We start from the raw sequence: 55,758 nt of genomic DNA on the forward strand, positions 1-55,758 counted from the left end.
CCTCCGGGCGGGCCGCCGCGACCACCGCGAGCGCCAGGTGGTACGGCACGGACGCCACGAGCAGGCCGAGCGCCAGCATCACGAGGACGACGGCGGCCGGGCCGGAGCGCCCGACGAGGAACACGACGTCGACCACCAGCAGCGCGAGCGCCGCCGTCGACGCCACCGCGTGCCCGAGCAGCGGCCGCCAGTAGACGCCGAACGCCCGGAAGACGCCCGTGAACGACCGGCCGTCGCCCTCGGTGCGCCAGGCGCGGAGGGTGTGTCCGACGGCGGCGAGCGCCGGGAGCCACGTGACGACCCCGAGGCAGAGGATCGCGAACGCCGCGCCTGCCGCCACCGGGTGCGCCAGCCACTCCAGCCAGCCCAGGAACGTCTGCGACCACCGACGCGAGCGGTCCTGCCGCGCGGGCGCCGGAGCGGCCGTCACCGCTGCCCCGCGAGCGGGAGGACGGCGGTGACCTCGGCGTCGCCGTCGAGCCCGGTGCGGTCGAGGAGCACCCGGCCGTCGAGCTCGACGCGCCGTGCCCCGACCACGGCGACCCGGTCGCCCGCGACCAGCACCGCGCGCGCCAGCGCCGACACGCCGTCGGCCTCGATCGCGCCGTCCGGCCCGGCGAGGTGCACCCGCTCGCCCCCGCCCAGCTCCACCCCGACCTCCGCGGCGAGCGGGGGGAGGAGGCGGGCGGTGGACGGCGTCGGGCGGAAGGCGTCGAACGGCTCGATCGTCGTGACGGCGAGCAGGTCGCGCGACGCGGGCGGCGTGACGCGCAGCGTGTGCAGCCGCCGCGTCACGACCAGCGACGGCGTGCTCGACGTCGGGTTGGCCGCCACGTCGGTGACGACCTGCTCGGCGTGCGCGCCGCCCGCGGCGTGGGTGGTGAGCCACGCGCCGGCGCGGCCGTTCCGCAGCACCCGCCGCACGGCCCCCTCACGAGCGAGGCCGCCGTCCTTCCCGTCGCCGATGCCGTCGTGCGGCACGCCGAGGTCGACGGGCTCGCTCGGGTGGTCGGCGTGCAGCAGCACGGTCCACTCGCGCGGCTCGGCGGCCCGCCCGCGGTCGACGACAACGGTGCGGCCGGACGGCATGACGACGAGCGTGCGCTCCAGCGACTCGACGCCCAGCTCGGCCGGGTACATCCGCCCGGTGCGGGCGCGGCCGTGCAGGAACCCGCCCTCGGCGAGCACGTCCACCATGTCGGCGGTGCGGTCCGGCGGGGCGTCGGCGTAGACGTGGTACCGCCCCTCGCCCGCGAAGCCGTGCCCGTCGACGAGCACGAGGTTGTGGTGCCCGGCGCGCTTCTGGTTGGAGTAGCCCTCGTCGACCAGCAGCCACGCGCCGCGCGACGCGAGCACGAACGACCCGGCGTCGGGGTGGTGGTGGCCGGCGCTGAGGGTGTCCCAGCCGCGCTCGGCGTCGATCCGGCGCGACGTGTCCCAGGCGGTGTGCCCGCCGCCGGGCGACGACTTGAACGACACGAGCGTGGCGTCGTCGTCCCACGACGTGCGGTGCACCAGCAGCCCGAGGTCCTCGAACGCCGCCTGCGCGGGGACGGACGTGGCCGGGTCGACCGGCGCCACGGAGGCGTCGTACCAGAGCAGCTCGGCCCAGGCCTCGGGCAGCACGCCGGGCCTCACGCCGCTCTCGTACGCCTCGCGCCAGAAGAACCGGTCCGCCACCGTGTCGGCCAGCCACTGCGCCTCGCCGATCCCGTACCGCGCGGCCAGGATCCGGTACAGGGCCACGCTGTGCCCGCTGCGCCGGTCGTGGCAGTCGCCGTGGTCGACGATCTCCTCGTAGCCGGGCGCGGCCTGGTGCAGCCGGTAGAAGATGGTGCGCGCCAGGAACCGGCACCGGTCCCACCAGTCCACGCCCTCGGCGTCCTGGAGCAGGTCGAGGTAGGTCGCGAGCCACGGCACGCCGTAGCGCCAGTAGACGACGCCCTCCATGTCGGAGCCGTCCGCCGGCAGCACGTCGACGACGGTCGACATCGCCGCCTTGGCGCGCTCCGTCCAGGCCCGGACGCCGAGCGCGTAGCCGACGGTCGCGAGCCCGGTGTGGCAGATCCAGTGGTGGTTCTGCCAGAACGAGCTGGACCACCAGCCGCCCTCGCTCGCGACGGCGAAGTCGAACAGCCGCTGCCCCTGGAGCTCGAGCTTGGCGCGCAGCGCCTCGCGCCGCAGCGGCTCGAGGTCGTCACCCAGCCAGGAGTAGGCCAGCGACAGCCCGTGCAGGATCCACCCCGCGTCGAGGTCGTGGTCGGGCAGGTGCGCGCGGCCCCAGTGGTCGAAGGACACGGCCGCCGAGATCCAGCGCCACGCCTCCTCGAGGTAGTGGCGCTGGCCCGTGAGCCGGTACGCGAGCGCGAGGTTCGCGGCCGCCGGCCCCAGGTACGTGATGCTCGCCAGCGGGTGCTCCGTCGGGGGCGCCGTGCGGCGGTACAGGTCGCACTGCTCCGCCAGCCGGCGCCACTGCGGCGCGAGGTCGCCGTCCAGCCGGGACCGCAGGTCGGCCAGCCGGGCCTCGTCGAGCAGCAGCATCCGGGCGGGGGCGATCGTCTCAGTCATCCGTCGTCTCCGTCGGCAGCGGGTGGACGTCGACGGCGCCGTCGGCGCGGTGCACGCGCACCTCGGTCGCGTCGAGCTCGACGCCCGTCACCTCGGCGCCCCGAGCGTCGTCCTCCGCCTGGTACACCGAGACCCACGTCGCCGACGTCGCGGCCTCGGCGGCCCAGTCGACGTGCGACCGCTCGCGCTGCGGGTCGTCCGCCGGGCCGGGTCCGGGGGCGACGACGGCGCGCACGGGCACCGTCCCGCCCGGTCCGCCCGCGCGGGCGACGTGCACGCCGTCGAGCGCCTCGGCGCCGCGCCAGGCGGTGCGCACCACGTCGCCGTCGACGCGCACCCCGAGCGGCACGTCCGGCCGCAGCCCGAGCGTGAGCCGCCGGGGGCGGTCGGCGCGGGCGTGCGCGACGTCGAGCAGGTAGCCGTCGCCGAGGACGACGTGCCGCACGGCGCGGGCGCCGTCGTACCAGGCCGTGGCGTCGCCGCGGACCTCCACGGTCAGCGACCGCTCGGTGCGGGCCAGCAGGCGGCCGGTCGCCTCCGCGGGGTCGGCGTCGTCGACCCGGACCACCGGGTGCGCGGCCGCCGACGCGTAGTGCGCCCGCCAGGCCGGGTGCCCGTACGGCACCTGGCCCGGGTCGGGCTGCCACGGCGCGGTGCGCCCGAACAGGGCGAGCGCGAGCTTGTCGTGGTGGCCGTGCCCCGCGCCGTGCGGGCCGTGGTCGAGCACGGCGTGGATCCCCGCCCCGCGCAGGACGGCGATCCCCACCTCCTCGTCCACGGTCACGGCCGGGCGCGGCGCGCGCGCCACGGCCAGCGGCGGCCCGGCGAACCACGTCGTCCGGCGCAGCTCGTCCTCGAGGCCGTCCGTGGGCTCGTCGTCGCCGTCCCCCTCCGCGGCCTCCGTGCGGGCGTGCGCGGCGACGGCGGCCAGCCCGGCGTCGGCGACGAAGCCGTCCGCCAGCGCGGCCAGCTCCGTCCACTCCAGCGCGAGGGCGGGTCGGGAGTACGGGCCGTCGTGCACGGACGGCAGCACGCCGCCGTCGGTCGCGAGGCCGGCGAGCACGTCGACCATCGCGACCAGCCGGTCGCGGGCCTCGGCGGGCAGCGCCGCCGGGTCGGTGCCGCGCAGGGACAGCAGGTAGGCCCGCACCACGAAGCCGTGGTAATACGTGCTGGCCTCCCACTCCCAGCCGCCGCGGGTGCTGGCCGCGAGCGCGTGGGCGAGCTGCCCGTGCTCCCCGGCGAGCCACTCGTCGTCGGCGACGGCGGGCGCCTCCCGGTCCCCGCGCACCAGCGCGGCGGCCCGGCTGCACACCCGGCCGGCGGCGTTGAGCCAGGCCGTGTAGTTGGAGGTGAACCTCCCGTCGGCCACCAGGCGGCCGCGGGCGGCGCGGGCCGCCTCGGCCGTCGCGTCGAGCATCCCCAGCACGGGGGCCAGGTCGCCCGCCCGGTCCGGGTCCGCCTCCGCGAGCGACCACACCGCGTGCCCGACCGACACGGCCCAGATGGCGTCGGTGAGCGCCTGGTGGAACAGCCGCCCCCGCAGCATCCAGTCCTGCGCGCGCTCGTGCTCGCCCCCGCCCGCCACCTCGGCGTAGACGTCGGCGTAGGCCACGAGCAGCGCCACCGCCTGCGCCCGCGTCCCCTCGTCCCCCGTGCGGGCCGCCCGGTGCGCGAGCACCCGGGCCCGCCGTGCCCACGCCTGGTGGCTGAGCACCAGCCAGGCGCCGCGCACCGGCTCCGTGTCGACGACGCAGCCGTGCGGGCAGCGCACGCCGCCCGCGGGCGGCACCGGCCCGGGGATCCCCGCGTGGGAGAGCTCCGTGCCGTGCGCCGGGCAGACGAGGTCGTGCCACCAGCCGCCGCGCTCGCGCGGGAGGCCGGCCGCGACGTCGACGTCGTCCGAGGCGGGGTCCGAGGTGACGGGGGCGAGGGAGGTCATCGCGGCCAGGTCCCCCCGTCGATGTCGAGGGTGGTGCCGGTGATGTACGACGCCTCGCGCGAGGCCAGGTACTGCACCGCCGCCGCGACGTCCTCCACGGTGCCGGCGCGCCCGACCGGCGTGCCCGCGACCATCTTCTGCTGCGCCTCGTCGGTGCTGAACGTGCCGTGGAACGCCGTGTCGGCGATGTACCCCGGGGCCACGGCGTTGACGGTGACGCCCTGCGGCCCGAGCTCCTTGGCGAGGCCCTTGACGAAGCCGCGCACGGCCGCCTTCGCCGCCGCGTAGACGACCGACCCCGGCCCGCCGCCGTTGTGCGCGGCGAGCGACGACATCGCCACGATGCGCGGACGGTCCGACTCCAGCAGGTGCGGGATCGCGGCCCGCGTCGTGCGGAAGGTCGCGCCGAGGTTGACGTCGACCACGGACTCGTAGTGGTCGTCGCTCATCTCGGCCACGGGCACGCGGCCCACGAGGTGCCCAGCGTTGCAGACCACGACGTCGAGCCCGCCGAGGAAGGCGACGGCGTCGGCGACGAGCCGGTCCACGTCCTGCGTCGAGGTGACGTCGGCCTGCAGGGCGACCGCCTTGCGTCCCAGCGCCTCGATGTCCGCCACGGTCCGCGCGGCCGCGTCGGCCGAGCTGCCGTAGTGCACCACGACGTCCGCCCCCGCGGCGGCCAGCCCGAGCGCGACCCCGCGCCCGATCCCGTGCCCCGCGCCCGTGACGAGCACCTTCGCGTCCGTCATGTCCATCGCCATTCGCTTGCCTCTCTGTCCCACGGGCGACCGCTCGTCGCCCGTCACTTGATGCCCGCGTTCGCGAAGCCGCGGACGAAGTACTTCTGCCCCAGCAGGAAGAGCGCCACCATCGGCAGCGTGGCCAGCGTGGTGCCGGCCATGAGGAACGCCCACTGGGTGTCGTTCTCGGTGCGGAACACCGACAGGCCCACCTGGATCACGCGCATCGAGTCGGTGCGCGTCACGAGCAGCGGCCACAGGAAGTTGTTCCAGGAGCTCTCGAACGTCAGCAGCGCCACGGTGATGAACGCCGGCTTGACCAGCGGCGTCATGATCCGCGCCCAGATGCCGAGCTCGCTCACGCCGTCGAGCCGGGCGGCCTCCTCCAGCTCCACCGGCAGGTCCAGGTAGAACTGCCGGAACAGGAAGACGGCGAACGGCGTCACGGCGCCCGGGACGATGAGCGCCCACCAGGTGTCGAGCCAGCCGGTGCCGCCCTGCCCGAGGATGTCGTTGCCCCCGAACAGCGGCATGAACCGCACGATGAGGAACTCGGGGATGATCTTCGTGTAGGTGGGGATCATCAGCGCCGCGACGAACCCGAGGAACACCAGCTCCGAGCCGCGGAAGCGCAGCCGGGCCAGCGCGTAGCCCGCCATCGACGCGACCAGCAGGTTGATGGTCGTGTGGCTCACGGCGATGATCAGGCTGTTGCGCGCGTAGGTGAGGAACGGTGCCGCGGCCAGCGCGTCCGCGTAGTTGCCCCACGCCCACTCGGTGGGCAGGAACGTGGGCGGGCTCGCCGCGATGTCCGCCGGCGTCTTGAGGGACGTCAGCACCATCCACACGAACGGCACCACCATGACGACGGCGATGACGCCCAGCGCCACGTAGAGGGCGGCCCGCGAGAGCCGGCGGCGCGACGCCGGGGAGCGCCCGACGACGTCGAGCGTCGTGCGCGGCGAGGTCGCCGCGAGATCAATGCCGGCCACTGTCGCCTCCGTTGAGCCGTCGGTTCGCGAGGGTCAGGAGCAGCAGGAAGACGAACAGGATGATCGACTGGGCGCACGCGTAGCCGACGCGGAACTCCCGGAACGCCGACTTGTAGATCTCGTACGTCATCATCGTGGTCGTGTTCGCCGGCCCGCCGTCCGTGAGGATGTAGATGAGGTCGAACGCCTGGAAGGCGGAGATGACCGAGGTGACGAAGACGAAGAACGTGGCAGGCTTGAGCAGCGGCAGCGTGATGCTGAAGAACTGCCGGGTCTTCGACGCCCCGTCCACCGACGCCGCCTCGTAGACGTCCTTCGGCAGGGACTGCAGCGCCGCCAGGTAGATGAGCATCTTCAGGCCGATGCCCTGCCAGATGCCGACGACGATCACCGACGGCATCGCCCACGTGGTCGACGACAGCCAGTTCTGCGCCGGGATCCCGAAGAAGCCGAGCACGGCGTTGAGCAGCCCGTTGCGCGGGTCGTAGATCCACAGCCACACCAGCGCGACGGCGATGGTCGCCGTCACCTGCGGGATGAACACCGCGGTGCGGAACAGCGCCCGGGCGCGCAGCTGCGTGTCGAGCATCAGCGCGATGAGCAGCGCGATACCCATCGCCACCGGGACGGTGAAGAACGCGTAGACCAGCGTGTTGACCATGCCCCGGCGGAACACCGGGTCGGTCAGCGCGTCCACGTAGTTCTGGATCCCGTTGAAGCGCGGCTGCGTGAGCACGTCGTAGTTGGTGAACGACAGCACGAACGCCGCGATCACCGGGATGCCGATCCAGACCAGCGCGTGCAGGAACGCCGGCGCGACCATGAGCATGCCGGCGCGGCGGCGGGCCGCCCCCGCCCGCCGGCGCCGGGGCGCGGGCGAGCGGGGCGGGACGACGGGTGGTGCGCTCACGTCGCGCGGCGCGGAGACGACGGCCACGACGACCCCCTCTTCATCGATCGGTGTGTCGGGTCATGCCAGGTCATGGGACGGACCGGGTCACAGCCGGGCGATCGCGTCGTTCGCGATGCCGGTGAGCTGGTCGATGGCCGCCTGGGCGGACTGCTGCCCGACGATCGCCGTCTCGAGGGTGGGCTTGATCTTCTCCCGGATCTCCATCCAGGCCGGGGTGCCGCCCTCGGACCGCGCCTTGTCGAGGTTGTTGATGGCGAACTCGACCATCGGGTTGCCCTTGACGTAGTCGCTGTCCTTGAGGTCCGAGATCGCGGGGACCGAGCCGCGCTGCTCGCTCGCGACCAGGACGGCGTCGGGCGAGCCCATGTACTCGACGAAGGCGCGTGCGGCAGCGGGGTACTTCGAGGTGGCCGACTGCGACACCATCGTGCCGCCCTGCAGCATCGCGGGGTTCGTGTTGCCCAGCACGAACGTGCCGATCTTGTCGACCAGCTCGGGCGACTGCTGCTGGAGCTGCACGTACAGCGAGTTGTTCGTCATCATGATCGCCGAGGTGCCCTGCTGGAGGGTGGTCGGCTGGCCCGCCTCGGTGGTGAGGGCGAAGTCGGCCGAGCCGTCCGCCATCATGTCGAGGAAGAGCTGCAGCGACGCGACGCCCTCGGGGCTGTCGAAGAGCACCTCGCGGCCGTCCGGGGAGAAGAGCTCGCCCGAGTTGCCGAACAGGAACGTCTCCCAGCACTGGCGTAGGTCGATGGAGAACGGGTCGAAGCCGACGCGCGTGACCTTGTTGCCGTCCTTGACGGTGAGCTGCTTCGCGTAGTCGCGCAGCTCGTCCCAGTTCTTCGGGGTGCCCGTGAGGCCGGCCTCCTCGAAGAAGTCCTTGCGGTACGCCACGATGCGCGTGTCGAGCACCATCGGGAGGGCGTAGAGCTTGCCGTCGAACCGCGACGGCTCCAGCACCCGCTCCTCGTACGTGTAGCGCGTGGCGAGCGACTCGGGCAGCGGCGCGATCGCGTTCTTGAAGGCGAACGGCGGGATCCAGCCGACGCCGAGCGTGACGACGTCGGGCATCAGGCCGCTCGCCAGGCCCGTGGTGATCTTCTCGTTCAGCGAGCCGTAGTCGGTGTAGTCGACGGTGACGTTGACGTCCGGGTACTTCTCGTTGAACTGCTTGATCAGCTTGCCCTCGAGCGTCTCCTTGCCCGTGGCGCCCTCGAAGAGCGCGCACAGGAAGGTGATGTCGCCCTCCACCGGGCCGGTGGGGTCGGCGGCGGACGAGCCGCTGGGGCTCGTCGTGGCGCAGCCCGCCACGGCGGCCGCGGTCCCGAGGCCCATGGCCGTGAGGAAGCTGCGACGGCTGAATTCCATGACAAGCCCTTTCGATCGGCGTTGATCTCACGAAGGCGAGGGGGAGCCGACGGCGGCTCCCGGTGTAACGATGCACTGACCATAGAGTGGGACTTCACCTCCGTCAAGCGGTCCTTTGATGCCCTATGATCGGCGCCAGACAGTCCATCGATGCACTGGCGAGGTGGGCAGAGCCCGGAACCGAGGAGGCCGCACGAGCACATGGCTGGCATCACGATCCTGGACGTCGCGCGTGCGGCAGGCGTGTCCACGAGCACCGTCTCGAACCTGCTCAACGGGCGCACCGGCCGCATGCTGCCCGAGACCCGCGAGCGCGTGGAGAGCACCATCAAGGAGCTCGGCTACCGCCCCAACCGCGCCGCGCGCCAGCTGCGCACGGGCAAGCCGCAGGTGATCGGCCTCGTCGTGCCGTCCGTGGGCAACCCGTACTGGGGCGCGCTCGCCCGGTACCTCGAGGCCGCCGCCCTCACCGAGGGCTACCACGTGCTGCTGTGCAACTCCGAGCGCGACCCCGCCCGCGAGCGCCAGTACGTCGACGAGCTGGTCTCCGACGGCATCCGCGGCATCGTGCTCTGCTCCTCGCTCCCCTCGCTGGAGCACGTCTCGAGCCTGCTCGACGACGGCCTGCGGCTCGTCGCGTTCGACCGCACCGCGCAGGCCGACGACCCGGTCGGCCTCGTGAACGTCAGCGTCGACAACACCATCGGCGCGGAGCTGATGGGCGAGCACCTGGTGTCCCTCGGCCACCGGCGGATCGCGTTCGTCTCCGGCGCGATCCGTTCCGTCAACCGCACCGAGCGGTTCGAGGGCTTCCTGCGCGCGCTCGAGCGGGCCGGCATCGCGCGGCCCGACGTCGTCACCTGGCCGGGCAGCATCGCCGCCGACGGCACGTTCGGCGACGTCGAGGCCGCCGAGCTCGGCCGCGTCGCCGCCACCGAGCTGCTCGCCGGGCCGAACCCGCCCACCGCGATCTTCGCCGTCAACGACATGACCGCCATCGGCGTCTGCCGGGCCGTGCGCGACGCCGGCATGGAGGTGGGGCGGGAGGTGTCCGTGGCCGGGTTCGACGACATCGTGCTCGCGGAGCTCTACTCCCCGCGCCTCACCACCGTGCGCCAGCCGATGAAGGAGATGGCGGCCGCCGCGTTCCGGGCCCTGCACGGCTCCGACGAGGGGGCGGCGTCGCAGGGCTCCTCGCTGCTGTTCCGGCCGGAGCTCGTGGTGCGCGACTCGACGGCCGCGCCCGTCGCCTGACGCCGGCGCCCGTCAGAGCACGGCGGCGGCCAGCGTCTCGCCGCCCGCGTGCGCGATCTCGACGCGGGCGATGCGGTCCAGCGGCACGGACGACGCCGCGCCGAGGCCGGCGGAGGACGTCCCCGACCCGGTCCAGGTCGCGGCGACGGTGCGGCCGCCGTCGTCGTCCACGAGGACGAGCTCGTAGGTCGGCGCGCCCGCCGGGTCGTAGCCGCCCGAGCTCGGCGGGTAGGTGCAGCTCCACTCCAGGCTCGTGCCCCACGGCCGGGCCGTCGCGCTGAGCGACGCCCGCACGTCGACCGCACCGACCGGCTCGAGCTCCACCGCCGTGGACTGCGCGACCGGCGACGACGGGGCCGGGCCGGGGCCGGGGGCCTCCCCCGGGCCGCCGAGGGCCAGCCCCGCGCCGACCCCGCCCACCAGCAGCGCCGACGCGGCGACCGCGACCAGCGACCGCCGGCGCCGACGCGAGCGCCGGGCCGCGTCGGCCAGGGCCGCGAGGGGCACGACGTCCGCCCGGTCGCCGTGGCTCCCGCCCGCGTCCGCGCCCACGTCCCCACCCGCGACCGTGTCCCGCGGGTCCGTCGCGAGCGCGTGCTCCGCGGGCACGGACGCGAGCAGCCCGGGCACGCCGGCCAGCTCCGCGACCGCCGCCCGGCACGCGTCGCAGCCGGCCAGGTGCTCCTCGTAGGCGCGCCGGTCGGCCGGGCTCAGCGAGCCCAGCACGTACGCGGCGTCCCACTCGCGGTACGGGTCGGTCGGCGCGGTCATGGCGTCACTCCCTTCTCCTGCAGGGCGAGCCGCAGGGCGCGCAGGGCGTAGTGCATGCGGGACTTCACGGTCCCGGGCGGGACGTCGAGCTCGTCGGCCAGCTCGGCGACCGACCGCCCGCGGTAGTAGGCGCCCACGACGACGGCGCGGTGCTCGGCCGACAGGTCCGCGAGCGCGTCCGCGACGAGCCAGGCGTCCAGGACGGCCTGCGTGCGGTCGGGCTCGGGCTGCTCGGGCAGGTGCCCGGTGGCGCGCTCGCGGGCGTGCCGCGCGCTGCGGAGCTGGTCGACCACGAGGTGGCGCGCCACGGTGAACAGCCAGGCGCGCACGGACTCCTCCGGCCGTTCCAGCACCTCCGGGTGCCGCCACAGGCGCAGCAGCGACTCCTGCACCACGTCCTGCGCGTCGGCGCCGTCGGGCACCAGCCGCGCGACGAAGCGCTGCAGGTCCGGGGCGTGCGCGGCGTGGATGGCCTCGAGGAGCTCCTCCTCGGCGCGGGAGCGCGGCCTCACGACCGCTCCAGCACCAGCGAGATCTCGACGGCGCCCTCGTGGTCCACGCGGACGAAGCCGAGGGACGGCGCCGCGACGTCGAAGTCGGCGAACGTCACCGGCACGCTGGCTGCGACCTGCACGCCGTCGCCGACGGCCGCGACCTGGGCCGTGGCCACGACGTCGCGCGTCACCCCGTGCACCGTCAGCTCGCCCGGCAGCTCCACCTCGGTGGCGCCGGCGGCCAGCGGCACCGGCTCGGTGACCGTGAAGCCCGCGGTCGGGAACGTCCCCACCTCCATCACGCTGCCACGGAAGTACGCGTCCCGCGGCGGCTCGTCGGTGTGGATGCTCGCGACGTCGACCGTCACGTCGCCCGACGTCAGCTCCCCGCCCTCCACCGTCACGCTGCCGCTCACCTGGTCCGTCCGTCCGGTGACGGTCACGTCCTCGCCCCGCAGCACCTCGTGCACCCGGTAGCCGGCCTCCGAGCCGGACGCCACGACCCAGGTGCCGTCGAGGCCGGCCGGGTCGGCGAGCGGAGCCCCCGACGTGGAGAGCGTCGGGGGCTCCGCCGCGGCGCGGTTGGCGTGGTCGGCGTACAGACCGGGCCCGACGAGCACGGCGGCGCCGCCGAGCAGGACCAGCCCGGCCCCCGCCCCCATCAGCACCTTCGTCCGTCGGCGCACGACCGCTCCCTCCGCCCCGGGCCGCGCCCGCCCGCGCGGCTCCACCCCGCACGACGAGGCAGGCCCCCGCGAGGTTCACGTCCCGTGCCGCCCCGATGAACCCGCGGCGCCGCGATCTCGTCGTCCCTCACAGCAGCACCAGAGCGGAGCGTCCGAGCCGAAGGAGTCATCATGCGCACCACGAGGTCACGACTGGCCGCCCTCGCCGCGGCGGCGGCGCTCGCCACCACCCTGGCCGCGTGCGGCGGCGGCGGGGGCGGCAGCTACGGCGGCGGGGCGAGCACCCCCACCGACACCTCGACGGGCGGCACGGCGGGCAGCTCGCCGAGCTCGTCGTCCGACGGCGGGTCGGCGGGCACCGCCGCGCTGAGCACGGCCGAGACCAGCCTGGGCACGGTCGTCGTCGACGGCCAGGGCATGACCGTCTACTACTACACCCCGGACAAGGCCGGCTCGGGCGAGAGCGCGTGCACGGGCGAGTGCCTGGCCGCGTGGCCGCCGGTGCACGCCGGCAAGGGCACCCCGCAGGTGCAGGGCGTGACGGCCGAGGTCGGCACGATCCCCGGCAACGACGGCGAGCCCCAGGTGACCCTCGACGGCCGCCCCGTCTACCTCTACGCGGGAGACGCGGCGCCGGGCGACGTCGACGGCCAGGGCCTGCAGGACATCTGGTGGGTGGTGGCGCCGGACGGCTCCGAGATCACCACGATGGCCGGCTCGGACGGCGGGGGCTACTGACCCGCCGCCGCGACGCGCGTCACGGGGCGGCGTGCCGCCGGAGGATCGCGGCGGCGTCGGTGCCGCGCGGCAGGACGCCGTACCCGTGGCCGCGGCCGTCGCCGAGCCGGGCCGCGACGAACGCGTCGGCCGCCGTGCTCGGCGCGTACCGCACCATGAGCGACGCCTGCAGCCCGACGGCGAGGGCCTCGACGACGCGGCGCGCGGAGGCCTGCTGCTCGGCGGGGTCCGCGCCGGCGAGCCGGGCGAGCAGGTCGCGGGTCGCGGTGAGGTGGGCGTCGAGGTCCCGGTGGGCGCCGGCCGCGAGCGCGAGCTCGGCGTCGACGGCGGCCAGCGACCCGGGCTCGCGGGTCATGGCGCGCAGCACGTCGAGCGCGACGACGTTGCCCGAGCCCTCCCAGATCGCCATGACCGGCTGCTCGCGATAGCGCCGGGCCAGCGGGAACGCCTCGGTGTAGCCGTTGCCGCCGAGGCACTCCATCGCCTCGTAGGCGTGCTGCGGGCCGCGCTTGCACACCCAGTACTTCGCGACGGCGGTGGCCAGGCGACGGAACGCACGCTCGCCGTCATCGACCTCGTCCCCCGCCCCGGCGTCGTACGCGGCCGCGAGCCGCATCGAGGTGAGCGTCGCGGCCTCGGACTCGAGCGCGAGGTCGGCCAGTACCGCCGTCATCGCCGGCTGGTCGACGAGGCGAGCGCCGAACGCCGTCCGGTGCCGCGCGTGCCACAGCGCCTCCGCGACGCCCTGGCGCATCCCGGCCGCGCTGCCGTGCACGCAGTCGAGGCGGGTGCGCTGCACCATCTCGATGATGGTGCGCACGCCGCGGCCGGGCTCCCCCCACCAGGTGGCCGACGGTGCCGTCCAGCTCGATCTCGGCCGACGCGTTGGACCGGTTGCCGAGCTTGTCCTTGAGCCGCTGGAGGCGGAGCACGTTGCGGGTGCCGTCCTCGAGGACGCGCGGCACGAGGAAGCAGGACTGGCCGTCCGGCGCCTGCGCGAGCACGAGGAACGCGTCCGACATCGGCGCCGAGCAGAACCACTTGTGACCGGTGAGCACGTGCGTGCCGTCACCGGCCGGCGTCGCGCGGGTCGTGTTCGCCCGCACGTCGCTGCCGCCCTGCTTCTCCGTCATCGCCATGCCCACGAGCGCGCCGGGCTTGGTGCCGGGCGCGGCGAGCGCGCCGTCGTACCCGGTGGCGAGCAGCCGCGGCTCCCACAGGGCCGCCAGGTCGGGGGCGTGCCGCAGGCTGGCCACGGCCGCGTGCGTCATCGACACCGGGCACGCGTGCCCGGGCTCCACCTGCCCGAACAGGGAGAACAGGGCGCCGCGGACGACGTTCGCCCCCGGCCGGGGGTCGGCCCACGCGCTCGTGTGGGCTCCGCGCGCCACGGCCGCGGCGATCACCTCGTGGTACGCGGGGTGGTACTCGACCTCGTCGATCCGGCGCCCGCGGCGGTCGTGGGTGCGCAGCGCCGGCTCGTGGGTGTTCGCGAGCTCCGCGGACCGCTGGAAGGTCGCGCTCCCGACGTGCGCGCCCGCCTCGACGAGCCGCTCCTCGCCCCAGCCGCCGCCGAAGGCGTGCACGGCGTCGCGCAGCACCGGGAAGTCGAGGTACTCGTTGACGTCCGCCCGTTCCGGCGGCTGGTTCGTGACCTCGTGCGTGCGGTGCCCGCCCGCGTGCACGTCCTCGTCGACGGTCACGGCGGCTCCTTCCTCAGGCCCTCAGGAGGCGTAAGCGCCCTGCCACACGGTGTCGAACGGCGTGCGGGCCTCGACCCGCGCCTCGATGCCCTGCGTCACCATGTCCTTCGCGACGCGGACCGCCTCGGGCACGTCGGCGCCCTTGGCCAGCTCCGCGGTGATGGCGGCGGCGAACGTGCAGCCGGCGCCGGAGACGCGCTCCTCGCCCACCTTGGGGGTGGCGAAGACGGTGACCTCGTCGCCGTCGAACAGGACGTCGACGGCGTCCGGGCCGGCCAGCTCGACGCCGCCCTTCGCGACCACGTACCGGCGGCCGTGGCCGTCGCCCAGGCGGGCGTGGATGCGGCGCGCGGCCTCCGTCAGCTCCTCGACGGACGTGATGTCGTCCATGCCGGCGAGCGTCTTGGCCTCGAACAGGTTGGGCGTCACGACCGTGGCCAGCGGCAGCACGCGCTCGCGCAGCGCCGTGTCGGTGTCGAGCGCGGCGCCGGGCTCCTGCCCCTTGCAGATCAGCACCGGGTCGAGGACGACGTGCCGCCATGGCTGCGTCTCCAGCGAGCGGGCCACGACGTCGATGGTCGCGGGCGTGCCGAGCATCCCGATCTTCACGACGTCCAGCGCGTGGGTGGACGTCGCGGCCTCGAACTGGTCCGCGATGACCTGCGGCTCCACGGGCACGAACCGGTGGCCCCAGTCGTGCTTCGGGTCGAACGAGACGATGCAGGTCAGCGTGCCCACCCCGTAGGTGCCGAGCTGCTGGAAGGTCTTGAGGTCGGCCTGGATCCCGGCCCCTCCCGTGGCCTCGGACCCGGCGATGACGTACGCGAGCGGCGGCGTGGTGCTCATGGTGGGCCAGCCTACGACGGCGGCGGACGGGCGTTGTCGAGCGGGCGTTGTCGGGCGCGATCCGTAGGGTGGGCGCATGAGCGTGAAGATCGGGGCCCACGTCGACCTGTCCGACGCCGTCGCGCAGGCGAAGGAGATCGGGGCCGAGGTGGCGCAGGTGTTCCTCTCCGACCCGCAGGCGTGGAAGGTGCCGCCGCTCGACCATCCCGGCGGCGCCGAGGCCTTCCGCGAGGAGACGGCGGCCGCGGGGATCGACGTCTTCGTGCACGCGCCCTACGTGATCAACGTGGCGTCCACCAACAACCGCATCCGCATCCCCAGCCGCAAGCTGCTCCAGCAGATCATGACCGGTGCCGGCGAGATCGGGGCGAAGGGCGTCGTCGTGCACGGCGGGCACGTCACCGCGAAGGACGACCCGGACGTCGGCTTCGACAACTGGCGCAAGGCGATCGACGCGCTCGAGACCGACGTGCCCGTGCTCATCGAGAACACCGCCGGCGGCGACTTCTCCATGGCCCGCCGCCTCGACCGGCTGGAGATGCTCTGGGCCGCGGTGATGCGGGCGAACGGCGCCGAGAACGTCGGCTTCACCCTCGACACCTGCCACGCGTGGGCGGGCGGCATCGACCTCGCCACGGCGGTCGACGACATCCGCGCGATCACCGGCCGCATCGACCTGGTGCACGCCAACGACTCCCGCGACACGGCGGGCTCCGGCGCCGACCGCCACGCGCACTTCGGTGACGGGAACATCCCGCCCGAGCTGCTCGTCGGCGTGGTCGCCGCGGCCGGCGCGCCCGTCGTGTGCGAGACGCACGGCGACATGGGCCCCGACATCGCGTGGCTGCGGGAGCGCCTGGCCGCCTGAGGCCTGTGGACGACGGGCGATCACGGACGCCGGGGTCCGCCAGCATCGGTGACGTGAGCACCTACGGGAGCCCGCCCACGGCCCCGGACGTCGACCCCGACATCGCCGCCGTCGCGGCCGGGGCGGTCCGGTACGAGACCGCGCGGCGAGGGATGCTGCAGCAGGATCTCGCGATGGCGCTCGGGCGCTCACGCTCGGCGATCTCCGCCCGGTACACGGGTCAGGTGCCGTGGTCGCTCGACGAGATCGGGCGGATCGCCGTCCTCTACGGGTGCCGGGTCTCCGACCTGCTCACGGAGGCTCCTCTGTCCCGCTCGCCCTGGTGACAGCACCACCACGCCTCCTCCCACCTCACCCGGGCCTCGACCTCGACCTCGACCTCGCCAGGGTCACGACGTGACGACGCGCCGACGTGCGACACGCTGACGCAGGTCGGGCGGGAGCCGCTCAGCCGGCGGCGAGCCCGGCGTCGTGCACGACGATCGCGGCCTGCACGCGGTTGGCGGCGTCCAGCTTGGTGAGGATGCGCGACACGTGCGTCTTCACCGTCGGGACGCTCATGTAGAGCTCGGCGGCGACCTCGGCGTTGGACAGCCCGCGCGCGACGGCGAGGGCGACGTCGCGCTCGCGGCCGGTCAGCGTCTCCAGCCGCGCGGCGGCGGCCCGGCGGCCGTCGGGGGCGGAGCGGTCGGTGATCTGGGCGATGAGCTGCTCCGCGACGCGCGGCGAGAGCGTCGGTTCCCCCGCCGCGGCCGCCCGGACGGCGGCGACCAGGCGATCGGGAGGGGTGTCCTTGAGCAGGAACCCTGCCGCGCCCGCGCGCAGGGCCTCGACGATCATGTCGTCCGCGTCGAACGTGGTGAGCACGATGACCCGGGCGTCGGGGACCGACCGGAGCCGGCGCGTCGCCTCGATGCCGTCCAGGCGCGGCATGCGGATGTCCATGAGGACGACGTCGGGCCGCTCGCGCGCCACGACGTCCAGCGCCTCGAGCCCGTCCGACGCCGTCGCGACGACCTCCAGGTCCGCGTCGCCGCCCAGGATGAGCGTGAGCCCGGAGCGCACCAGCGCGTCGTCGTCGACCAGCACCACGCGCGTCTTCTCGCTCATGCCGTCCACCTCATGCCGTCCACCTCATGCCGCCCACGGTAGCCAGGCCTCCAGCACGAACGCCGCGGCGCGCCCGTCGCGCGACGCCGGGTCCGCCGTCGTGCCGTACGTCAGGCGACCGCCGACGAGCTCCACCCGTTCCGTGAGCCCCACCAGGCCGAGGCCCGACGGCGGCGGCGCGGGCGCCTCGGGCATCGGCCCGACGCTGCGCACCGGGTTGCGCACGACGATCGCCAGCCCCTCGCCCGGCGCGCCCGCCACCGACACGGACACCGGCGCCCAGGGGGCGTGCTTGCGCGCGTTCGTCAGCCCCTCCTGCACGATCCGGTACGCGTGCCGGCTGACCGCCTCCCCGAGCCCGCCCGTGCGCTCCGCCAGGTCGTCGACCGGCCCGTCGACCCGGACGTCGGCCCCGTTCGCGCGGGCCTCGGCGAAGAGGTCGGCGAGGTCGGCCAGCGACGGCTGCGGCGGCTCCGGCGGCGCGTCCCCGGCGAGCGGGTCGCGCAGCACGCCCAGCACCTCCCGCAGCTCGGCCAGGGCGGCGTGCGCGTTGTCCCGGACCACGCCCGCGGTCTCCGCGACCTTCTCCGGCGGCAGGTCGGTGCGGTAGGCCAGGGCGCCCGCGTGCATCGCGACGAGCGAGATGCGGTGGGCCAGCACGTCGTGCATCTCCCGCGCGATGCGGGTCCGCTCCGCCGTCCTCGCCTGCGCCACCCGGCTCACCTGCTCCCGCTCGGCCGTCTCGGCCCGCTCCTGCAACGACGCGAGGTGCTCCCGGCGCAGGCCGATGTACGCGCCGATCCAGACGAACAGGGCGTACATGACCGCGCCGCCGACGATCTCGATCCACCGGTCGTACGACTCCGGCGTGACGTAGGGGTGCAGCGAGCTGTGCACGCGACCCGCGGCCACGAACACCACGCCGACCACGGCGACCTTCCACCAGCGCCGGGTCGTGGCCAGGGAGATCACCGCGATGGTCTCGGCGCCGACCACCAGGGACGAGACCGTCGCGGCGGCGCTCAGCACCAGGGCGATCGTCAGGGGTGCCCTGCGGCGCAGGGGCAGCAGCGCCAGACCCACCAGGCCGACGACGAAGTCCAGCGCCCACTGCGCGTCGGTCATCTCCCGCTGCCCGGTGTCCACCTCCCACGCGACGAGGACCATCACCGTCAGGCCGGCCAGGAGGGCCACCAGCACGCGCCACGTCTCGCCCCAGACGCGGCGGGCTCGGGACGGACGGGCAGGGGCGGTCGGCACGACGTCGAGCCTAGGCAGCCGCGGGGCCGCGGGCATCCGCCGGTGGTCGCCGCCGCATCCTCCGGAAGGAGGACACGAACCATCCCCTCGCCGGACGCGGCACCCGCCCGCGCCCGGGCAGGGTGGAGCCATGATCACCGTGGAGCACCTGACCAAGAGATATGGGCCGGCCGTGGCCGTGGACGACGTGTCGTTCACCGTCGAGCCCGGTCACGTGACGGGCTTCCTCGGCCCCAACGGCGCCGGAAAGTCCACGACGATGCGCATGATCTGCGGCCTCACGCCCGCCACGTCGGGCTCCGCCCGCGTGCTCGGCAAGCCGTTCACGGCGCTCGCCAACCCCGGCCGGCGCGTGGGCGTGCTGCTCGACGCCGCCGCCCAGCACTCGGGCCGCACCGGGCGCGAGGTCCTCACCCTCGCCGCGCTCATGACCGGCGTCGACCGCCGCCGCATCGACACCACGCTCGACCTGGTGGGCCTCACCGGGCGGGAGGCCGCCCGCCGCGTGGGCCAGTACTCCCTCGGCATGCGGCAGCGGCTCGGGCTCGCGTCCGCGCTGCTCGGCGACCCCGAGGTGCTGATCCTCGACGAGCCGGCCAACGGGCTCGACCCCGCCGGCATCCGCTGGATGCGCGACCTGCTGGACGACTTCGCCTCCCGGGGCGGCACCGTGCTGCTTTCGTCGCACCTGCTGCGCGAGATGGAGGCGGTCGCCGACCGGATCGTCGTCATCGGCCGCGGCCGCGTGGTCGCCGAGGGCCACAAGGACGACCTGCTGCGCCAGGCGGGCACGTTCGTCCGCTCCACCGACGACGGCGCGCTCGCCCTCGCCCTGCGCCAGGGCGGTGCGGGCGTCGAGGAGCTCGCCACCGGCGGGCTGTCCGTCGAGGCCGAGCCCATCGACGTCGGCCGCGCGGCCGCCGCCGCGGGCGTCGTGCTCGCCGAGCTGCGCGCCGCCGACTCCCGCGGCCTCGAGGACCTCTTCCTCGAGCTGACCGCCGACGACGCCCGCGAGCAGACCCGTATGGAGGTGTCGGCATGACCACCGCGACCCCGACCCGCGCCACCCGCGCGAGCCGCACGAACCGTCCGGGCGCCGACCTCCGCCCCGTGTCCTTCGCGACCCTCACGCTCGTCGAGTGGCGCAAGCAGCTCGACACCCGCGCGGGCCGCTGGATGCTCGCCGTCATCGCGATCGTCACCGCCGGCGTGCTCGCCGTGATGATGGCCGTGAACGGCGGCAACCACTCGTTCGCCGCCTTCGTCGTCGGCACGACCACGCCGATGGCGATGCTCCTGCCCATCGTCGGCGTGCTCGCCGCGACGTCGGAGTGGTCCCAGCGGACCGCCCTGGTGACGTTCACGCTCGAACCCCGCCGCACGCGCGTCGGGCTGGCCAAGGTGGTCGGCGCGATCGGTTCCGGCGTCGCGCTCCTCGTCCTCGCCGTCGGGCTCGCCGCGCTCGCCCACGTCCTGGTGGTCGCGTTCCGCGACGCCACGCCCGCCTGGGACGCCACCGGAGCACTCGTCGGCGGCCTGGCGATCACGACGGTGCTCTACATGGCGCAGGGCGTCGGCTTCGGCCTGGTGCTGCGCAGCACCCCGGGCGCGATCGTGACCCTGTTCCTCGCGCCCACCCTCTTCAACCTCCTCGGCGGTCTGGTCCCCGGGATGGCGGACGTGCTGCCGTGGATCGACCTGACCACCGCGGCGATGCCGCTGACCAGCACCGTGTGGCCGGACGGCGCGGGGTGGGCGCACCTCGCCACCGCGACGCTCATCTGGGTGGTCGCGCCCCTGGCCGGCGGCCTGTGGCGGACGGCGCGCAGCGAGATCTCGTCGTCCTGACCAGATCAGCCGGCCAGATCAGCCGGCCGGGTCAGCCGTCGAGGTGCCCGCGCATCTCGACGGCGATCTGGTCGGCGTCGAGCTGGTCCAGGGCCCTGCTCAGCAGGTCCGAGTCGAACGTGCCCAGGGCTCGGGCCTCGAGCAGGGCCTTGCGCTGCGCGGCGATGGTCGCGAGGCGCAGCTCGAAGAACTGGGTGGACAGCTCCTCGGGCGTCGCCTCCTCCTCGTCCTGGTCGGCCTGCTCGCGCACGACGACGGTCCGTACGCGATCCACGACGTACGGCGCGTACGGGGTGCCGTCCTTGCGGCGCAGCCCCGGGTCGTCGAGCAGATCGCGGGCGGTGCCGTCGACGATCTCGCGCAGCCCCTGCGTGCCCTCGTCGAACCGCGACGACGTGACGCCCGCCAGCCCCAGCCGTCGCACCACCCACGGCAGCGTGCCGCCCTGCACCAGCAGGGTGCCCGCCGCGACGCCGAACGCGATGAGCACCAGCAGGGACCGCTGCGGGAAGTCCTCCCTGGGCAGGGTCTGCGCCGCCGCGAGCGTCACGACGCCGCGCATGCCGGCCCACACGATGACCACGCCCTCCTTCGGCCCGAGCGGGGCGGCGAGCAGGTAGTCGACGTCGGCGATCCGGCGGGTGAACCGCTTGCGGAACTCGGCGATCCGGTCCATCCGTCGCTGCCGGATCCGCTCCTTCTGGTCGTCGGACAGCCCGCCCGCAGCCGCGGTACGTCGCTTCTCCGCCTCGAGCTGCACACGGCGCTGCACCCGCCGGACCTGGCGGCGCGGGTTGCCGGCCTCCCACACGCGCTGGTCGCCCTGCGTCCACACGGCCGAGAGCGCCTTCGCGGCGTCGGGCGTGATGATCCCGTGCGGGTCGGTGAACTCGTCGAGCTTCGCGGAGACCCGCTGCTCCATCCGGTCGAGCGTCTCCCGGACCTGCTCCGCGCGCCGGCGCCGGGCCGCGAGGTAGCGCAGCAGTGGCAGCACGAACAGCGCGCGCAGCGCGATGACGACGACCGCCGCGAGCGCCGCGACGCCGACCGCCGTCCACAGCGACCCGTGCGCCTCGCGGACGTCCTGGACGAGGCCGAACACCTCCAGGCCCATGGCGAGGAACAGCCCGCCCTCGAGCAGGGTCTCGATGGTGCGCCAGTTCATCCGTTCGGCCACCCGGTCCTGGGGACTGAGGTGCCGCGCCGAGAGCGTGCTGGTGACGAGGCCGGCCGCGACGGCGGCGACGATGCCCGACGCGTCCAACTCCTCGGCGGGCAGGTACGCCACGAACGGCACGACGAACGACACCGCGGTGGACAGCGCGGCGTGCCGCAGGTGCTCGCGCGCCCACAGGCCGAGCCGGCCGACGATCACGCCGATGAGGACGGCGAGCAGCACGGCCTTGAAGAAGCTGCCGACCACCCCCCACAGGCTGACGCTCGCGGCCGTCGCGGCGATCGCGGACCGCAGCAGCACCAGGGACGTCGCGTCGTTGAGCAGCCCCTCGCCCTCGAGCATCACGACGACGCGCTGCGGCGCCCCGAGCTTCTTGATGATCGATGTCGCGACCGCGTCCGTGGGGCTGACGATGGCGCCCAGCGCGATGCCCGCGGCGAGGTCGATGCCGGGGATGACCCACGAGAACACGAACCCGAGCAGCACCGCGGTGATGACGACGAGCAGCACGGCCATCCCGCCGATCGCCGTGAAGTCGCGCCGGAAGTCCATCGAGGGGAACGAGGCCGCCGAGGCGTAGAGCAGCGCGGGCAGCACGCCGACGAGGATGATCTCGGGATCGATCTCGATGGCCGCGACGGCGGGGACGAAGCTCACGGCGACGCCGATCAGCACCAGGACCAGCGGTGCGGCGACCCCGGCCCGGGGCGCCAGCGCGGTGACGGCGATGACGACGACCGCCGCGAGCACCGCGACGAGTAGCACCTCCATGCCGAACAACGTAGGCGCACCTCCGCGCGTTCTCCTGGGCCCGTCACCGAACCGGTATCGGAGTGACTCACGTCACACCGCATCGGGGCTTGCGTTAAAGATATATCGCGTCCTATCTTAGATACGTCGCCGCCCGAGGTCGAGGCGCCGCCGGCGCTCCCCGGGCGACACCGACCATCCATCCCGAACCAGTGAGGACACCGCTCATGCGTACCCCCCGAGACAGCTCTTTCGACCCCCGCACCTACGACCCCCGGTCCTTCGACCGGCACCCCTTCGACCGTCAGCCCGGCCCGCGCGGCGACCGCCGCCGGCGGGGCGACTTCCCCGGCCCCGGCGGCTTCGGCCCCGGGTTCCCTCCCGGCCCGGGCTTCGGCCCCGGCTTCGGCCCGCGCGGCCACCGGGGCGGCGGCCGCCGGGCCGGACGCGGTGAGATCCGCGCCGCCCTGCTGCTGCTGCTCGCCGAGCAGCCCATGCACGGCTACCAGGTGATCACCGAGCTCGCCGAGCGCACCGACGGTCGCTGGCGCCCCAGCCCGGGCGCCGTCTACCCGGCCATCTCCCAGCTCCAGGACGAGGGCCTCGTCGCGGTGGCGGACGACGGCGGGCGCCGTCTCGCGTCGCTCACCGACACCGGCCGCGCCTACGTCGAGGAGCACCGCGAGGAGCTCGGCACCCCGTGGCAGAAGGTCGCGGAGGACCCGCGGCGCCAGGGCCACGAGCTGCACCACGCGATGCGCGCCCTGGGCGGCGCCGTCGAGCAGGTCGCCCGCGCGGGCACCCGGGCGCAGGCCGAGGCCGCGGCCGCGGTGCTCGACAAGGCGCGGCGCGAGGTCTACCTCGTGCTCGCGGACGACACCGCCCCCGACGTCGACGCCGACGACGACCCGTCAGCCGAGGCCGACGATCTCGGTCGGTGACCAGCGGACGAGCCGGCCGGCGACCGCGAGCTGGACCCCCCAGCCGTCGCCGCCGAGCTCGACCTGCCACAGCTGACGACCCGAGGTGGCGTCGAGCGCTACCCAGTGCACGACGTCGCCTCGGGCGTAGTCCGGCACCACGAACGCGGCCAGCCGTCCGTCGGTGAACGCCGCGTCGACGAACCGCGGCCCGTACGCCCCCATCGCGTCGAGCCCGTCCACGAGGTCGGGCCGCACCCACAGCACGTCCCCCGTGCCGAGGTCCACGCCGTACACGCGCCGGCCCTCGTCGACCACCACCGCCACCTGCGCGGTCCGCACCAGCACGGTGGTGCTGCGGACGTCGGTCCGCCAGAGCTCCGTCCCGTCGTCGGAGGTCGCCACGGTCGCCTCGCCGCGGCGCGCGAGGTGCACGCCGTCGCCGCCGCCGTCCGTGCTCAGCGGCACGAGGTACCGCCCGCGCACCTCGCGCACCTCGCTGCCGTCGTCGCGCAGGATGCGGTCGGTCGCGGTGGGGCTGTCGGCGCGCAGGGCGTCGGCGTCCGTCCGCACCACGTAGCCGCCCCCGGTCAGCGACTCCACGGAGAACCCCTCGAACGTCCCGGGGTCCGCGGACCGGTCCAGGCGGGCGCCGTCGGGAGTGAACCACGCGTCGATGCCGCACCCGCCGAGCCACAGCAGGCGGTCGGTGACCACCGTCTGGACGCCGCCGCGCAGGTCCACCCCGGACGTCGTGCCGTCGTCCGACCACCGCACGCACAGCGACGGGTCCACCGCCCCGTCGAACGGGACCGTCTGCTGCCAGCGCCGTTCCCCCGTGACCGCGTCCTCGACCCGGACCCGCAGGTCGTAGCCGTCCGCGATGTCCCCCGCGTCGGCGGTGCCGGCCACGACGTCGTCGGCGACCCGCGGGTCCACGGGCGACGCGTCGCCCACCCACTCGACGGAGACCAGCGAGCCGTCGCCGCCCGGGTACAGCTCGGCCGGGGACCCCTCCACCTCCCGCGTGCCCTCCACGGTGCCGTCGGCGGCGATCACGGTCACCGTGCTGCGCCGCACCATGTCGCCCTCCGAGGCACCGCCGTCGGAGAGCGTCGCCGTCACGCACACGATCCGGTCCGCGGTGTCCGTCTCGGCGCCGCCCGACCACACCTGCATCCCCGGCCCGCACGAGCTCGCGCCGGGCGGGAGCCCCACCCGCCAGCGCCGCTCGCCCGTCTCGACGTCCAGGCCGAAGAGCGCGTCCCGGTGCTGCGCCACCACCAGCCCGCCGGCCACCGCCATGAGCCCGCCCGGCACGCTGCCCTCCGCCTCGACCCGCCACACCTCGCGCGGCTCGGCGCTCAGGTCCAGCACGCCGCCGGGCGCGGCGCGCAGCGCGGCGAGACGGCCCCGGTCGCCCACCGTGTCGACGACCATCACCGCGAGCACCGCCGCGACGACCACCACCGCGACCACCAGCCGGCGGCCACGCAGGGCGTCGCGCGCGCGGCCCAGCGCACGGCGCCACGTGAGCGGCTCCGCGACGGCGCCGGACGGCGGTGGGGGCTCGTCGAGACCGTCGTCGACGTCGTCCGGGTCGAGGTCGATGAGGAGCGGGCTCCTGGGCCCGGCGCTCCGGGTGGCTCGGACGACCGGCGCGGCTGCGCCGTCCTCGGCGTCGTCCGGCGCCACGCCGTCCACGTCGAGGTCGAACGTGTAGGCGTCCGGGCGGGCGCCGCGTCGTCGGGCCACCTCTCGAACCTAAGCCTGGCCCCCGCGCCCGGCGACCCGTGCGCGACCCCGCTGCGCAGGCCCTGCTCAGGCCCCCGCCCGGAGCACCGTTCAGACCGTCCGGCGGCGTTCGACGGAGCGTGCGACAGCCAGCTCCAGCAGCGCGGTGCGGGCGCGCCGACGGCGGTCGTCGGGGTCGACCGTGAGGCGGTCGCCGGGGTTGGCGCGACGGCCCGCTCCGGGGGCGGTCGCGGAGTGCGGCGAGGGCAGGACCGCCCGCGACGGGGCCGGGACGGGCGTGGGGACGGGCATCGTGACAGCCATGGGGGCCTCCTTCGCGCGGCCCGGGCGGCCGCTCCTCTCATGCTGCGCGCCGCCCGTTTCCGCGGTGTTGCCCTGGCGTCACGACCGCGTCAGGACTGCGCTCGGAGGAAGCGCTCGGCGGCGACGCTCAGAGGAAGACCGCGGTGCGCGGCCCGAGCGGGCGCACCAGCACGCGCCAGCTCACGGCCTGCGCCGCGAGGACGGCGGCGAACGCCCCGAGGACGGGCCACGTCAGCCCGTGCAGCACCGCCGCGGGCGCGGCGAGCGCGAGCGCCGCGGGCCCGACGACGGCTGCCGTCGCCGCGACCGGCGCGACGGCGAGCAGCGGGCCGGAGGCGCGCACGACGCCGGTCCGGTGCACGCCGCGGTCCAGGTCGAACCGGGCCGCGAGCGCCACGCCTGCCACCGCGACGAGCAGCACGGCCGCCACCAGGGCCGACGCCGTCCCGAGGGCGGCGACCGCGAGCGCGCCGAGCGCCGCCAGCGTGGCGAGCGCGGCCGCCGGCACGAGGGCGCGGCGCACGCGGCGGCGCGCCTCCCGCGCCACCGCCTCGGGCGCCCGGCCCGCGACGACGAGCGCGCCGTGCACCCGCGTCGTCGCGACAGCGAGCCCTGCCGTCAGCACCGGCAGCCCGAGCGCGAGCGCCTGCGCCGCGCCGGAGCCGCCGTCGGCCTGCGCCCCCACCACCGAGAAGCGCACCCAGGCGACCCCCGCCAGCGCGCCGAACGCCGCCGGGAGCGCGAGGCTCGCGGCCTGGCCGACGACGTCCCACCCCCGCCGCCAGCCCGGCGACGGCAGGCGGCTGCGCAGCCAGAGCGCGGCGTCGCGGACCACCCAGGCCACCAGCAGCGCCACCACGACGGGGTACCCGGCGGCCCAGAGCGCCGCCTCGACGTGCCCGAACGCGGCGAGCAGCACGCCCGCCGCGGCGACGAGCCACACCTCTCCCAGCAGGAGGAACGGCGCGACCGTGGCCAGCACCGTGCGGCGGCGGGCGTCGTCGCGGCCGCCGAGCGCGCGCACCAGCGGCACGCCGCCCTGGACGGCGCCGTCGAGCGCGGCCCAGCCGGCGAGCAGGGCGGCGAGCAGGAGGCCCCAGCCGAGGGCGTTCATCGCGTGCCTCCGAAGGTGAGGAGCTCGGTGCGGTCCTCGGTGCGGTCCTCGGCCCGGGCGCCGGGCCCGCCGCCGGGATCGCCGTCGGGCTCCTCGTCGGCGTCGCGCAGGACGTCGGCCGGCGGGGCGCCGAGGGCGAGGCGCGTCGTGCCGCGGCGGGCGAGGCGCGCCATGACGGACCAGTCCACGACGGCGAGGGTGACCATCACGCCGACGAGGACCACGAGGGACGTGATCACCGCCGCCGCGGACGCGTCGGACACGGCGTCCTCGGTGCGCAGCACGCCCGCGATCGCCCAGGGCTGGCGGCCGATCTCGCGGGCCGCCCAGCCGAGCAGCGCCGTGAGGAACGGCACCGGCAGCAGCACGGTGAGCGTGCCGTAGAGGCCGCTGCGCAGCGGCCGCCACAGGCGGAACAGCACGTTGCCGGGCAGCAGGAGCAGCAGCACGCACCCGACGACGAACGCCAGGCCGGCGACGCCCTGCATCACCGCGTACGCGATGCCCACGACCGGCGGGTCGCCGCCCGGCACGTCCTGCAGGTACTCGAACTGCGCGTACCCGAAGGAGGTCGCGACGAACGCGCCGACCGTGCCGGTGACCAGCCCGATCCGCATCGAGCGACGCCACACGTCGTTCTCCGGCGACATCACGGCGCCCGGGAGGCCGGCCGCGACCACGCCGGGCAGCCGCGACGGCGCCCGGCGCAGGTGCCACGCGCTGACCCCGACCAGCAGGAACGCCCCCGCCATGAGGCACGCCCCCACCACGTGCAGCGCCGACAGCAGCGCCGCCGGGTTGGTGACCAGGGCCGCCACGTCGGTGACGCGGGCCACGCCGTCCACCAGCTCGAAGCCGACCGGGTTCCGCAGGAAGCCGTTCGCCACCATCACGGTGAACGCCGAGAGGTAGCCGGTGACGACGACCGCCCAGAACGCCGCGGTGTGCGCCCGGCGCGGCAGCACGTGCCACCCGAACACCCACAGCCCGAGGAACGTGGACTCCAGGAAGAACGCCGCCATCGTCTCGATCACCAGCGGGGCGCCGAACACGCCGCCGGCCACGTCGAGCAGGCCCGGGAAGTGCAGGCCGAGCTGCAGTTCCATGACGATGCCGGCGGCGATGCCCAGCGCGTAGTTGACCAGGTAGAGCTGGCCCCAGAACCGGGTGGCGGTCTCGAGCGTCGCCGCCCGCCCGGCGTCGCGGGCCGCCGCCCACCGGGTCTGCAGGATCGCCACGACGGGCCCGAGCCCCAGCGTCACCAGGACGAAGAGGAAGTGCGTCCCGGCGAGCAGCGCGAACTGCAGGCGGGCGGCGTCGACGGCGGTCATGCGGCTGACGCTAGGGCGCCCGAACCCCGCGGCCCCAGGGTTTTCGGGACCTTCGGGGGACAACCCTGAGCGATTTCGGGGGACTCCCCTACCCCGCGGGCGGCGTCAGGCGGCAGGGCGCTTGACGACGACCACGACCTCGATGGCCTGGCCGGCCCCGTAGCTCGGCGACAGGGTCCCCACGGCCTCCCAGCCGTCCCGGCCGAGGTCGTTGAGGTCACGCTCCATCTGGGCGTAGTCGAAGCCGCGCATCGCGAGCTTGTAGGTGAGCACCTTGTGCTCCCACGCGGTGGTCGGTGCGGTCATGGTCGGTCTCCCTCGCTGATCGGTGCTGTCGGTGCTGTCGGTGCTGTCGGTGCTGTCGGTGCTGTCGGTGGGACGGTGCGCCCGTCGGTCAGGCGCGCGCCGCCAGGGCGCTCCGCCACCCGATGCGGCCGCCGGTCTGCAGCAGCGCCCCGCGGTAGGCCCGCTCGCTCACGAGCAGGGCGACGACGGCGAACGCGGCGAGGATCAGCAGCGACACGACCGGCTCCCACCAGGCGGCGTCGCCGGACAGCACGCGCACGGGCATCGAGACGACGTTCGCCACCGGGACGTACGACAGGACCGTCTCGAAGGTGCCGCTGGCGGAGAACGTCAGGAAGTACACGCCCATGATCGCCATCGTCATCGGGGTGGTGGTGTGCTGCAGGTCCTCGGTGCGCGACGCGAGCGCTCCCGCCACGGCGTACAGGGCCGCGAGGCCGAGGAAGCCGACGGCGAAGAAGAGCACGAACCAGACCAGCGACGTCGACAGCGACGGCAGGATCGACGCCGTCGGTGTGAACGACAGCGCGGCGAGGCCGACGGCCGCGAACACGACGTTCTGCGCCAGGGCCACGACCGAGCTGCCGAGGATCTTGCCTGCCAGCAGGTGCCGCAGCGGCACGGCGGTGGCCATGATCTCCACCAGGCGCGACTGCTTCTCCTCCACCACGCTGCCCGCGATCATCTGCCCGGAGCCGAGCGCCCCGATGAAGAACAGCAGGGCGAGGGCGAACGACGCGAAGAACAGCGTCTGCGAGTCCACGGCGTCGCCGTCGACCCGGTCGGTGGTCAGGGTGCCGCCCGCGGTGAGCTCGGCGGCGGTGGTGCCGGCCGCCTGCGCGTTGGCGTCGAGCGCCTGGGCGGCCACGCCGGCCGTGAGCAGGCGGGTCAGCGTGCTGTCGGGGGCCGCCTGGCCGGTGAGCACCCAGCCGTCGTCCGTCGACCCGGCGTCGCTCCCGTCGGCGGGGTGCAGCCAGGCGTCCGCGTCGCCGTCCGCGAGCGCCGCGCGGGCGGCCTCGTCGTCGGGCACCTCGAGGGTCGTGAGCTCGGCGCCCCCGCCCTGCTCCTCGGGGATCGCGGCCGCGGACTCGACGGACGCCGTCGCGGCGGCGTCCCCGGCCACGACGGCCACCGTGAAGCTCTCCGTCTTGCTGCCCTGCCAGGCCATGAACCCCGCCAGCGCGGCGATGATCGCGACCGAGACGAGCAGCCCCACGAGGAACGTCTTGTTGAGCGCGCGCACCACGATCTCGCGCTTCATCACGACGAGCCACGCACCGCGCGTGCTCTCCTCGCCGGTCCGGTCGAGGGTGCCCTGCGTGTCCGGGCGGGTGGGGGTGGTGGTGGTCATGCCGTCACCTCGCGGTAGATCTGGGCCAGCGTGGGCCGGACAGGGGTGAGCTCGCGGACGCCGCCGCGCTCGAGACCGGTGGCGAGCAGGCGCTGCAGCGCCGCGTCGTCGGCCACCTCGAGGAGCGCGACGGACCCGTCGACGTCGACCGCGTGCACGCCGGGGACGCCGCGCACCCAGCCGGCGTCGCCGCCCGCGACGAGGCGGTGGCGCAGCGCACCGGTCCGCTGCAGGTCCGCCGGCGCGCCGTCCGCCATGACGCGACCGGACTTGAGGATGACGAGCCGCTCGCACAGCCGCTCCACGAGGTCGAGCTGGTGCGAGCTGAACAGCACGGGCACGCCCCGGGCGGTGTGCTCGGCGAGCAGGTCGACCATGCCGTCGACGGCGGCCGGGTCGAGGCCGCTGAACGGCTCGTCGAGCACCAGCAGCCGCGGCGTGCCCATCAGCGCAGCGACGATCTGCACGCGCTGCTGGTTGCCGAGCGAGAGCTTCTCGACGTGCTCCTTGGACCGGCCGGCCAGGCCGAGCCGGTCGAGCATGTCGAGCACCTCCGCGCGGGCCCGCGGGGCCGCGATGCCGCGCAGGCGGGCCAGGTAGACGAGCTGGTCGAGCACCGGCTGCTTCGGGTAGAGGCCACGCTCCTCCGGCATGTACCCGAACGCGCGGCGGTCCGCGCGCGTGACCGGGTCGCCGCCGAACCGCACCTCGCCGGCCGTGGGCGCCAGGACGCCCATGATCATCCGCATGGTCGTCGTCTTGCCGGCGCCGTTGCCGCCGACGAACCCGGTGAGCAGCCCGGCCGGGGCCGCGAACGAGACGTCGTCGACGGCCGTGAGGTCGCCGAACGTCCGGGTCAGGCCCCGGACCTCGAGGAAGTCGTTGTCCATGACGACGACGCTACGGAACGCGGGCCCGGGACGGATCCGCCCGGCGGCGGAGATCCGCGCCTCCCCCGCGGGGCGGACCGGCGCGTCCGCGCACCCCCGACTTTCGTCGCGCGGCGGTCGACGGCGGTCGGTACCGGTCGGCGCGGAGCCCTGGCACCGTGCAGCGGGACGCACGATCCACCGGCGAGCACCCGGCGCCCCGACGAAGGAGAGCACGATGACGTTCACGAACCCGCAGGGCACCCGCGGCGCCCGTCAGCCCCGCGGCCGCTTCCTCGCCGGCAGGAACCGGCGGGCGGCGCGGCGCGCGGGCCGGGCCACCGGCGACCTGCTCGCCCTGACGACGATCGGCCGGAGGACCGGCCAGGAGCGGTCCACCCCCGTCGGCGGCTTCCCGGGCGGCGACGGCAGCTGGATCGTCGTCGCGTCCGCCGCCGGCGCACGGGCGAACCCCGCCTGGTACCTCAACCTCGCGGCCCACCCCGACCGTGCGACCGTCACGACTGGCGGGCGGACCGTGCCCGTCGTCGCCGAGGAGCTGCACGGGGCCGAGCGCGCCGCCGCCTGGCGGACGGTCACGACCACGTCCCCCGGTTTCGCCGGGTACCAGGCCCGGACGGACCGCGAGCTGCCCGTCATCCGGCTGACCCCGCGCGGGTGACCCTCGACGTAGTACCTGGTGACGGTTCCGCACCGCGAATCGTCACCAGGTACTACGTCGACAGCACCAAGGGGGTGCTGGCAGGCCACGGTCGAGGCCTCCACCCTTCGTGATCGAGCAGCTGCCCGACGTCCGTGACCACGACGCCCCGTACCGAGGGGATGCCGGTGTCGAGGACGCCGAGCATCGCGCGCCGCCATCGCCCCTGCCGGACGAGCGCAGCGACCTGCTGGTCCGTCAGACCGTGCTCGCGGCACTGTGCGACGGACACCAGGCCCTCCTGGAGCGCGGCGAGCCGGCCGAGCGACGAGGGGACCACGATCCGGCGGGGCATCGCACCAGCCAAGCCGAGCCGGGCGGCAGGCAGGCGGCGTCATCCACAGTTCCTCGACGTAGCACCCGGTGACGGTTCAGCAGCGGTAACCGTCACCAGGTATTACGTCAGGGCGCGGTGGTAGTAGACGACGGCCTGCACGCGGTCGCGCAGGTGCAGCTTGGCCAGCACGTTGGAGACGTGGGTCTTGACGGTGGCCTCGCCGAGGAACAGCTCGCCGGCGATCTCGGCGTTCGACAGCCCCTGGCCCACGAGCACCAGGACCTCCCGCTCCCGCGGGGTGAGGAGGTCCAGGGCGGCGTCCGGCCGCGACGACCCGACGGCCGGCGGGCGCGCCCGTCCGCCGCCCGTCCCCTCGACCATCCGGGCGATGACGCGCTTCGTGACCTCCGGCGCGAGCAGCGCGTGCCCGGCGGCGACGGTGCGGACGGCGTCCACCAGCCGGTCGGCGTCGGAGTTCTTCAGCAGGAAGCCGGACGCGCCGGCGCGCAGGGCGTCGTCCACGTAGGCGTCGTCGTCGAACGTCGTGAGCACGAGCACCTTGGCGAGGTCGTCCGCGACGATGCGGCGGGTCGCCTCGATGCCGTCCATCACCGCCATCTGGACGTCCATGAGCACGACGTCGGGGCGCAGCGCGCGCACCTGCTCCAGCGCCTGCGCGCCGTCGGCGGCCTCGCCCACCACCTCGAGGTCGGCCTCGACGCCCAGGATCATCGCGAAGCCGGACCGCACCAGCTTCTGGTCGTCGACCAGCAGCACCCGCACGGGCGCGTCGGCGCCGGTCACGGGCGGTCTGGGGACGTCGAGCGAGGCAAGGGCAGGCGCACCCGCACACGGTAGCCGCCGGTGGCCCGCGGGCCGACGTCGGCGATCCCGCCGTGCGTCGCGACGCGCTCGCGCACGCCGACCAGGCCGAGCCCGGTCCCCGTGGAGCCGGGGCGCGGGCGGCCGTCGTCGAGCACCTCCACCTCGGCGAAGCCGTGCGGGAACCGGTCCGCGGACGGGTCGTCGCGCCGCGCCGGACGGCGGTCCACGCGCACGACGACGCGCGCGGACCGCGCCGTGGAGTGCTTGCGCACGTTGCTCAGCGCCTCCTGCGCGGTGCGGTACAGGCTGAGGCCGACGGGCGCGGGCACGGCGTCGACGGCACCCGGCTCGGCGACGACCCGCACCTCGACGTCGAGCCCGGCGTCGTCCGCGAGGGACGGGACGTCGGCCAGCCCGGGCTCCGGCGCGCGCCCGCCGCCCGAGCCCGCGTCGCCCGGGCCGTCGCCGTCCTCGACCCCGCGCAGCGTGCCGAGCAGCCCGCGCATCTGGGCCACGGCCTCGCGCGACTCGCCCTCGATGGTGGCCAGCGGCGCGGCGGCCGAGGCCGGGTCGCCGGCCAGCATCCGCCGGGCGGCGGCGGCCTGGATGCCGATGACGGACACGTGGTGGGCGACGACGTCGTGCAGCTCGCGGGCGATGCGCAGCCGCTCGGTGACGACCGCCTGCCGCTGCAGCTCCGCCGTCTGGCGCTCGATGGTCGCGGCCTGGTCCTGGAGCTGCTCGCGCCGGCGCGCGCCGTGCCACATGAGCTGGCCGCCCACGACCGCCCCGTAGAAGTAGGCGAGGTTGATGAGCAGGTTGTACGCGGTGAACGCCACCCCCGGGTCGACCAGGCCGGGCCGCTCGTCGGCGAGCCCCATCTGCTCGACGATGCCGTCGATGCCGGCCCCGACGGCGAACTGCCAGGCCAGCCACCCGAACATCGCCAGCAGGGCGGCGCCCACGACGAGGGCCATCGCCTGGCGGTCGCGCGCCCACGCGACCGCGCTGAACAGCGCGACGAAGTAGACGACCTGCAGCGGCACGAGGATCGTCACCATCGGGACGGTCAGCCCGACCACGAGGAAGTGCAGGTACACCACGGAGAGCACGACCAGGGGGAACCGCCGGCGCCACATGAGGGGCGCGGCGCCCAGGGCGGCGAGCAGGTAGAGCAGCCAGGTCGGGGCCTGCTCGTCCTCGAAGTACCCGAAGCTGCGGGCGAGCTCGGCGCCCACGAGGGAGACGACGACGAATGCCGCGCCCAGCCACAGGTCGTTGCGGTAGGCGCGGGCGGGGTCGGCGGGCACGCGGTCCCACCCCGAGTCGATCCCCCACCAGTCGGCGAGGCGCGCGGTCCACGAGGCGCGGTGCTGGGGCATCCGGTCAGCCTAGAGAGGGGAATGCGGTGGGCGCCTCCCCCAGGAGGTGGAAGTGTGGGCCCATGAGCCTCCCCACGTCGGCGGACTTCTGGATCTGCCGCACCTGCGCCGTCGAGCACTCCACCCGACCGGAGGTCTGCGCGATCTGCGCGGACGAGCGCCAGTGGGTGCCCGTGACCGGCCAGGCGTGGACCACCCTGGACGAGCTCGCGGCCGAGGGCCTCGCCGTCGAGGTCGCCGAGCTCGAGCCCGACCTGCTCGCCCTGCACGCGACGCCGCACGTGGGCATCGGGCAGCAGGCGAAGGTGGTGCGCACCGACGCGGGCGCGCTGCTGTGGGACCCGCTCGGCTTCGTGGACGACGTGGGCGTCGCGGCGGTCGTGTCGGCCGCCGCGGGCGGCGACGTCGTGATCGCCGCCAGCCATCCGCACATGTTCGGCGTGCAGGTGGAGTGGAGCCGCCGCCTGGCCGCGGCCACCGGCCGCGACGTGCCTGTCCTGGTGAGCGAGGCCGACGCCGGCTGGGTGGCCCGCCCGGACGCCGTGATCGAGACGTGGTCGCCGGACGCGTCCGGCGAGCGCGAGGTGCTGCCCGGCGTCGTGCTCAGCCAGCCGGGCGGGCACTTCCCCGGCTCGGCGGTGGTGCACTGGACCGGTGCCGACGGGCGCGGCGTGCTCCTGTCGGGCGACACGATCTTCGCCAACCCGGACCGCACGGCGAGCTTCATGCGCAGCTACCCCAACCGCATCCCGCTGTCGGGCACGGTCGTGACGCGCGTCGCCGAGCACGTGGCCCGCCGACCGTTCGACCGGCTCTACAACAACTTCGACGGGGTGATCCCGGCCGACGCGCGCGACGTCGTGCTGCGCTCCGCCGAGCGGCACGCGGCCTGGGCGCGCGGCGACTTCGACCACCTCACCTGATCACCCGGCCGCAGGCTCGACGGCGGGCCCGGCCGCCGGGCCGGGCACCACGACCGCCGCGATCGCCGTCGTGATGGGGATGGCGAGGACGAGCCCGATGGACCCCACCAGGGTCCGGACGATCTCCTCCGCGATCTCGCCCGACGTGAGCGCCGTCGCCGGCGACTGGTCCAGGAGCCACACGGTGAGCAGCAGCGGCAGCGCCGCGCCCACGTAGGCGAACGCGATCGTGTACACGGTGGACGCGATGTGGTCCCGTCCGATCCGCATCGCCCGCGCGAAAAGGGCCCGCCGCGGGGCGAGCGGCGCCAGCGCGCGCAGTTCCCACACGGCCGACGCCTGCGTGATCGTGACGTCGTTGAGCACCCCCATCCCCGCGAGGACGAGCCCGCACAGCGCGATCCCCCGCAGGTCCACGCCCGGCGCCATCGACGGCAGCATCTGGGCGGTCTCCGACGTCGCGCCGGTGATGTGGGACGCGGAGGTCGCCCACGTGCCGATGGCGGCCGTGAGCGCCAGGCCGGCCAACGTGCCCAGCAGGGCCACGGACGTGCGCGTGGTCAGACCGTGCGCCAGGTAGAGCACCGCCAGCATCACCGCCGACGACGTCACCAGCGCGACCGCCATCGCGTCCTTGCCCGCCAGCAGCGCGGGAAACGTGAACCCGAGGAACACGGCGAACGCGACGCCCAGGCCCGCGATCGCGGCGAGCCCCCGCCACCGCGCCACGAGCAGGACGACGAGGACGTAGGCGGCGGCGAGGACGCCGAGCGGCACGGTCCGTTGGTGCTCCATGAAGACGTAGGGGGCGGCGATCTCGCCCTGGAGGTCGCCGATGTGCAGCGCCACCAGGCCGTCGCCGGTCTCGAACTCGAACCGCGGGTCCACCTGCATGCGCGACGTGCCCCCGTCGGGCACCTCGATCGGCAGGGTCACCTCGCCGGACTCGTCCTCGCCCGGGGGCCCGGTCACCGTCACCTCGACGAACGAGCTCCCGTCGACGACCACCGGGATGCGGTCGGGGACCTGCCCCGCCGCCGGCCACAGCGCCCACAGGCCGAGCGCCGTCGCGACGATCGCGGGCAGCACCAGACAGGCGATCACGATGCGCGTGCGCAGCGGCGCGGGGGCGACGGCACCGCCGTGCGCATGGCCGTGCGCATGGCCGTGCGCAGGCGTCGGGTCGGGGGTGACGTCGGTCCTCGAGGCGGGCGTCATGCGCGGATCCTCACACGCGGGCGAGCCGTGACCCGGACGTACACTCCCGGGGTGAGCCAGCCGTCCACGTCCCCGCCCAGCACCGGCTCGGGACGGGCGGCCGGGGTGGCGCTCGCGATCGTCGCCGGTCTCGCCGCCGCGCTGCAGAGCCGGGTCAACGGCTCGCTCGCCACCGCGATGGACAGCCCGTTCGTCGCGGCGTTCTTCTCGTTCAGCTCCGGCCTGGTGCTGCTGCTGGTCGCCCTGGCGTTCTCGTCGACGGGACGCGCCGCGGTGCGCCGCGTCGGGACGGGGCTGCGCACCGGCGGCCTGCGCCCGTGGGAGTGCCTCGGCGGGCTCGGCGGGGCCTTCTTCGTGATGTCGCAGGGCCTGACCGTCGACGTCCTCGGCGTGGCGGTCTTCACCGTCGCCCTGGTGGCCGGGCAGTCGGTGAGCTCGCTCGTCATCGACCGGGTCGGCATCGCCCCCGGCGGCGTCCGCCTGGTCACCCTCGGGCGGGTGCTCGGCCCGGCGCTGACCGTCGTCGCGGTGGTGGTCGTCTCCGGCGCGGGGGCGACCACGGCGGCGCTCGCCCTCGCGCTGTTCCCGCTGGTGGCGGGGGTGCTGCAGTCGTTCCAGCAGGCCCTCAACGGCAGGGTGCGGTCGGCGGTGCGCGTCACGACCCCGGCGGGCGCCCGTGCCCGGCTCGGCGGGGACGGCGGGGTGATCGCGGCGACCGTCGTCAGCTTCGTCGTGGGCACGGCGGCCCTGCTCGTGGTCATGGGCGTCGCGCTCGCCGTCGGCGGTGCCCCGGCGGGAGGCCTGCCGCCGGACCTCCTGCTCTACTCCGGCGGCCTGCTGGGCGTCACGTTCATCGCCCTGCAGGCGGCCGTCGTGCAGCGCATCGGCGTGCTGCTGCTCGGGCTGGGCATGATCGCGGGCCAGGTGGTGGGCGCGCTCGTGCTCGACGTGCTCTCCCCCACCATCGCGCCGCCCGGCGCCGCGACGTACGTCGGCGCGGCGCTCACCCTCGTCGCCGTCGCCGTCCCCCTCCTCGAGGGCGCGCTGCGCCGACGCTGACCGCCCGAGCGGCCCGGGACGCGACGACGCCGCCACGACCAGGGCGGTCGTGGCGGCGTCGGCGTGCGTGGTGCTCAGCGGGTGACGCGGTGCGTCACTTCTGCCAGCCCCAGTTCTCCGGGTGCGGGGCGAGGCCCTGGAAGCCGGAGGTGCGCCAGCCGAAGTTGGCCAGGCCCTTCTTCACCGCGGTCATCTCCGGACCGAAGTCGATCGGGAAGGTGCCGTACTGCTCCAGCGCCTTCTTCTCGGCCTCGTTGAACGCGGCGACCGCCTGCGGGATGTCCTCGATGGTGCCCGGCTTCTTCATCAGCTCGTCGATCTCCTTCGACCCGATGTAGGTGAAGTTCGAGTCGGAGTCGGAGCCGTAGAGCTGGTAGCCCGAGGTGCTGTAGCCGTACGGGTCGGAGGACGACCAGGCCATGATGAGCATCTCGTACTTGCCCCCCAGCACCGTGTCCGAGAACTTCGACGAGTCCTGGTTGTCGAGCTCGACCTCGATGCCGGCCGCCTTGAGCATGGCCTGCACGGCGTTCGCCATGGCGGTCTGCGTCGGGCTGTCGCCGAAGAAGGTGTACTTGAGGTGGACCGGCTTGCCGTCCTTCTCGTAGTAGCCCGAGCCCTCGTTGAGGGTGTAGCCCGCGCCCTCGAGCGTGGCCTTGGCGTTCTCCACCGAGTAGGCGGCGTCGGCCGGCATGTTGTTCTCGTAGCCGTCCTGGATCGGCGACATCACCTCGGACCCGGCCGGGTCCTCCTCCCAGCCGAGACCCTGGAAGTCGATCTCGGCGAGCTTGGTGACGTCGGTCGCCTGCGTCACGGCCTTGCGCACCGCGATGTCCTGCAGCGCCTCGGCCTTGGTGTTCAGCGTGAACACGCCGGTCGACAGGGCGTAGTTGATGAGGATCTGCACGTCGTCCATGCCGCGCGCCACCTTGAGGCGGTCGGCCGCGGCCACGCCGGTGGAGTCGATCTCACCGTTCTGGAACGCGTTGATGGAGGCGGCCTCCTCCATCTGCTTGAAGACGATCTTCTCCAGCTTCGGCGTCTCGCCCCACCACTTGGGGTTCGGCACGAAGGTGGCCTGCGTCTCGTCCTGCGAGTCCACGATGAACGGACCGGCGGCCCACTCGTTGTGCGGCTCGTTCACCCATCCCTCGGTGTAGGTCTTGACGTCCAGGCTGTCCGGGTGCATCAGGTTCAGGAACAGGAACTGGTACGGGAAGAACGGCGCGTCGAAGGTGACGACGACCTGCTTGTCGTCCTTGCCCTTCTCCACCGACTTGACCTGGTCGTAGCCGGTGGTCGAGACCGGGTTGTAGCCCTTGGTCTTGCCCGACTGCGCCTTCCAGGTGGCCTCGAAGGCCGTCCAGTCGATCGGCGTGCCGTCGTTCCAGGTGGCCTTGGGGTTGACGTCGTAGGTGACGACCAGCGGGTCCTTCGAGGTGACCTCGACCTTGGACAGGTAGTCGGGGTTCGGCGTCGGGTTGCCCGCGACGTCGTAGTCCCACAGGGACGCCTGGTAGAGCTTCCAGAAGTCGCCCATGTACCGGGTGTTGCCGTCGACCGAGAACGCGTTCCAGTTCGGCGTGACCTCTTCGATCGGCAGCGTCAGCGTGCCGCCGTCCTTGACGTTCTCGCGGTCCTGCGGGTTGTTGTACGCCTTGCCGGCCTCGGGCATGGGCAGCGCGCCCTGGTACGACGAGGGGACGCCGTCGGCGGGCTGCGTCGTCATCGACGTGTCGCCGTTGCCCTGGGCCGTGCCCTCGTCGTCGCCACCGCCGGAGCCGCACGCGGCCAGGGTGAGCGCGAGCACCGCGGCAGCAGCGACCGCACCGACGCCCTTCTTGCGGATCGTTGTCATGATTCTCCTTGAGAAGCGTCTACCCGGTCGGGTAGATGACCCGGACGGGTCAGGCGCGGGTGGTCTCCCGCACGTCTGGGGTGCCCGCCGACATGGTCAGCGGGAAGTGGCAGGCCGCGAGCTGGTCGTCGCCGCCGGTGAGCACCGGCAGCACGGTGTCGCAGCGGTGCTGGTCGTCGGCCGACAGCGTGGCGCGCACGGGGCAGCGGCTGGCGAAGCGGCAGCCCGGGATCTCCTCGACCGGGCTGGGCAGGTCGCCCTCGAGCACCACCCGCTTGCGCCCGCGCTCGAGCTGCGGGTCGGGCAGCGGTACCGCCGACAGCAGGGCCTGCGTGTACGGGTGGCGCGGCGCGGTGAAGACCGCCTCGGTGTCCCCCGACTCGACGACCTGCCCGAGGTACATCACGGCCACGCGGCTCGAGATGTGCCGGATCACGGACAGGTCGTGCGCGACGAAGAGGAACGCGACGCCGAGCTGGGCCTGCAGGTCCTCGAGCAGGTTGATGACGCCGGCCTGGATCGACACGTCGAGGGCGGACACCGGCTCGTCGAGCACGATGAGCCGCGGGCTCACGGCCAGGGCGCGCGCGATGGCGATGCGCTGGCGCTGGCCGCCGGAGAACTGCGACGGGAACCGGTCGACGTGGTCGGGGTTGAGGCCCACCAGCTTCATGAGCTCGTCGATGCGGGCGTTGACCTTCTGCCGCGACCAGCCGTGCACCTTGAGCGGCTCCGCGAGCACGTCGTAGACCGGCATGCGCGGGTCCAGCGAGCTCATCGGGTCCTGGAACACGATCTGCAGGTCGCGCCGCAGCGCGGACCGCTCGGACCGCGAGAGCTCTTCGAGGTTCTTGCCGAGCACGGCCACCCGGCCGCCCTGCGGCGCCTCGAGCTTCATGATCTCGAGCAGCGTCGTCGTCTTGCCGGAGCCCGACTCACCGACCAGCGCGACGGTCTCGCCGGCGCGCACGTCGAAGGTCACGCCGTCCACCGCCTTGACGGTGCCGACGCGGCGGCGCAGGAAGCCGCCCTTGGTGAGCGGGAAGTGCCGCTTGAGGCCCTCGACCTCGAGCACGACCTCGCGCTCGGAGCGCGGCACGGCCTCGAGAGTCGACTCGGCGGCCTCCGCCACCTCGTACACGTCCTCGAACGTGACGCCCTGCTCGGCGAGCTCGTCGGCGCGCACGCACGCGGCGAGCGTCTCGGGCCGGCCGGCCACGGGCAGCAGGTCCGGCTCGGCCGTGCGGCAGCGGTCCTCCGCCAGCGGGCAGCGCGCGGCGAACGGGCAGCCGACGGGCAGGTCGACCAGCGACGGCGGGTTGCCCTGGATCGGCACGAGCCGACGGTTCTCGCCGCGGTCGGGGCGCGGCACGGCGCCGAGCAGCCCCATCGTGTACGGCATGGCGGGACGGGCGAACAGCTCGTCGACCGGCGCCTGCTCCACGGGACGGCCCGCGTACATGACGAGGACGTCGTCGGCCACGCCCGCGACCACACCGAGGTCGTGGGTGATCATCACGACCGCCGCGCCGGTCTCGCGCTGCGCCTTCTTGAGAACCTCGAGCACCTGGGCCTGGATCGTCACGTCGAGGGCCGTGGTGGGCTCGTCCGCGATGATCACGTCGGGGTCGTTCGCGATCGCGATCGCGATCATCACGCGCTGGCGCATGCCGCCCGAGAACTGGTGCGGGTACGCCTTGAGCCGCTCGGCCGGGTTGGGGATGCCGACCAGGTCCAGCAGCTCGACCGACCGCTCGCGCACCTGCTTGCGGTTCAGGTCCTGGTGCAGGTCGAGCGCCTCGGCGAGCTGGTCGCCGATGGAGAACACCGGGGTCAGGGCCGACAGCGGGTCCTGGAAGACCATCGCCATGTCGTTGCCGCGGTACTTCGAGAGCTCGAGCTCGCTCAGGCCGAGCAGCTCGGTGCCCTTGAGCCGGATGGAGCCCTCGACACGGGCGTTCTCGTCGAGCAGCCCCATGACCGACAGGGACGTCACGGACTTGCCCGACCCGGACTCGCCCACGATGCCGAGGGTGCGCCCGGGCAGGAGGTCGAAGCTCACGCCGCGGACGGCGCGGACGGTGCCGGCCTCCGAGGCGAAGCTCACCTGCAGGTCGCGCACGCTCAGGACGGGGTTCATGCTCGGCCTCCCGACCGGGAGTTCGGATCGATGGCGTCGCGCAGCCCGTCGCCGATGAGCTGCACGGAGAAGGTGAGCAGCACCAGCGCGACCGACGGCGCGATGAGCACCCACGGCGCGGTGAGGATGACGCTCTGCCCGGCCTGGAGGATGGTGCCGAGCGAGGTGTCGGGGGCCTTGATGCCGAGGCCGAGGAAGGACAGCGCCGTCTCGGCGTTCACGGCGGCGACCACGCCGAGCACCGTCTGGATGATGAGCACCGACCCGAGGTTCGGGATGAGGTGCCGGCGGATGATCGTGAACGACCGCACGCCCATGTACTTCGCCGCGTGCACGTAGTCGAGCTCGCGCAGCGACAGCGTCAGGGTGCGCAGCACGCGGGCGTACCCGATCCAGCCGAACACGGTGATGCCGAACGCGAGCCAGATCCACCCGTTGGCGCCCGAGGACGAGCGCACGATCATCGCGATGAGCAGGAACGACGGGATCACGAGCAGCATGTCGAGGACCCACATGCCGACGCGCTCCACCCAGCCCTCGAAGAAGGCGATGGTGGTGCCGACGATCGCGGCGATCACCGTGATCGCCACGGACGACAGGATGCCGATGGCGAGGGAGCGGCCGAGGCCGCGGGCGACGAGCGCGAAGACGTCGGACCCGCCCGTCGTCGTGCCGAACCAGTGCTCGGCGGACGGCGCCTGCGCGAGGGCGAGGAAGTCGGGCTCGTCGTAGCCCCACTGCGCGATGCGCGGGCCCACGAACGCGAACACGACGAGCAGCACCAGCAGGACCAGCCCGACGACGGCGGACGGCCGGCGCGCGAAGCGCCTGGCGATGAGGGTGAAGCGGCCGGTGCGCCGCAGCCCGGTGCTCTGCTCGTCCTCCGCCGTGAGGACGGCGGCGGCCGTGACGGTCAGCTCGGAGTCAGCCATGGTGTCCAGCCCCTCTCAGCTGATCCGGATGCGCGGGTCGAGCCACGCGACGACGAGGTCGGCCAGCAGCGCGCCCACGAGGGTGCACACGCCGGCGAACGCCGCGATGCAGGTCGCGCCGTTGATGTCGTTGTTGACGATCGTGGTGACGAAGTACCGGCCCAGGCCGTTGATCGCGAAGATCGTCTCGGTGATCACCGCGCCGGTGAACACCGTCGCGATCGAGAACGCGACGTTCACGGCCGTCGGGATGAGCGACGTGCGCAGCGCGTGCTTGCGGATCGCGAGGTTCAGCGGCAGCCCCTTGGCGCGCGCCGTCCGCACGTAGTCCGCCTTCATCGTGTCGAGCAGGTAGGTGCGCTGCGTGAGGTGGTAGCTCACGGCGCCGATGATCGTCAGCACGACGGTGGGCAGGATGAGGTGCTGCGCGAAGTCGAGGAGCCACAGCCATGGACTGTCGCCCTCGTAGCTGTGCAGCCCGGTGACGTAGAAGAGCCGGAACCCGACCGCCTCGTTGATGTAGATCGCGCCGATGACGACGAACAGCGCGAGCACCGCCGTCGGGATCACGAGGAAGAAGGTCGCGAAGCCGCCGAGCACGCAGTCCTGCCACTTGTACTGGCGGATCGCGGTGTACACGCCGATCGCGACGCCGATGACGATCGCGAGCACGGTGGCGAGCGTGACGAGCTGCGTCGACGCACCGATCCGGGTGGCGACCGCGCTGGCGACCGGCTCCTGGTCGGGGCTCAGGCCCCAGTTCCAGTGCAGGACGATGTCCGTCAGCCAGCGCCAGTACCGCAGCAGCAGCGGGTCCTCGTCGTTGATGTTCGCCGCGGTGAGGGACGCGTTGATCGAGTCCATCGGCGGCCGCGGGTTGCGCGACAGGTAGTTGGACCGGGGGTCCATGAAGACCGAGGCCAGCAGGTACGTCGCCGAGACGGCGACGAAGAGCATCGCGACGTAGTTGGCCGAACGTCGCAGGAGGAACCTGCCCATCAGTCGCGACCGACGGTGCGCGTCGGCACGGGCACGGGCACGGGTGTGCCCCCTCGTCCGGGTTGCTTGGTCCCGGTCAGCATGGCGAGAGGAGCGACGCGCATGGACTTCCCTGTGCACTGGGGGCTCGTGGCCCGACGACGCGCGCGGCCGTGCCCGAGGGGCCGCGCCGCGCGCATGATGACGAAAGCGCAGGCCGAGCTGGTTTGGCAGGGCGCCTCACGATGGACCTGTGCAACAGTCGCCGACCTTACTCGCGCTGTGTTTCGCCGCGGTTCACGTCTTGTCACCCGGGCCTTCAGTGCACCGGAGATGAGACGCAGAACACACCCTAAGGCCGATAAAATTGCAGGTAGGCGCGTTCTGCGCCGGTGAACATATCGATTCGATCACGATCGTCGCCCCGGCCACCCATGCGCCGAGCGGCACGGGTCCCGGTGCGCGCACGACGGCGGCCGGCCCACGCGAGCGTGGACCGGCCGCCGTCGTGCTCCCGGCAGTGCTGCCGGGCTCAGCGACTCAGAACTTCTGCTGCATCTGCGGGTTCAGCGACCTGAGGTTCGTCTTCGCCTTCCCGTCGATCCGGTCGTCGATGTCGAACGTGTCGAAACCGATCCCCAGGTCGTTCGAGTAGGCGTAGCCGTTGTACCAGTAGGTGGACCAGGTGCCACCGCTGGAGATGCCCGCGCCGCGGTCGAACCAGGCGAGCTCCTTCGGCTTCTTCGAGTTGGTGAAGTCGAACACCGAGACGCCGCCCTGGTACCAGGACTGGACCATGATGTCCTTGCCCTTGACGGGGATCAGCGAGCCGTTGTGCGCCACGCAGTTCTCGGTGGCGTCGTTGATGCGCGGGATCTTGTAGTAGCTCTGGAACACGAGCTTCGTGCCGTTCTTCCCGCCCTTCTTCCGGTCCTTCTCGATGTCGTAGATGCCGTTGGCACCGAGCTCCGGGGCGTACTCGCCGGTGCAGGTCGCCAGCCCGCCGCCGCCGAGCTCGTCGGTGAACACGACCTTGGTCGCGTCGTTGTTGAAGGTGGCCGAGTGCCAGAACGCGAAGTTCTCGGTGTCACGGACCGTGCTGATCACCTTCGGGTGGGCGCGGTCCTTGATGTCCATGAGGATGCCGTCGCCCATGCACGCGCCGGCGGCGAGGTCCTTCTGCACGTACGTGGTGATGTCGTGGCAGCCCGACGTCGCCGACGCACGACGGTCCGGGTCGCCCTCGTAGCCGCCCTCGGGGAAGAGGTTCGGCGTCCCCACCAGCGTGGCGGCGGCCGGGTTCTTCACCGGGATCTTCACGACCGAGATGATGTCGTGCGGCGGCTGGCAGTCCGGGTAGGACGAGCTCGGGCTGTACGACGAGACGTAGACGTACAGGTCCTTGCCGTTCTTGCTCGGCGCCAGGGAGTGGGTGTGGGAGCCGCAGGCCGTCTCCACGGACTTGACGTACTCGGGCTCCAGCGGGTCGGAGATGTCCCAGACCTTGATGCCCTCCCAGGCGTCCTTCTCCGTCGCGGGGCGGGTCGTCGAGGCGCACGAGTCGTCGCTGCGCGACGAGTCGGTCGAGAGCACCAGGACGTCGCCGTAGACGGAGATGTCGTTCTGCGAGCCCGGGCAGTACACCTGCAGCGCCTGGACGGGCTCCTCCGGGTCGGAGAGGTCGTACACGGTGAACCCGTCGTAGTTGCCCGCGAAGGCGTACTTGCCCTGGAACGCGATGTCCGAGCCGGTGCCCTGGAGGGCGCCGTTCTTCGGGTTGTTGCTGAGGTGCTCGATCTTCGACGACGCCACCTCGCCGGGCGGGACGTCGGGCTCGGCGGCGTCGGCGGCCGATGCGGGGGTCGCGAGACCCAGCGCGCCCGCGACCAGGGTCAACGAGAGGGCGACGCCGACGACGCCTCTCGTCCGTGAACTTCTCGTCCGTGAACTCCGCATCCGTGCACTCCTCATCGGTGAACTCAGGGTTGGACGACGCGCAAGCGCCACACCTCGTTGTGTTGGTCACCCTGAGTGTTGTCTGGAAGCATCCTCCCCACCAGCCGTCCGGGCATCTTTTTACGTGGTGGCAACACCCTCAGGAGAGGATCTTCCGGTGATCACAGACCTCCGGCTCCGTCGCACGAGCGGCCGACGCACCGCCCTGGCCTGTGCCGCCGTGCTCGGCGCGGGGCTCGCGGTCGCGGGGTGCACCGCCGAGGAACCCGAGCCGGCGCCGACGCCGTCGTCGGCCGTGCTGGTGCCGGGGAAGCCCGGCGAACCCGCCGAGACCATCGCCCCCGAGGACTACGAGGGGATGGGCGACGCCGACGTGGTCACCGACGCCGACGCCGACTTCATGACGAAGATGATCGGCCACCACGCGCAGGCCGTGGAGATGGCGCAGCTGGTCCCCGAGCGGTCGACGTCGGCGCCGCTCGCGAAGTTCGCCGACCGCATCCGCCTGACGCAGGACGGCGAGATCGACTACATGAGCCGCTGGCTCGAGGACCAGGGCCTCCCGGTGCCCGCGGTGGCGACGGCGTCGCCGAGCGCCTCGTCGGACGGGAGCGGGCCGCGCGCCCCGCAGGCCCACGACCACGGCTCCATGCCCGGCATGCTGACGGACGCCGAGATGACGGCCCTGGCGGACGCCGACGGCACCGACTTCGAGCGGCTGTTCCTCGAGGGCATGATCAAGCACCACGCGGGCGCGCTGGAGATGGTCGACGACCTCAGCTCCACGGGGCGGGACGAGACGGTCCAGGAGTTCGCCGCGAACGTGGCGGCGGACCAGATCGCGGAGATCGACCGGATGTCCCGGCTGCTCGACGAGCTCCCCGACTGAGCGCTCCCCGCTCACCCGCCGCGGGCGACCTCCGCGGTGAAGACCCGCAGCAGCGGGGTCGCGTCGGACGAGCGCCACACCAGCGCCCAGCGCACCGCGGGCGCGCCGTCGAGCGGGAGGTACGTGACGCCCGGCCACGGGAAGTAGCGGCGACCCTCGTCGGGCACCGGGCACACGACCTTTCCCGCCGCGACGAGGGCGAGGATCTCCTGGTAGGTGGCGGCACCTGGTCCGCGGGGCACCTCCCGCCCGGACGGCGTCCGCTCGGGCAGGACGCCGGCCAGCCACGACGGCGGCGCCGCCCCGCGGATCGCCGGCACGGCGTGCTCGGCGAGCGCCTCGACGTCCGCCCGCCCCGCCGCGGCGAGCGGGTGGCCCGTCGCCACCAGGAGCCGCAGCGGCTCGGACCGCAGCACGGGGCCCACGGTGAGGTCCGGCTCCTCGACGGGCAGCCACGTGGTCAGGACGTCGACGTCGCCGCGCCGCAGCGCGGCGAACGGGTCGCTGAAGACGACCTCGTGGAAGCGCAGCTCGACGTCGGGGTGCCGCGCACGGAACCGGGCGAGGTCGGGCTCCAGCTCGTGCGCCTGCCCGCCCATGAAGCCGAGCGTCAGCGTGCCGGCCACGCGTCGCGCCGCGGCCGTGGCGGCGGCGACGGCGGTGCCGATGCCCTCGTAGGCGGGGCGCAGGCCCGTGCGGAGCACCTCCCCCACCGCGGTGAGCTCGACCTTGCGGCTGGTGCGCGCGAACAGCGGCGCCCCGACCGCCCGCTCCTGCTTGCGGATCGACTGGCTCACGCGCGACACCGACACGTGCAGCCGCTCCGCCGTCCGGCCGAAGTGCAGCTCCTCCGCGAGGGTCAGGAAGATCTCGATCTCACGCAGCTCCACGCCTCGTCGCACCCCTCGCCGCCTGCACCCTCCGCCCGGGCGACCGATCGTTGACCCGGGGTGAACGAGCGTAGCCGGATCGGCCGTTGATCCGTCTCGCGGGCGCGGCAAGCCTGGGAGAGCGCCCGCGAGGGCGGGACCGACCGCACCGCACCCAGGAGGACCACCATGCGCCCACCCTTCGTCGCCGAGCACGGCTCCCCGAGCGCCCGGGCCGCCGGGGGTCCACGCCGGCACGAGCGCCCGCTGCACCGGCCCGCCCCCGCGCGCCGGCTGCCGCCGGCGTCGGTCCGGCGGCGTCACCGGGACGCGGGTGCGCCCGGCGTCAGCCGCGGCCCAGGGCCGTCACCATGAGCATCGTGGAGTCGTCGTCGGACTCGAGCCCGGCGAGCTTGTGCTCGATCACCTCGAGGTCGCGGGTGAGCCTCACGGTGGAGCGGAGGTCCTCCAGCCGCTCCAGGATCCGCGTGCCGCGACGTTCCACGAGCCCGTCGGTGTAGAGCAGCAGGGACTCTCCCGGCGCGAGGTCGACCCGGCCCGCGCGCACGGTCTCGCGCATCGCCCCGACCGGGGGGTTGCGGACCACCTCGACGAACCGGGCGCCCTGCGCGTCCGCGACCACCGGCGGCAGGTGGCCGGCGCAGACGTAGTCGACGGCGCCCGCACCGGTGCCGGGGTCGACCTCGAGGATGCCGACCAGCAGCGTGGCCATGTCGTCGGTCAGGAGCGTCCGCGCGAGGCGGTCCAGGCCGCCCGCCGCCGTCGCGACGTCGCGGTGCTCGAGCAGCAGGGTGCGCAGGCCGTTGCGCAGCTGGTTCATCGCCGACGCGGCGGGCAACCCGTGGCCGGCGACGTCGCCGATCACGAGGGCGGTGCGGCCGTCGGGCAGCTCGAACGCGTCGTACCAGTCGCCCCCGACCCGGCCGCCGTCCGCGGGGCGGTAGCGGGCCTCGAGCCGCCACCCGGGCAGGGTGGGCAGCACCGCCGGCAGCGAGGAGTGCTGCAGCACGAGCGCGGCGCCGAGGTCGGGCCGCGAGCGCCGGTACAGGAGCTCGACGACGGTCCGACGCGCCACGAGGGCGGCGCGGACGTCGTGGTCCGACCAGGGATCGCAGGTGCCGTGCACGGCCTCCCGCCACGCCGCGAACGACTGCCGGGGGCCCACCCGGACGACCGTGCCGCTCTCGTCCCGGTCGACCGTCTTCGCGCGCGGGTCGCCGCCCCACGTCACCTCGCGCGCGACCTCACGGCGGAACAGGGCGAGCAGGTCGCCGTCCGGCAGCGGGGCGACGAGCGCGCCCGCGACCTCGCCCAGCCGGTCCGCCAGCTCCGGGTGCTCGGTCCGCAGGTCGTGCGACGCGTACACCGGCGCCGTCCCGCCGTCCCGGCGCGGCCGGGACGTCCGCCGGACGGCGTCGACCACCAGGTCGGGCACGTCGGGGACCAGCCCGACCGTCGCCGTCGCGTCGCCGGTGCGGACCACCGCGCCGTCGACGCCGAGGATCCGCAGCAGCTCCGGCTGGGCGACGGCGTCGGACACCGGGTCGTCCTCCACCCGTACCAGCGCCTCGAGCGCCCGCGAGACGTCGCGGGCGTGCTGCGCGTCGTCCGCGGCGGCGCGCACCACCATCTGCAGGGACAGCCCCGAGGCGAGCGCCTCGGCCGCCGCACGGACCTCGAGCGACGGCGTGTGCGGGCCGTCGACGTGGTGGCACGCGACCATCCCCCACAGCCGGCCGCCCCGCAGCAGGGAGATCGACATCGAGGAGCGGACCCCCATGTTCCGCAGGTACTCGACGTGCACGGGAGACACCGCGCGCAGGCTCGCGAACGAGAGGTCGGTCGGCTCGCCGGTGCCGGGCAGCAGCGCGGGCACCAGGTGCCGCGGCACGGACTCGACGTCGGAGATGAGCCGCAACCAGCTCTTCTCGTACAGGGCGCGGGCCTGCGGGGGGATGTCGCCGGCCGGGTAGCGGTGGCCGAGGAACGGCTCGAGGTCGGCGCGGCGCGCCTCGCCCACGACCTGGCCGTGGTGGTCCTCGTCGAACCGGTAGACCATCACCCGGTCGAAGCCCGTCACCTCCCGCACGCCGCGCGCCGCGAGCTCGTACAGCTCCTCGAGGGAGCCGGCCGTCGCCGCCTGGCCGAGCACCGTGTACGCGGCGCGGTACGGCTCGGCCGGGTCGGCGCCCTGGTCCGCGAGCGGCTCGAGCTCGACGACCACGACGGCCTGCGGGTTGCGGTGGGTGGACGCCACCCAGGTGCGGCCGTCGAGCACGACGCGCCGCAGGCCGTCCGCGAGCGGCCCGCCGTCGGCGACGTCCTCGAGCCGGAGCGCCGCCGCCGCGTCCTCGCCCAGCAGGGCCGGGAGCGTGCGCCCGAGCACGTCCTCGGCCGCCACCCCCAGGAGGTCCGCGGTGGTGGCCGACGCCTGGACGACGACGCCCCCGGCGAGCACCAGCAGCACGCCACGGGGCTGGACCGAGCCCGGGACGTGGATGGGTTCGGCCGCACAGACCTCGAGGTCGGTGTCGTCCCCACTGCCGCGGACGGAGCTCTGCATCGACGATCAGCCTCATCCTCGGGCTCGTTCGTGCACGGCAGCCGCTTCTTGGCGCGCGCGGGGGAACCCTCCCACGCCGCTCGCACCGGCTCCAAACGCACCGGCAGGGCCGCCGGACGGCTCAGGGCGCCGTGACGAAGACGTCGAAGAGCTCCGGGTGGTGCCCGTGCACCAGCACGGCGAAGACGACGAGGTCGAACAGCAGGTGCACGGCCACCACGTAGGTGAGGCTCTTGTAGCGGCTGAAGATCCACCCCTGCACGAGGGCGAACGGCACGGTGAGCAGCGGACCCCACTCGCGGTAGCCGAGCTCCCACAGGAACGACACGAAGATCGCCGCCTGCAGCACGTTCGCCGTCCACAGGCCGAAGTGCCGGCGCAGCAGCGCGAACACCGTGCACACGAAGAACAGCTCGTCCCAGATGCCGACGGCGTTGACGCCGACGAACAGCCGGGCGACGTCCTGCCCGCTGTCGAGCTCGGGCCAGTTGAGGTAGGCACCGGAGCCCAGGAAGTACCAGGGCAGCACGAGGTAGCCGACCGCCACCACCACCACGAGGTACACGTACTGACCGCGCGACCAGCGCCGGCCGGTCGCGACGGGGAACCGCACTGCGCCGGCCCCGTCGTCGTCGCGGAACCAGAACCGCGACGCCGCCCAGGGCACCAGCACCGCGAGGGACAGCACGACCGCGAACCGGGCGATGCCGGCGTCGGACAGGTCCGCCTCCAGGGAGATCGTCGAGATGATGCCGAGCGCGACGGCGATGAGCCCCAGGTCGCGCCCGAGGCGCCGGTCGACGAGCAGGCCGAGCGCGACGCCGGCCACGAGCGGCACGTAGGCGAGGGGCCGCACGTGCACCGCGAACAGCAGCACGGCCGACGCGGACACGAGCGAGGCGGCCAGGATCCGCGGCAGCGCGGCGGGGGCACGGCGGGTGACGTCCATCGTCCGGCGAGGATATCCGGGCGCCTGCGTGGAAGAATCCGGGGCATGGTCGCGGGTCGCGGAGCGCAGAGCCGTGACGGGGGTGCGCGCCTGTGACGTCTCGATCCTCCGGCCCGACGGCGCCGTCCCAGGACGCCCCGACCGCCGGCGCGGTGCAGGCGCTGGTCGCCGCCGGGCTCGCCCGGCCGGTCGCCGACGAGTCGTTCGACCGCTTCGCCCGGCTGGTGCAGCGCCAGCTCGGCGTCCCCACCGCCCTCGTGACGCTCGTGCTCCCGGACTCCCAGGTGTACCCCGGCGCGCTCGGGCTGCCGGACCCGTTCCAGGCCACCCGGCGCACCACCCTGAGCGAGCCGCTGTGCGGCGAGACCATCCGCTCCGGCGCGCCCCTCGTCGTCGAGGATCTGCGCGCCGACCCGCGCTTCGCGAGCCGGGAGACGGTCACCGCGCTCGGCATGGGGTCGTACGCGGGTTTCCCGATCTTCGACCGGCACGGCACCGCCGTCGGCACGGTGTGCGCGCTGGACACCGAGGCGCACGCGTGGAGCGCGACCGACCTCGCCACCCTGGCCGACCTGGCCGCGGCCTGCACCGCCGAGCTGCGGCTGCGGCTCGAGCGGCAGCGCGCGCACCGCATCCAGCAGGTGGCGGTGCACGCCACGCGCCGCACCCGCATGCTGCTCGACCTCACGGACCGGTTCGCCGCCGCGACCACCCTCGACGAGATCGTGGACGCGCTGCGCGCCTCGGGCCCGGGGCTCGGCACCGTGTGGGCCGCGCTGGCGCTCGCGGAACCCGGCGGGGCCGGCCTCACGCTCGTGGAGCGCGACGGCGCCTACCCCTACCTGCCGCGGCACTGGCGCTTCGACGACCCCGCGGTGGCGTCCGTCGCGCGCGCCCGCCGGGCCGCGTTCTACCGGGACGGCGCGGCCGCGCTGCGCGCCCAGCCGACGTGGGAGCCGTGGATCGACCCGTCCCTCGGCGGGCTCGCGCTGGTCCCGATGGTGGTGGACGACCGGCTGCTCGGCGTCGTCGTCCTGCTGTGGCGCGGCCCGCACGAGCACGACGACGAGAGCCGCCGCACGGCCGCCACGCTCGCGTCGTGCGTGGCGCAGGCCCTGGTGCGCATCCGGGTGCTGGAGGACCGGCACCGCGTGGCCACCACGCTGCAGGCCGCGATGCTCACCGACCTGCCCCGCGTGCCGTACCTGGAGCTGGCCTCGACGTACGCGTCCGCGACCCGCACGGACAAGGTGGGCGGGGACTGGTACGACGCCGTCGAGCTCGACCCGCGCTCCACGGTGCTGATGATCGGCGACGTCACCGGGCACGACATGCAGGCCGCCGCCCGCATGGGTCAGCTGCGCGCCATGCTGCGCACCCTCGCGTGGTGCCAGGACGCCCCGCCGGCACGGCTGCTGCGCGAGCTGGACCGCGCCAACCGCGGCCTCGCGCTGACCGCCAGCGGCACCGCCGTCGTCGCGCGCCTGGACCGCACGGGCCGCGGCGAGCCCGGCAGCGGCGACGACCGGTGCCGGCTGTGGTGGGCCAGCGCCGGGCACCCGCGGCCGGTGGTGCTGCGCGCCGACGGGAGCGTGGACGAGCTCGACGGCCGTCCCGACCTCATGCTGGGCGTCGACCCGTCGGTCTCCCGACGGGACCACGCGGCCGAGCTCGGCCCCGGCGACACCCTGCTGCTGTACACGGACGGGCTCGTGGAGTCGCGCACCACGACGTTCGCCGCCCGCGCCGAGGAGCTGCGCGGCGTGCTGGCGGACCTGCACGGCGGCCCGACGGCGGAGCTGCCGCAGCGGCTCGTCGACCGGATGGTGCGCGGGCAGCAGCGCGACGACGTAGCCGTGCTCGCCGCCCGGGTGCGCTGACCGCCGAGGTCGTCGGCATCCCGGAGCTACCTCGCGGGAGCCCGAACTACCTCGCGGGAGCCCGAGCTACCTCGCCGGGACCGGAGCTACCTCGCCGGGACCGGAGCTACCTCGCGGGATCCGGAGCTACCTCGGTGGGCGCGGCGGGACCGCCACAGCGGCCAGGCGACCGCGCCCGCCACGACGAGCACGACGACGCCGAGCAGGGCCCAGGGCACGGCCCAGCCCGCGGCGGTGGCCGTCGCCGTGGTCGCCCCGCCCCCGCCGACGCCGACGACGAGCCCGTCCGCGCGCACGTCCGCCGCGACCCGGAACGTCGGGCGCACTCCGAGGACCTCCACGGTCCGCCGCACGACGGCGCCCGGCAGCAGCTCCTCGGCCGGCTCGCCGCCGGCGCCCGCGCTCGCGCCGGGCCCGGTGAGGCGCACGCTCTCGGTGGGCACCAGGCGCGCGTTGCCGGTGTTGGTCAGCGTGTAGGTGACGGTCGCGCGCGACGCGCCCACCGGGTTGGCGGTGGGGTGGACGACGACGCCGACGTCGGAGACCGCGAGCCCCGGCGCGAGCGCGCCGCCGACCCGGGCGTGCACGCGCAGGGCGAGGCGCCGGTCCACGCTGAGCGCGCCGTCGCCGACCTGCTGGCGCAGCGAGGTGACGACGCCGCCCGCGTGGTCGCCCGGCGTCGCGTCGTCGGGCACGCTGAGGCTGAACGGCACCTCGGCCGCGTCCCCCGGCTCGATCGTCACGCTGCCGTCGCCGCCGTCGCCGCCTGCGTCGAGCGTGAGCCACGCCCCGAGGCCGGTCGGCTCCTGGTCGGCGGGCAGCAGGTCGAGGTGCCCGCTCGGCGTCGTGACGGCGTCCGTCCCGTAGACGGACAGCTCGAGCGGCGCGGTCGAGCGGTTGGTGACGACCAGGACGTCGCGGACCCGCTCCCCCGGCTCGACGTCGTAGGCGAAGTTGGCGCGCCCGGCGCCCAGCGTCCCGTCCTTCGGGGCGAGGGACCAGGTCAGGTCGTCGGACGCGGCGTGCGCCGTCGCCGGGGCGGGCAGGACGACGGCGACCGCGGCGGTGGCGAGGACGGCCGCCGCCGCGGCGCGCACCCGGGACGGGGCGCGCCGCGACGACGGGCGGTGGTGCGTGCTCACGGGAGGGTCAGCCCACCGCGGTGAGGGTCAGCACGCCGGTGTAGTCCCCGGCCGGCGTGGACAGCGGGATGCTCAGGTCGAGCCCGGCGTCCACGACGACCGAGCCGGCCGCGTGCCCCTCGGGCGCGGAGACGAGCGTCGCCCCGCCCTTGAGCCCGGAGCCGGAGCCCGCCACGACCTCGGTGCCCGCGACGGCACCGCCGGTGTTGGCGCCGAGCGCCGGGGTCCAGCCCAGGGCGGAGCCGCTGAACGACCGGCTGCCGGCGAAGAAGTCCGTCACCGTGCCGGTGACGCTCCACGCCGGGCTGCCGGCGCGCGTGTCGGTGACGGTGACGCGGCGCAGGTCGCCGGTCGCGGTGAACGCCGCGTCACCCTGCGTCGCGGTGCCGAGGTTCACGGCGCCGCCCGACGCGACGGTCCAGGTGAACTCGCCCGGCTCCGGCTCGACCGGGCCGCCGCCGTCGCCCTCGGGCACGGTGACCTCGACGTCGACGTTCTCGCCGTCGCCGCCCGCGGGCGTGAACGCGACGGGCACGGCGAGCTCCTGCGCGGCGTTGGCGGCCGCGCCGCCCGCGGCGTAGGTGTACACGCCGTAGACGCCGTCCACGGAGTCGTCGGTCTTCACGTCGAGGTCGGCGCTGAACGTGCCGTCCTCCTTCAGCAGCACGAGCTGCTCCGCGACGCTCGGGTTGGAGGCCTTGAGCTGCGAGTACGACGGCTCCGGCAGCGCCCACTTCTGGCTGACGACCTTGCGGGCCGACGACGCGACGCCGTCCGACGGGCGCCAGTCCTGCGCGAACTTCCCGAAGACCACGTACACGCCGGTCGGCTGGCCGGTGGTGATCGGCGGGCGGGTGGCCGTGTTCGCGGCCGGGTCGAAGCCGCTGCCGGTCACGGTGAGCGTGCCGGTCGCGGCGGGGTCGAAGCCCGCGCTCTTCGAGAGCGACACCGACGGGTTCCACGTCTGGGCGGGGGCGGCGAGGTCGGCCGTGACCGTGAGGTCGTCGAGCTCGGCGCCGGCCTGGAGGAAGTCCTGCAGCGCGGACGCGCCGGCCGCGGTGAGCGTCACACCGTCGGCGGTGACGGAGACCTGGTCGCCCGACACGTCCACGGTCGTGGTCGCGACGTCGCCGAGGACGACGTCGTCGCCGCCGTAGGTGCCCTGCTCGTACCCGAGGTTGTTCTCCGGGATCTCGACGCTCAGGTCGCCCACGACCTTCCCGACCCCGCCGGCGACCTCGATGCCGACGTTCTCGACCGTGACCGTGAACGCGTGCGACGGGAAGTGGAACACCGCCCCGCCGGACGTGGTGACCGCGAGGTCGCCGGCGTCGGTGACGCTGCCGCCGGTGACGGGCAGCAGGTAGGGCAGGGTCTCGTTCGGCGGCGTCGTGTCGACGGTGGCGGCGGGCGTGCCGTCGACGTCGAACGTGGCCGGGTCGACCAGGGTGATGCGCTCGCCCACCGGCACCGCGCCGACGGGCGGCAGCGCGGCGGTCTGGAGGCCGACGTAGCGGCGGAAGCTCTCGCGGAAGCCCCACGAGGCGCTGCCGCTGTCCGCGACGACGTCCCGCGGCGCGGCGGCCTGGGCGGCGGGTGCCGCGACGAGCGCGGCCCCGAGGCCCACGGCGAGCGCCCCGGCGCCCGCGACCAGCCGGCCGTACCGGGCCGGACCGAAGGTCTTCGACATGTCAGTTGTCCGTTCGTTCGTGAAGGGAGAGGAGATGGGGTGGGGCGGGGGTCTGGGCGGCCCGCTGGGCGTCCTGCCAGCTAGGGCCGGAAGGGCAGCACGAGCCAGCGCCGGCGGAAGCCGACGACGGCCCCCGAGGCGGCGAGCAGCAGCCCGGTCGCGGCGACGGCGAGGCGGTCCGTGCCGGCGCCGTCGGCGGTGCGGAGGAGGTCGGGCACGAGCGGGGTCGCGCCGCCGCCAAGCGTCGCCGCCTGCACGGCGGGGAACCCGGTGAGCGGGGCGTCGGCGAGCGTCGCCGCACCGGGCGAGCGGGGAGTCGCGAGTCCGGCGGCTCCGAGCCCGCCGCCGGGTCCGCCGCGCGTGGCGGCCCCCGGCCCGGCCGCGACGCCGGTCGCCCCGGCGGCGCCGGCGGTCCCGGACGTGCCGCCGCCCGACCGGTCGGGGCCGCCGGGCGTCGTCGTGCCGCCGCCCGTGCCGACGCCGCTCACCGGCGGCGTGCTGCCGATGCTCTGCGCGGCGTCGAAGCTCACGCCGACGACGGCGGGCGGCTTCGCGGCGTCCCGGTGCCCGGAGGAGTACCAGTAGGAGGCCTGCCCGGTGCGCTGCTGGAAGTCGACGAGGTTCTGCGGGAACGACCCCCAGCACGACCCGGCCGGGTCCTGCCGCACCTGCGGGGCGCTGTCGCCGGCGTCGACCCACACGCCGCAGTAGGCGGGCTGGAGGAAGCCGCCCTTGCTGCCCGTGAGCTTCTCGCCGTCGAAGGTCGCGAGCGTCACCCGCGTCGCGGGCAGCCTCCCCCACCGGGTGACGTCCTCGCGGTCCGCGGCGTACCCGCCGGCGGTCGCGGTGAGCGTGCCGTCGCCGTCCGCGTCGAGCCGCAGCACGGGGTCGCCGGCCCACCAGTACGTCATGCCGCCGTAGAACACGACCGTGAACGAGCCGGTCCAGCGGATCTCCACGGACCCGTCGGCATCCCGCGTGCCGCGACCGCCGGCCATCACCACCTCGGCGCCGGACGTCGTGGAGAGCGTGACCTTCTCGCCGGTCGGGCCGGTGCACCGGGTGCCGAACGTGGCCTGCCGCTGGGTCGCGGCGGCGCCCGTGCCGACCGTGCGCAGCACGCGCACGTTCCCGGCCCGCCCGTGGTAGAGCCCGGCGTCGCCGTCGTCCCAGACCCGGCTGCCGCCGGTGTCCCCGTCCGTGCCCGGCGTGCCGGCCATGAGGAAGTTGCAGCCCACGTAGTTGCCGGAGCCCGCCTCGGTGTTCACGGCCCACCGCAGCTCGGCGTCGGTCAGGGTCGCGGCGCCGCCGTCGCCGTCCCCCGCGCCGTCCCGCGGGGGCACGGTGACGGTGAGCGGGATGACGTCGTCCGGGTCGTCCGCCGCGAGCGCCGGGGCGGCGGGGAGGGCGAGGAGCGCGAGCACCGCCGCGGCGGCGAGGGCCGCGCGGGCGCGGAGCGCGCTCACGGCTCCACCTCCGTGGCCGGGTCGGTCGGCGTGTCGTCGGCAC

50 protein-coding genes and 1 pseudogene (2 of these 51 cut by a window edge) are annotated in these 55,758 nt (G+C 74.5%); 12 read left to right on the forward strand and 39 right to left on the reverse strand.

Features of this window, described 5'->3' with window-relative positions; all coding sequences use genetic code 11:
* The 7 genes in view from ACFQ8E_RS02970 to ACFQ8E_RS03000 are tightly spaced (at most 60 nt apart) and all read right to left on the reverse strand, a layout consistent with a single transcriptional unit that may run on beyond the window.
* A protein-coding gene (locus tag ACFQ8E_RS02970; protein WP_430549088.1) for a DUF624 domain-containing protein crosses the window boundary here: on the reverse strand, positions 1-430 show its 5' portion. Its footprint begins 197 nt before the window's first position; the window shows 430 of its 627 coding nt (coding positions 1-430); its start codon is at positions 428-430; the stop codon falls past the left edge of the window.
* A complete protein-coding gene (locus ACFQ8E_RS02975; protein WP_430549089.1) occupies positions 427-2,568 on the reverse strand; it encodes a DUF4962 domain-containing protein in 2,142 nt (713 codons plus the stop codon). The genes ACFQ8E_RS02970 and ACFQ8E_RS02975 overlap by 4 nt, the downstream gene beginning before the upstream one ends.
* Positions 2,561-4,510, reverse strand: coding sequence for a heparinase II/III family protein (locus ACFQ8E_RS02980; RefSeq protein ID WP_430549090.1), 1,950 nt, complete (start codon positions 4,508-4,510; stop codon positions 2,561-2,563). The genes ACFQ8E_RS02975 and ACFQ8E_RS02980 overlap by 8 nt, the downstream gene beginning before the upstream one ends.
* Positions 4,507-5,259 (reverse strand): SDR family NAD(P)-dependent oxidoreductase, encoded by a 753-nt coding sequence (locus ACFQ8E_RS02985; RefSeq protein WP_430549091.1) that lies wholly within the window; start codon positions 5,257-5,259, stop codon positions 4,507-4,509. Before ACFQ8E_RS02985 ends, ACFQ8E_RS02980 begins: the two co-directional genes overlap by 4 nt.
* A gap of 53 nt (positions 5,260-5,312) precedes the next feature.
* Positions 5,313-6,242 carry a carbohydrate ABC transporter permease gene (locus tag ACFQ8E_RS02990; RefSeq protein ID WP_430549092.1) on the reverse strand — a complete coding sequence of 310 codons (930 nt, stop codon included), beginning with the start codon at positions 6,240-6,242 and terminating at the stop codon, positions 5,313-5,315.
* The gene (locus ACFQ8E_RS02995; protein WP_430549093.1) at positions 6,229-7,179 is read right to left on the reverse strand and encodes a carbohydrate ABC transporter permease; all 951 of its coding nucleotides are present in this window, start codon (positions 7,177-7,179) and stop codon (positions 6,229-6,231) included. Before ACFQ8E_RS02995 ends, ACFQ8E_RS02990 begins: the two co-directional genes overlap by 14 nt.
* Before the next feature lie 60 nt (positions 7,180-7,239).
* Positions 7,240-8,523: an ABC transporter substrate-binding protein gene (locus ACFQ8E_RS03000; protein ID WP_430549094.1), complete on the reverse strand. Its 1,284-nt coding sequence runs from the start codon at positions 8,521-8,523 to the stop codon at positions 7,240-7,242.
* 201 nt (positions 8,524-8,724) lie between these two features.
* Between ACFQ8E_RS03000 and ACFQ8E_RS03005 the strand changes: the two genes are divergently transcribed.
* On the forward strand, positions 8,725-9,777 hold the full coding sequence (locus tag ACFQ8E_RS03005) for a LacI family DNA-binding transcriptional regulator (RefSeq protein WP_430549095.1): 1,053 nt from the start codon (positions 8,725-8,727) through the stop codon (positions 9,775-9,777).
* A gap of 12 nt (positions 9,778-9,789) precedes the next feature.
* On the opposite strand, the gene ACFQ8E_RS03010 is transcribed toward ACFQ8E_RS03005, so the two are convergent.
* From ACFQ8E_RS03010 to ACFQ8E_RS03020, 3 genes are read right to left on the reverse strand one after another with little or no spacing between them, the layout of a single operon-like run.
* Positions 9,790-10,548 carry an anti-sigma factor family protein gene (locus ACFQ8E_RS03010; RefSeq protein WP_430549096.1) on the reverse strand — a complete coding sequence of 253 codons (759 nt, stop codon included), beginning with the start codon at positions 10,546-10,548 and terminating at the stop codon, positions 9,790-9,792.
* Entirely contained in the window at positions 10,545-11,060 is a 516-nt protein-coding gene (locus ACFQ8E_RS03015) for a sigma-70 family RNA polymerase sigma factor (protein ID WP_430549097.1), read from the reverse strand. The genes ACFQ8E_RS03010 and ACFQ8E_RS03015 overlap by 4 nt, the downstream gene beginning before the upstream one ends.
* Complete coding sequence (locus ACFQ8E_RS03020) at positions 11,057-11,728, reverse strand: YceI family protein (RefSeq protein ID WP_430549098.1); 672 nt, start codon at positions 11,726-11,728, stop codon at positions 11,057-11,059. Before ACFQ8E_RS03020 ends, ACFQ8E_RS03015 begins: the two co-directional genes overlap by 4 nt.
* A gap of 171 nt (positions 11,729-11,899) precedes the next feature.
* Between ACFQ8E_RS03020 and ACFQ8E_RS03025 the strand changes: the two genes are divergently transcribed.
* Positions 11,900-12,466: a hypothetical protein gene (locus tag ACFQ8E_RS03025; RefSeq protein ID WP_430549099.1), complete on the forward strand. Its 567-nt coding sequence runs from the start codon at positions 11,900-11,902 to the stop codon at positions 12,464-12,466.
* 19 nt (positions 12,467-12,485) lie between these two features.
* Here the strand turns inward: ACFQ8E_RS03025 and ACFQ8E_RS03030 are convergent, their stop codons facing one another.
* The 3 genes and pseudogenes from ACFQ8E_RS03030 to ACFQ8E_RS03040 all read right to left on the reverse strand — a co-directional run bounded on the left by ACFQ8E_RS03030 (position 12,486) and on the right by ACFQ8E_RS03040 (position 15,015).
* On the reverse strand, positions 12,486-13,268 hold the full coding sequence (locus ACFQ8E_RS03030; protein ID WP_430549100.1) for an acyl-CoA dehydrogenase family protein: 783 nt from the start codon (positions 13,266-13,268) through the stop codon (positions 12,486-12,488).
* 118 nt (positions 13,269-13,386) lie between these two features.
* A pseudogene (locus ACFQ8E_RS03035) lies at positions 13,387-14,169 on the reverse strand (acyl-CoA dehydrogenase family protein); the annotation flags it as partial.
* 21 nt (positions 14,170-14,190) lie between these two features.
* Positions 14,191-15,015 (reverse strand): hydroxymethylpyrimidine/phosphomethylpyrimidine kinase, encoded by an 825-nt coding sequence (locus tag ACFQ8E_RS03040; protein ID WP_429763109.1) that lies wholly within the window; start codon positions 15,013-15,015, stop codon positions 14,191-14,193.
* 76 nt (positions 15,016-15,091) lie between these two features.
* Here ACFQ8E_RS03040 and ACFQ8E_RS03045 point away from each other — a divergent pair, with 76 nt between their 5' ends.
* A complete protein-coding gene (locus ACFQ8E_RS03045; protein WP_430549101.1) occupies positions 15,092-15,883 on the forward strand; it encodes a deoxyribonuclease IV in 792 nt (263 codons plus the stop codon).
* Positions 15,884-15,936: 53 nt separating this feature from the next.
* Positions 15,937-16,209, forward strand: a complete 273-nt coding sequence (locus ACFQ8E_RS03050; RefSeq protein WP_430549102.1) for a helix-turn-helix domain-containing protein — start codon at positions 15,937-15,939, stop codon at positions 16,207-16,209.
* 121 nt (positions 16,210-16,330) lie between these two features.
* Here ACFQ8E_RS03050 and ACFQ8E_RS03055 read toward each other — a convergent pair whose 3' ends face one another.
* Positions 16,331-16,993 (reverse strand): response regulator, encoded by a 663-nt coding sequence (locus tag ACFQ8E_RS03055; protein WP_430549103.1) that lies wholly within the window; start codon positions 16,991-16,993, stop codon positions 16,331-16,333.
* A gap of 24 nt (positions 16,994-17,017) precedes the next feature.
* Positions 17,018-18,253 (reverse strand): sensor histidine kinase, encoded by a 1,236-nt coding sequence (locus tag ACFQ8E_RS03060; RefSeq protein ID WP_430549104.1) that lies wholly within the window; start codon positions 18,251-18,253, stop codon positions 17,018-17,020.
* Positions 18,254-18,383: 130 nt separating this feature from the next.
* On the opposite strand from ACFQ8E_RS03060, the gene ACFQ8E_RS03065 reads away from it, so the two are divergent.
* Together ACFQ8E_RS03065 and ACFQ8E_RS03070 are read left to right on the forward strand one after the other, a co-directional pair.
* Positions 18,384-19,295: an ABC transporter ATP-binding protein gene (locus ACFQ8E_RS03065; protein ID WP_430549105.1), complete on the forward strand. Its 912-nt coding sequence runs from the start codon at positions 18,384-18,386 to the stop codon at positions 19,293-19,295.
* Positions 19,292-20,101 (forward strand): ABC transporter permease, encoded by an 810-nt coding sequence (locus tag ACFQ8E_RS03070; RefSeq protein ID WP_430549106.1) that lies wholly within the window; start codon positions 19,292-19,294, stop codon positions 20,099-20,101. The genes ACFQ8E_RS03065 and ACFQ8E_RS03070 overlap by 4 nt, the downstream gene beginning before the upstream one ends.
* 31 nt (positions 20,102-20,132) lie before the next feature.
* Here ACFQ8E_RS03070 and ACFQ8E_RS03075 read toward each other — a convergent pair whose 3' ends face one another.
* Complete coding sequence (locus tag ACFQ8E_RS03075) at positions 20,133-22,049, reverse strand: cation:proton antiporter (protein ID WP_430549107.1); 1,917 nt, start codon at positions 22,047-22,049, stop codon at positions 20,133-20,135.
* 206 nt (positions 22,050-22,255) lie between these two features.
* Between ACFQ8E_RS03075 and ACFQ8E_RS03080 the strand changes: the two genes are divergently transcribed.
* Positions 22,256-22,969: a PadR family transcriptional regulator gene (locus tag ACFQ8E_RS03080; RefSeq protein WP_430549108.1), complete on the forward strand. Its 714-nt coding sequence runs from the start codon at positions 22,256-22,258 to the stop codon at positions 22,967-22,969.
* Here the strand turns inward: ACFQ8E_RS03080 and ACFQ8E_RS03085 are convergent.
* From ACFQ8E_RS03085 to ACFQ8E_RS03115, 7 genes are all read right to left on the reverse strand, one after another.
* The gene (locus ACFQ8E_RS03085) at positions 22,940-24,703 is read right to left on the reverse strand and encodes a PQQ-binding-like beta-propeller repeat protein (RefSeq protein WP_430549109.1); all 1,764 of its coding nucleotides are present in this window, start codon (positions 24,701-24,703) and stop codon (positions 22,940-22,942) included. The two genes, ACFQ8E_RS03080 and ACFQ8E_RS03085, sit on opposite strands and share 30 nt — an antisense overlap.
* 90 nt (positions 24,704-24,793) lie before the next feature.
* Positions 24,794-25,006: a hypothetical protein gene (locus tag ACFQ8E_RS03090; protein WP_430549110.1), complete on the reverse strand. Its 213-nt coding sequence runs from the start codon at positions 25,004-25,006 to the stop codon at positions 24,794-24,796.
* A gap of 127 nt (positions 25,007-25,133) precedes the next feature.
* Positions 25,134-26,120, reverse strand: a complete 987-nt coding sequence (locus ACFQ8E_RS03095) for a cytochrome d ubiquinol oxidase subunit II (protein ID WP_430549111.1) — start codon at positions 26,118-26,120, stop codon at positions 25,134-25,136.
* On the reverse strand, positions 26,117-27,451 hold the full coding sequence (locus ACFQ8E_RS03100) for a cytochrome ubiquinol oxidase subunit I (RefSeq protein ID WP_430549112.1): 1,335 nt from the start codon (positions 27,449-27,451) through the stop codon (positions 26,117-26,119). The genes ACFQ8E_RS03095 and ACFQ8E_RS03100 overlap by 4 nt, the downstream gene beginning before the upstream one ends.
* Positions 27,452-27,556: 105 nt before the next feature.
* Positions 27,557-27,757, reverse strand: a complete 201-nt coding sequence (locus ACFQ8E_RS03105; RefSeq protein ID WP_430549113.1) for a DUF4177 domain-containing protein — start codon at positions 27,755-27,757, stop codon at positions 27,557-27,559.
* 88 nt (positions 27,758-27,845) lie between these two features.
* Positions 27,846-29,108, reverse strand: coding sequence for an ABC transporter permease (locus tag ACFQ8E_RS03110; RefSeq protein WP_430549114.1), 1,263 nt, complete (start codon positions 29,106-29,108; stop codon positions 27,846-27,848).
* Complete coding sequence (locus ACFQ8E_RS03115) at positions 29,105-29,998, reverse strand: ABC transporter ATP-binding protein (RefSeq protein ID WP_430549115.1); 894 nt, start codon at positions 29,996-29,998, stop codon at positions 29,105-29,107. The genes ACFQ8E_RS03110 and ACFQ8E_RS03115 overlap by 4 nt, the downstream gene beginning before the upstream one ends.
* Positions 29,999-30,215: 217 nt before the next feature.
* Between ACFQ8E_RS03115 and ACFQ8E_RS03120 the strand changes: the two genes are divergently transcribed.
* Complete coding sequence (locus tag ACFQ8E_RS03120) at positions 30,216-30,659, forward strand: nitroreductase/quinone reductase family protein (RefSeq protein ID WP_430549116.1); 444 nt, start codon at positions 30,216-30,218, stop codon at positions 30,657-30,659.
* A gap of 52 nt (positions 30,660-30,711) precedes the next feature.
* On the opposite strand, the gene ACFQ8E_RS03125 is transcribed toward ACFQ8E_RS03120, so the two are convergent.
* From ACFQ8E_RS03125 to ACFQ8E_RS03135, 3 genes are all read right to left on the reverse strand, one after another.
* Complete coding sequence (locus ACFQ8E_RS03125) at positions 30,712-30,993, reverse strand: type IV toxin-antitoxin system AbiEi family antitoxin domain-containing protein (protein ID WP_430549117.1); 282 nt, start codon at positions 30,991-30,993, stop codon at positions 30,712-30,714.
* 102 nt (positions 30,994-31,095) lie between these two features.
* A complete protein-coding gene (locus ACFQ8E_RS03130; RefSeq protein WP_430549495.1) occupies positions 31,096-31,707 on the reverse strand; it encodes a response regulator in 612 nt (203 codons plus the stop codon).
* A 68-nt stretch (positions 31,708-31,775) separates the two neighbouring features.
* Complete coding sequence (locus tag ACFQ8E_RS03135) at positions 31,776-33,182, reverse strand: sensor histidine kinase (protein ID WP_430549118.1); 1,407 nt, start codon at positions 33,180-33,182, stop codon at positions 31,776-31,778.
* A gap of 62 nt (positions 33,183-33,244) precedes the next feature.
* Between ACFQ8E_RS03135 and ACFQ8E_RS03140 the strand changes: the two genes are divergently transcribed.
* On the forward strand, positions 33,245-34,105 hold the full coding sequence (locus tag ACFQ8E_RS03140) for a hydrolase (protein ID WP_430549119.1): 861 nt from the start codon (positions 33,245-33,247) through the stop codon (positions 34,103-34,105).
* Here ACFQ8E_RS03140 and ACFQ8E_RS03145 read toward each other — a convergent pair whose 3' ends face one another.
* Positions 34,106-35,323 (reverse strand): YibE/F family protein, encoded by a 1,218-nt coding sequence (locus ACFQ8E_RS03145; protein ID WP_430549120.1) that lies wholly within the window; start codon positions 35,321-35,323, stop codon positions 34,106-34,108.
* A 51-nt stretch (positions 35,324-35,374) separates the two neighbouring features.
* On the opposite strand from ACFQ8E_RS03145, the gene ACFQ8E_RS03150 reads away from it, so the two are divergent.
* Positions 35,375-36,382 carry a DMT family transporter gene (locus ACFQ8E_RS03150; protein ID WP_430549121.1) on the forward strand — a complete coding sequence of 336 codons (1,008 nt, stop codon included), beginning with the start codon at positions 35,375-35,377 and terminating at the stop codon, positions 36,380-36,382.
* A gap of 94 nt (positions 36,383-36,476) precedes the next feature.
* Here the strand turns inward: ACFQ8E_RS03150 and ACFQ8E_RS03155 are convergent, their stop codons facing one another.
* From ACFQ8E_RS03155 to ACFQ8E_RS03175, 5 genes are all read right to left on the reverse strand, one after another.
* Complete coding sequence (locus tag ACFQ8E_RS03155) at positions 36,477-38,240, reverse strand: ABC transporter family substrate-binding protein (RefSeq protein ID WP_430549122.1); 1,764 nt, start codon at positions 38,238-38,240, stop codon at positions 36,477-36,479.
* A gap of 49 nt (positions 38,241-38,289) precedes the next feature.
* The gene (locus tag ACFQ8E_RS03160; protein ID WP_430549123.1) at positions 38,290-40,380 is read right to left on the reverse strand and encodes a dipeptide ABC transporter ATP-binding protein; all 2,091 of its coding nucleotides are present in this window, start codon (positions 40,378-40,380) and stop codon (positions 38,290-38,292) included.
* Positions 40,377-41,312: an ABC transporter permease gene (locus tag ACFQ8E_RS03165; RefSeq protein WP_430549124.1), complete on the reverse strand. Its 936-nt coding sequence runs from the start codon at positions 41,310-41,312 to the stop codon at positions 40,377-40,379. The genes ACFQ8E_RS03160 and ACFQ8E_RS03165 overlap by 4 nt, the downstream gene beginning before the upstream one ends.
* A 15-nt stretch (positions 41,313-41,327) precedes the next feature.
* Positions 41,328-42,311: an ABC transporter permease gene (locus ACFQ8E_RS03170; RefSeq protein ID WP_430549125.1), complete on the reverse strand. Its 984-nt coding sequence runs from the start codon at positions 42,309-42,311 to the stop codon at positions 41,328-41,330.
* A 519-nt stretch (positions 42,312-42,830) separates the two neighbouring features.
* A complete protein-coding gene (locus ACFQ8E_RS03175) occupies positions 42,831-44,246 on the reverse strand; it encodes an LVIVD repeat-containing protein (protein ID WP_430549126.1) in 1,416 nt (471 codons plus the stop codon).
* Between the two features lie 157 nt (positions 44,247-44,403).
* On the opposite strand from ACFQ8E_RS03175, the gene ACFQ8E_RS03180 reads away from it, so the two are divergent.
* On the forward strand, positions 44,404-45,135 hold the full coding sequence (locus tag ACFQ8E_RS03180; RefSeq protein ID WP_430549127.1) for a DUF305 domain-containing protein: 732 nt from the start codon (positions 44,404-44,406) through the stop codon (positions 45,133-45,135).
* A gap of 11 nt (positions 45,136-45,146) precedes the next feature.
* On the opposite strand, the gene ACFQ8E_RS03185 is transcribed toward ACFQ8E_RS03180, so the two are convergent.
* The 3 genes from ACFQ8E_RS03185 to ACFQ8E_RS03195 all read right to left on the reverse strand — a co-directional run bounded on the left by ACFQ8E_RS03185 (position 45,147) and on the right by ACFQ8E_RS03195 (position 49,537).
* Complete coding sequence (locus tag ACFQ8E_RS03185; protein WP_430549128.1) at positions 45,147-46,025, reverse strand: LysR family transcriptional regulator; 879 nt, start codon at positions 46,023-46,025, stop codon at positions 45,147-45,149.
* A 325-nt stretch (positions 46,026-46,350) separates the two neighbouring features.
* Positions 46,351-48,588 (reverse strand): SpoIIE family protein phosphatase, encoded by a 2,238-nt coding sequence (locus ACFQ8E_RS03190; protein ID WP_430549129.1) that lies wholly within the window; start codon positions 48,586-48,588, stop codon positions 46,351-46,353.
* Positions 48,589-48,709: 121 nt separating this feature from the next.
* The gene (locus ACFQ8E_RS03195) at positions 48,710-49,537 is read right to left on the reverse strand and encodes a type II CAAX prenyl endopeptidase Rce1 family protein (protein WP_430549130.1); all 828 of its coding nucleotides are present in this window, start codon (positions 49,535-49,537) and stop codon (positions 48,710-48,712) included.
* A gap of 92 nt (positions 49,538-49,629) precedes the next feature.
* Here ACFQ8E_RS03195 and ACFQ8E_RS03200 point away from each other — a divergent pair, with 92 nt between their 5' ends.
* Complete coding sequence (locus tag ACFQ8E_RS03200) at positions 49,630-51,417, forward strand: SpoIIE family protein phosphatase (RefSeq protein ID WP_430549131.1); 1,788 nt, start codon at positions 49,630-49,632, stop codon at positions 51,415-51,417.
* A gap of 86 nt (positions 51,418-51,503) precedes the next feature.
* Here ACFQ8E_RS03200 and ACFQ8E_RS03205 read toward each other — a convergent pair whose 3' ends face one another.
* The 4 genes from ACFQ8E_RS03205 to ACFQ8E_RS03220 all read right to left on the reverse strand — a co-directional run.
* Positions 51,504-52,559 carry a WxL protein peptidoglycan domain-containing protein gene (locus tag ACFQ8E_RS03205; protein ID WP_430549132.1) on the reverse strand — a complete coding sequence of 352 codons (1,056 nt, stop codon included), beginning with the start codon at positions 52,557-52,559 and terminating at the stop codon, positions 51,504-51,506.
* A gap of 7 nt (positions 52,560-52,566) precedes the next feature.
* Positions 52,567-54,249: an HtaA domain-containing protein gene (locus ACFQ8E_RS03210; RefSeq protein ID WP_430549133.1), complete on the reverse strand. Its 1,683-nt coding sequence runs from the start codon at positions 54,247-54,249 to the stop codon at positions 52,567-52,569.
* Between the two features lie 80 nt (positions 54,250-54,329).
* Positions 54,330-55,715 (reverse strand): hypothetical protein, encoded by a 1,386-nt coding sequence (locus ACFQ8E_RS03215; protein WP_430549134.1) that lies wholly within the window; start codon positions 55,713-55,715, stop codon positions 54,330-54,332.
* Positions 55,712-55,758, reverse strand: the 3' end of a protein-coding gene (locus ACFQ8E_RS03220; protein ID WP_430549135.1) for a hypothetical protein. The gene runs 1,279 nt beyond the window's last position; the window shows 47 of its 1,326 coding nt (coding positions 1,280-1,326); its start codon lies off the right edge, out of view; its stop codon occupies positions 55,712-55,714. The genes ACFQ8E_RS03215 and ACFQ8E_RS03220 overlap by 4 nt, the downstream gene beginning before the upstream one ends.

It is taken from the genome of Isoptericola sp. NPDC056573 (genome assembly GCF_042793335.1).
In the GTDB taxonomy this organism is placed as follows: Bacteria; Actinomycetota; Actinomycetes; order Actinomycetales; family Cellulomonadaceae; genus Isoptericola.

Excerpts from the sequence above, each read along its gene's own strand:
- ACFQ8E_RS03110 (WP_430549114.1), bottom strand. The coding sequence starts at position 29,108 with ATGACCACCACCACCCCCACCCGCCCGGACACGCAGGGCACCCTCGAC.
- ACFQ8E_RS03135 (WP_430549118.1), bottom strand. The coding sequence starts at position 33,182 with ATGCCCCAGCACCGCGCCTCGTGGACCGCGCGCCTCGCCGACTGGTGG.
- ACFQ8E_RS03160 (WP_430549123.1), bottom strand. The coding sequence starts at position 40,380 with ATGAACCCCGTCCTGAGCGTGCGCGACCTGCAGGTGAGCTTCGCCTCG.
- ACFQ8E_RS03010 (WP_430549096.1), bottom strand. The coding sequence starts at position 10,548 with ATGACCGCGCCGACCGACCCGTACCGCGAGTGGGACGCCGCGTACGTG.
- ACFQ8E_RS03125 (WP_430549117.1), bottom strand. The coding sequence starts at position 30,993 with ATGCCCCGCCGGATCGTGGTCCCCTCGTCGCTCGGCCGGCTCGCCGCG.
- ACFQ8E_RS03030 (WP_430549100.1), bottom strand. The coding sequence starts at position 13,268 with ATGGTGCAGCGCACCCGCCTCGACTGCGTGCACGGCAGCGCGGCCGGG.
- ACFQ8E_RS03175 (WP_430549126.1), bottom strand. The coding sequence starts at position 44,246 with ATGCGGAGTTCACGGACGAGAAGTTCACGGACGAGAGGCGTCGTCGGC.
- ACFQ8E_RS03090 (WP_430549110.1), bottom strand. The coding sequence starts at position 25,006 with ATGGCTGTCACGATGCCCGTCCCCACGCCCGTCCCGGCCCCGTCGCGG.
- ACFQ8E_RS03145 (WP_430549120.1), bottom strand. The coding sequence starts at position 35,323 with ATGACGCCCGCCTCGAGGACCGACGTCACCCCCGACCCGACGCCTGCG.
- ACFQ8E_RS03100 (WP_430549112.1), bottom strand. The coding sequence starts at position 27,451 with ATGACCGCCGTCGACGCCGCCCGCCTGCAGTTCGCGCTGCTCGCCGGG.
- ACFQ8E_RS03170 (WP_430549125.1), bottom strand. The coding sequence starts at position 42,311 with ATGGGCAGGTTCCTCCTGCGACGTTCGGCCAACTACGTCGCGATGCTC.
- ACFQ8E_RS03130 (WP_430549495.1), bottom strand. The coding sequence starts at position 31,707 with ATGATCCTGGGCGTCGAGGCCGACCTCGAGGTGGTGGGCGAGGCCGCC.
- ACFQ8E_RS03155 (WP_430549122.1), bottom strand. The coding sequence starts at position 38,240 with ATGACAACGATCCGCAAGAAGGGCGTCGGTGCGGTCGCTGCTGCCGCG.
- ACFQ8E_RS03045 (WP_430549101.1), top strand. The coding sequence starts at position 15,092 with ATGAGCGTGAAGATCGGGGCCCACGTCGACCTGTCCGACGCCGTCGCG.
- ACFQ8E_RS03115 (WP_430549115.1), bottom strand. The coding sequence starts at position 29,998 with ATGGACAACGACTTCCTCGAGGTCCGGGGCCTGACCCGGACGTTCGGC.
- ACFQ8E_RS03040 (WP_429763109.1), bottom strand. The coding sequence starts at position 15,015 with ATGAGCACCACGCCGCCGCTCGCGTACGTCATCGCCGGGTCCGAGGCC.
- ACFQ8E_RS03210 (WP_430549133.1), bottom strand. The coding sequence starts at position 54,249 with ATGTCGAAGACCTTCGGTCCGGCCCGGTACGGCCGGCTGGTCGCGGGC.
- ACFQ8E_RS03000 (WP_430549094.1), bottom strand. The coding sequence starts at position 8,523 with ATGGAATTCAGCCGTCGCAGCTTCCTCACGGCCATGGGCCTCGGGACC.
- ACFQ8E_RS03025 (WP_430549099.1), top strand. The coding sequence starts at position 11,900 with ATGCGCACCACGAGGTCACGACTGGCCGCCCTCGCCGCGGCGGCGGCG.
- ACFQ8E_RS02975 (WP_430549089.1), bottom strand. The coding sequence starts at position 2,568 with ATGACTGAGACGATCGCCCCCGCCCGGATGCTGCTGCTCGACGAGGCC.
- ACFQ8E_RS02985 (WP_430549091.1), bottom strand. The coding sequence starts at position 5,259 with ATGACGGACGCGAAGGTGCTCGTCACGGGCGCGGGGCACGGGATCGGG.
- ACFQ8E_RS03120 (WP_430549116.1), top strand. The coding sequence starts at position 30,216 with ATGACGTTCACGAACCCGCAGGGCACCCGCGGCGCCCGTCAGCCCCGC.
- ACFQ8E_RS03070 (WP_430549106.1), top strand. The coding sequence starts at position 19,292 with ATGACCACCGCGACCCCGACCCGCGCCACCCGCGCGAGCCGCACGAAC.
- ACFQ8E_RS02980 (WP_430549090.1), bottom strand. The coding sequence starts at position 4,510 with ATGACCTCCCTCGCCCCCGTCACCTCGGACCCCGCCTCGGACGACGTC.
- ACFQ8E_RS03080 (WP_430549108.1), top strand. The coding sequence starts at position 22,256 with ATGCGTACCCCCCGAGACAGCTCTTTCGACCCCCGCACCTACGACCCC.
- ACFQ8E_RS03190 (WP_430549129.1), bottom strand. The coding sequence starts at position 48,588 with ATGCAGAGCTCCGTCCGCGGCAGTGGGGACGACACCGACCTCGAGGTC.
- ACFQ8E_RS03055 (WP_430549103.1), bottom strand. The coding sequence starts at position 16,993 with ATGAGCGAGAAGACGCGCGTGGTGCTGGTCGACGACGACGCGCTGGTG.
- ACFQ8E_RS03140 (WP_430549119.1), top strand. The coding sequence starts at position 33,245 with ATGAGCCTCCCCACGTCGGCGGACTTCTGGATCTGCCGCACCTGCGCC.
- ACFQ8E_RS03075 (WP_430549107.1), bottom strand. The coding sequence starts at position 22,049 with ATGGAGGTGCTACTCGTCGCGGTGCTCGCGGCGGTCGTCGTCATCGCC.
- ACFQ8E_RS03005 (WP_430549095.1), top strand. The coding sequence starts at position 8,725 with ATGGCTGGCATCACGATCCTGGACGTCGCGCGTGCGGCAGGCGTGTCC.
- ACFQ8E_RS03105 (WP_430549113.1), bottom strand. The coding sequence starts at position 27,757 with ATGACCGCACCGACCACCGCGTGGGAGCACAAGGTGCTCACCTACAAG.
- ACFQ8E_RS03095 (WP_430549111.1), bottom strand. The coding sequence starts at position 26,120 with ATGAACGCCCTCGGCTGGGGCCTCCTGCTCGCCGCCCTGCTCGCCGGC.
- ACFQ8E_RS03165 (WP_430549124.1), bottom strand. The coding sequence starts at position 41,312 with ATGGCTGACTCCGAGCTGACCGTCACGGCCGCCGCCGTCCTCACGGCG.
- ACFQ8E_RS03065 (WP_430549105.1), top strand. The coding sequence starts at position 18,384 with ATGATCACCGTGGAGCACCTGACCAAGAGATATGGGCCGGCCGTGGCC.
- ACFQ8E_RS03195 (WP_430549130.1), bottom strand. The coding sequence starts at position 49,537 with ATGGACGTCACCCGCCGTGCCCCCGCCGCGCTGCCGCGGATCCTGGCC.